Genomic DNA, 55310 nt, shown 5'->3' on the forward strand with positions numbered 1-55310 from the left:
CGCTTTCGAGGCCGAGCGCCTCCAGCTTGACCGACTGGCGGTACTCGGGACCGTTCGTCAGCAGTCCGACCTGATGGCCGGCGCCGGCGCCCTCCAAGGCCGCCTCGGCCCCGTCGAGCAGCGAGACGGCCCCGTAGTCGATGCCGTCGACGAACTCGCGGGCGACGGCGCTCACGTCGGCCCCCTCTCGGTCGTGTTCCGCGGCGACCGTTCGGAAGCCCTCGCGGTAGTAGCCGAACTCGTCCGGCGTGGTCGGCGGCCCGTCGAGCACCGCCCACAGGTCGCTCGGGACGCCGAACGGCTCCACCCCCGCCCGCTCGAACGCCCCGAAGTAGAGGTGCTCTACGTCCTGTTCGCTCTCGCACAGCGTCCCGTCGAGGTCGAACAGGACGGCGTCGAACCGGCTCATGGTCGGGGATTGGGGCGTCGAAAGCAAAAGCGACTCGGCGCGACGGGTCGAATCGCGCTTTCGCCTTACTCCTCCTCAGCCGAGTTCGGACATCGTCTCGAACGTCCGCGCTCGGAACCGCTCTGCACGCTCCGCCGTCGCCGCCTGCCCGTGTTGGTCCTGCACGTACAGCGACTGGAGGTAGTAGACCGAGTTCAGTAGCCCGTAGAGCGGTTTTCGGCGCTCGAACCCGGAGGGAAGAGAACGGACCGATTCGTAGCCGCGCCGGAACGCGCGTCGCGCGGCCTCGGTGTCACCGTTGCGCGCCGCGAACGTCGGGGTGACCGTCCGCCAGTAGTCCCACTCGTCCGGTGCCGCCCTCGCGTGTTCGAGGTCAACGACGCAAGCGACTCGCCCGTCCTCGACGGTGACGTGTTCGGGCGTCCACCACCCGTGACAGCAGACGGGATCGCCCATACCGTCGAAGGCGTCCGGGCGGTCCCGAAGGAACTCGACCACGGCGTCGGCGATGTCGGCGTGGCCGTACTCGGCGAGGACCGACCGGCGGTGACGGATGTCGTCGACGGCCGCCGCGCGCCAATCGTCGACCGTATCGACCCGGACCCCGCCGTCGGCCGCGCGGAACGGGCCGTAGCCGTCGACCAGCGGTTCCGTCTCCGCGTGCAGCGTCGCCATCCCGCGACCGGCGGCACGCGCCCACGCTGCCTCCGCCTCGGTCGACGCGTCAGGTACCGGGGCGTCGGGGTGCCACGCGGCGACGTAGTAACCGTCGCCGACGCGCAGTGTCTCGGGCACCGGTACCGTCGTCTCCCCGCCGAAGAACGCGGTCACTCGGCCCTCGACGGCCGCGTTCCCGGTCGGTCCAGTGTTGCCCTTGTAGACGGCGCGGCGGCCGTCGACCGCTATCTCGTATACTTCGTGCGGCGGCACACCGTGGAGTTTTCGGACGATACGGTAGTCTGCGAACTGTTCTGCGAGTCTCTCGCGTGCGTCTCGTCTCATGGTATTCGCCGCGTGACGGGCGGCGACCGGCCGGTACGACACTAACTAGTGCACGGTGCCGCAGCTACGGCCGTGAGAAGTCGTCTCGACCGTCGCCAGCCTCCGTCAAAAGCGTTCTCTTCCTGCCGGCTACGACCGGGTGTCCGTCGTCTCACGCGCGTTCGAGCGACACCGCGTTGCCCACCTCGAACCCGAACGCCTCGTCGCCGCGGCCGCGGTTCACCGCCAACTCCACGTTGCCGTGGCTACCGACGGTGACGACGCGACCGCCGGGGTCGACGGCGGCGTACGACCGCCCGACTGGAACCGCCTCCCCGCCGACGGACACCCGGTCGAGACCGTCGAGGAACTCACCGGGGACGTTCGTGACGACGTTGCCGAAGCCGTCGACGACGAGCACCTCACCCGTCGCCGTCCCCTCGCCCACCTCGGGGTCCGGGAAGGCGAGGTCGACGTACTCGTCGGTCGGCGCGATTCGGTCGACGGCCGTCACCGCGGGGGCGTCGTGGACGTCCGCGGCGGCCGGCGCGAACACGTCGCGCCCGTGGAACGTGTTGCTCGGCGTCTCCTCGTACTCGACCTCGTACACGTCGAAGTCGTCGCCGGCCACCTCGCGGGCGACCGGAAGCGCGACGCCGTTGTCCGGCGCGACGAACGCGTGGTCGCCGGCCTCCACGACGAGGGCCGCGCGGTCGGTGCCGACGCCGGGGTCGACGACGACGAGGTGCGTCGCGGGCGGAAAGTACGGCAGCACCTCCCGAAGCCAGAAGGCCGTCGCGCGCACGTCCTGTCTCGGGAAGTCGTGGCCCACGTCGACGAGTCGGGCGTCGGTGCGACCGAGCAGCACGCCTTTCATCGCCGCGGGGTACGGCGTCCCGAAGTCCGAAGCGAGCGTTATCATCGGATGTAGTCTCTTCCGCGCCCGGCATGTCGGTGTCGCTTTCGGGGTGCGCTCAGCCCTCGGCCTCAGAAGAACGTCGCCGCCCCGGGGTCGAACCCCACGTCGAGGCGGTCCGCGTCGGGCACGTCCGGGGTTCGAACGACCACCTGCCGGTCCGCCCACCGGCAGTACAGTCGGGTCGTATCGCCGAGGAACTCCGCCGTCTCCACGTCGACGGTCAGGCGGTTCGGCGGCGCGGCGGACCGCGACGACGCGGTGGCGCCCGACGACGGGTCGACCACCGACAGGCGTTCCGGGCGGACGCAGAAGCGGACCGTTTCGCCCGCCGCGGCGTCGGTCGGGGGCAACCGGAACTCGGCGTCCGCGACGCGGACGACCGTCGACTCGTCGTTCGACGCCAGCACCTCGGCCTCGAAGACGTTGTTGTCGCCGACGAAGGAGGCGACGAACGCCGTCTCCGGCCGGCGGTATATCGCCTGCGGCGTGCCGACCTGTTCGACCCGGCCGGCGTTCATCACGGCCACGCGGTCGGAGACGGCCAGCGCCTCCTCCTGGTCGTGCGTGACGTACAGCGTCGTCACGCCCAGTTCCCGCTGGATGGACTTGACGCTCCGCCGGAGTTGCTCGCGGAGGCGGGCGTCGAGGGCGCTCATGGGTTCGTCGAGGAGGAGCACGCGCGGTTCGGGCGCGAGGGCGCGAGCGAGGGCGACTCGCTGCTGCTGGCCGCCCGAGAGTTCGTCCGGGTCGCGGCCGCCCATCCCGGAGAGGTCGACCAATTCCAGCAGTTCGTCGACGCGTTCCTCCTTCGTCGTCCGCTGCGGCGGCCCGTCGAACTGGAGGCCGTAGGCGACGTTCTCGCGGACGCTCATATGGGGGAACAGCGCGTAGTTCTGGAAGACGACGCCCACGTCGCGGTCCTCGGTCGGCACCCCGCGCACGTCCTCGCCGCCGAAGCGGACGGCGCCCGCGTCGGGCGACTCCAACCCGGCGACGAGGCGGAGCGTCGTCGTCTTTCCGCACCCGGATGGGCCGACCAGCGTGAAGAACTCCCCCTCCGCGACCGACAGGGAGACGTCCTCCAGCGCCGTCGTCCCGGCGTACGCCCGGCGGACGCCGTCGAGTTCGAGGTCAACCACGGGGCGTCACCTCGCGGGCGGCGGGAACGGGGGAGACGGCGCGGACGGCGGCCTCGCGGGCGCCGTGAGGTGCGGCCGGCATCGTCTCCCTTCAGTCACCAATCGGTGATATACCCGTCGAATCACGCGCTCGGCGGTCGTTCGGTCCGAGCGACCGCGCCGTCACGAACGCGTCTCGGCCTCGTCGTCGTCCGAGAGGGCGTCGGGGGCGCTGGGAACGCTCGGGAGCCACTCCAAGTCGGCGTCGACGCGTCCCGAGAGGACGGCGTTGACGACGACGCCGACGAGGATGGCCAGGCCGCCGAGGTAGAGCCACGAGAGGAAGATGAGCGCCACGCCCGCGATGCCGTACAGTTGGACGCTCTCGGAGAGGCCGACGTAGGCGCGGAAGACGAACCCGGAGACGGTCCACGCCGCCGCGGCCACGACGACGCCCGGAAGCGCCTCGCGCGGCGATTGGTCGACGCCCGGAAAGAAGTAGTACATCGGGAAGAAGCCGACGACGAGGGAGACGAAGATGAGCAGTCCGCTCGCCACCGACCACCAGCCGCCGAGGGCCAGCGACAGGGCGACGGAGACGAACGAGACGACGATGAGCGCGATGGTCGTGCCGACGAAGACGAGCCCCGTGTCTCGGATGCGTCCCCAGAAGGAGGTGTGCCGGCGCGTGCCGTACACCTCGGCGAACGTGTCCTGAATCGAGCGGAGGCTCTTCAGCGAACTCCAGATAACGATGGCGACGGCCAGCGACAGCGCCCGGACGCGGGCGTCGGTCTGGGCGCCGATCATCTCCAACACCCGCCGGAGTTGGTTCGGGTCGACGCTCACGAGTCGGCCGAGACCCTGCGCGATGGCGTCGACGCTCCCGAGCGTGGCGATGCCGACGACCAACAGGAACACCGTCGGCACGAACGCGTTGAACACGTAGTACGACAGGCTGGCGGCGAGCGTCGTCACGTTCTTCTCGCGACTGACTGCGACGACGGCTTTCGTCACTCGCACGACGGAATCGGCACGGGACACTCGGCGTGGTAAGCGCCACGCCGGTATCAATCGTCGCAGATGTCGGAACGAGTGACTTTCAACGAGAGGGCTACAACGGTTATGTGTCGAGAGAGTGTCGTCGGAACTGCAATGACGGCACTCACAGCGCTCACGGCCGGTGTCACAGTCGCGTCGACCGCGCTCCCCCTGCAGTCGGGCGGGCTCCTGACGCTCGCTATCGCATTCCTCGTGCTCGCCGTTCTGGCGGGGCTCGCGGGGTTCCGCGGGGTCGCCGGCCTCTCGATGAGCGCCGCGCGAATCCTCGTCGTAGTGTTCCTCGTCCTCGCCATCATCACGTTCATCCTGTAAAGTGACGGGTCCGCGGGACGCTCGGTCGACGCTCGGCGTCTCCGGCCGCGATTCGACCCCGAAACCGTCCCTTCGCGAACGCGTACCTCCGTCCGCGCCCCGTCAGGCTTATTCGGCAGTTCCGCGAATCGGAGGGCATGAACCGGCCACTCGCCGCCGTCGCCGGCGGCCTCTCCGGAACCGCCGCCTTGACCGTCCTGCTCCTCCTCTTCGAGGTCGAGACGCGGTCGCAGATAGGCATGTTCGACGTCGTCGCGCGGTTCGTCGGCGTCCCCGGGAGCACGACGGTCGGGTTCGTCCTGTTCGTCGCCGCCGGGACGCTGGCGTGGCCCCTCCTGTTCGTCGCCGTCGAGGACTCCGTTCCCGGGTCCGACCCCGCGATAAAGGGGATGGGCGTCGGCGTGCTCCTCTGGATTCCGTTCCTCCTCCTCGGACGGGCGGAACTCTCGGGGGCCATCGTGTTCGCCTTCGCGGGCCTGACCCTCGTCGCCCACCTCGCCTACGGCTACATCACCGGCGCCGTCTACGCCCGTCTCACGGGTCGGACGCCGTCGAGCGGTACGCTCGGCGACGGCTCGGAACTGCAGGGCTGACCCGGCGCCGACGACTCCCCGCCGACCCGCGCTCCCCCCTCCCCCGCCCGGCGATTCTCGGATTCTGGTGACGGCCTTGCCACTTATGTATGGACCGTCCTAAGTCGCTCTCACGCGCCTCTCGCGCGAGTTGATAATGTCTCTGCCGCTCGTCCCGCTTCTCGCCGTCGTCAGTGTCCTCCTCGGAGGGTTGGCGTGCTGGCGCCGCCGCGAGTCGACGGACCCCACCGCGACCGAATCGCCCCGACATCCCGCCTCGCTCCGGACGGACGGCGGCGAAGAACGACCCGACGGCGGACGTCGGACCGACGAGGACCGACGGGTCTCCGAGGAGCGTCGAACCGACGGCGGCGAACGCCGCGCCGACTCCGGGTCCGAGAGTCAGATGCCCGTGATCGGCACGCTGTACGGCCGCGAGCACAAGACCAGCAAGCCGTACGGGTTGATGCGATGGCTGACGAGCGTCGACCACAAGGACATCGGCATCCTCTACCTCATCTTCGGCCTCGCCGCCGGCATGTGGGGAGCGACGGACGCGATGATGATCCGGACGGAGCTTTTCACCCCCGGCACCGACGTCTGGAACGCCGAGACGTACAACGGCCTGTTCACGACGCACGGGTTGACGATGCTGTTCTTCTTCGTCACCCCGGTGTTCACCGGACTGGCGAACTACTTCCTCCCCCTCCTCATCGACGCCGAGGACATGGCGTTCCCGCGCATCAACGCCATCGCCTTCTGGCTCCTGCCGCCCTCGTTCGTCCTCGTCCGCGCCGGCCTCCTCACCGAGGTGCTGGCGAAGGTCATCGACGCCGTCGGCCCGCGCGTCGAGTTCCTCTACGCCCTCGAACCGCCGACGATGGGGTGGACGCTGTACACGCCGCTGACGACCCAACTGGCCAACCCGCAGGTCGACCTGCTGCTGTTGGGCCTCCACCTGTCCGGACTGGCGACGATAATGGGCGGCGTGAACATCATCGTCACCATCTTCACCGAACGCGGCGAGGGGGTTAGCTGGTCCACGCTCGACATCCTCACGTGGTCGCTCCTGACGACGAGCGGTCTCATCCTGTTCGCGTTCCCCGTCCTCGGGAGCGCCGTCCTCATGCTCCTGTTCGACCGCAACTTCGGCACGACGTTCTTCGCCGTCGAGGCGGGCGGCCCCATCCTCTGGCAGCACCTGTTCTGGTTCTTCGGCCACCCCGAAGTGTACATCCTCGTCCTCCCGGCGTTCGGGCTGACGAGCCAGATACTCCCGAAGTTCTCGGGGCGGAAGCTGTTCGGATTCAAGTTCATCGTCTACTCGACGCTCGCCATCGGCGTGCTCTCGTTCGGCGTGTGGGCCCACCACATGTTCGCGACGGGGATGGACCCCCGCCTCCGCGCGTCGTTCATGGTGGTCACGCTCGCCATCGCGGTGCCGAGCGCCGTCAAGACGTTCAACTGGATGGCGACCATCTGGAACGGGAACGTCAAACTCGAAGCGCCGATGCAGTTCCTCGTCGGCGGCATCGGCCTGTTCGTCGTCGGGGGCGTGACGGGCATCTTCCTCGCGTCCGTCCCCGTGGACCTCGTCGTCCACGGCACCTACTACGTCGTGGCGCACTTCCACTTCATCGTCGTCGGCATCATCGCCTTCTCGATGTTCGCCGCGTCGTACTACTGGTACCCGCTCCTGACCGGGCGGATGTACAACAAGCGCCTCGGAACGATTCACGCCGTCCTCAGCATCGTCGGCGTCAACGTGACGTTCATGCCCCTGTTCCTCGTCGGCCTGATGGGCCTGCCGCGCCGGTCGGCGCAGTACCCCGTCGAGTTCACGCTCCTCCAGCAGGTGGCCACCGTCGGGGCGTTCATCCTCGCCGCCAGCGTCGGTATCTGGCTGTTCAACATGGTGAACTCTTTCCGGACGGGACCGGTCGTCCGGACCCCCGACCCGTGGGACCTGAAGGAGTCCAACCAGTTCTCCCGCGAGTGGCAGTGGTTCGAGCGGCGGATGACGGAGGGGCTGTCGAACCCGCAGGCCCTCGCCGACGGCGGGCGCGTCGCCGACGGAGAATCCGACGCCTCGAACGACGCCGGTTCGGACGCCGGGGCCGGCGACGAAGACTCCGACGCCGACGCGGACGCCGAGAACTGAGACGACCGCTCCGTATTCGGTCGTCGCGCGTTTCTGATTTCTCGCGCACGTCACGCAGACTCACGCGCACGAGCGGACGCTCCGCTCCGCGGGTCGAAGATGGGAAGAAGAGACGACGGCGAGAACGGCGGTCGGCGCGAACTGTATTAACTCTGGAACGGTTCCTCGTCGCGGTGGTTGTCCGGGTTGTTTATCTCTTCGGCCTCCCGCTCCATCTGGTCGGTTTCGCGGTCCACCTCGTCCGTCCCGCGCCGGTCTGCGTCGGGGTGGACGTCGTCCTCGTCGCCCGCGCCCGGGACGCGGGACTTGTCGACGAAGCGCTGTCGCCCCTCGTCGCCGTCGTCCACGACGAACGCCACGTCCGACGCCTCGTACATCGAGGTGAACTCCTCCCAGTCGAGTTCGCGGCCCTCCGCGTCCTCGTCGGTCGTAAAGCGGAGTTCCAACGACCCCTCGGACGTGGCGGCGACGACCGGCCGCGACCCGGTCTCCTCGGCCCACGACCGCATCTCTTCGAGGTCTGAGAGCACTCGCTCCTCGTCCGCGTCGTTGTTTTCGCTCATCTCACTCCATACTCGCTACGAGCGCACACCGCTCTCACGCCTGCAAGTGCAGGGTTCCGCCCGCCTCGGTGAGGGATAAAACAACACGCAGCCGCAAGCAGAAAGACGGGGTCGCCGTCGGACGAACTTCGTCGTCGACGCTGCCGCGCGCCGCTTGAGGCACCCGTCCCTCGGCGGCGTCCGGAAGACGGACATTTCGATGTTTCGGGCGCTCTCGCGTCAGCCTTCGGTCGCTGCCAAATCTGCGGCCGTCGCGGCGCGGCCGTCGTCTTGAAACCGGCCCCCGACGTAGCACGTTCCGTGACGAGCATCGCCACACTCAGCGCCGACGCGACGGACTTCCTCCTCGGCGACGCCTTCGAGGCGATTCCGACGCTCGCCGTCGAGGTGCCGCCGGTCGTCGCCCACGGACCCGACGACCCCTTCCCCTTCCTCGCCGCGACGGGCGCGGACCCGGAGGCCGCGGCCGCGGCCTTCGAGGACGACGGCTCGGTCCGCGAGGTCGACCGCCTCTCGGCCGGCGGGGAGGGCGGCCTGTTCCGTGTCGTCTGGACCGAGACGGTCGAACTGCTCCTCGGGTCGGTCGTCAGGACGGACGCGACGGTGCTCTCGGTCCGCGGCGCCGACGGCGCCTGGAAGTTCCGCGTCCTCGCGCCGGACCGCGACTGCCTCGGCGTGACGTTCGACTTCCTCGCCGACCACGGGGTGCACGTGGAGTTGGAGGGCATCCGCAGCCTCGACGCCGACGACGCCACCCGCTCGTTCGGGCTGAGCGAGGAGCAGTACACCGCCCTCCTCGCCGGCCTCGACCGCGGGTTCTACGACGTCCCCCGCGACACCGACACCTCCGAACTCGCCGCCGAACTGGGCATCACCCACCAGGCGCTCTCCGAGCGACTCCGGCGGGCGCACGGCACCCTCGTCGAGAACGCCCTCGCCTCCGGGTCGCGCGTGTTCAACTGACCGGCGCGCCCGAGTCGGTCCGGTCCGTCGGAGTCCGACGCCGACGCCGACGCCGAGTCCGTGCGCTTTTGTCCCGACCCGCCGACGCCCGCGTATGCACGAGCAGTCCCTCCCGCTCCCCGACCGCGCCGTCGTCGGAATGGTCCACCTCCGCGCCCTCCCCGGCGCGCCGACTCACGACGCCGACGCCGGCATCGAGGCCGTCCGCGAGGCGGCGCTCGAAGACGCCGCGGCCCTCGAAACCGGCGGCGTCGACGCCCTCGTCGTCGAGAACTTCGGCGACGCTCCCTTCTATCCCGACGACGTGCCGAAGCACACCGTCGCGTCGATGACCGCCGTCGTCGGCGCCGTCGCCAGCGAGGTGGACGTCCCCGTCGGCGTCAACGTCCTCCGCAACGACGCCGAGGCGGCCCTCTCGGTGGCGGCGGCGACGGGGGCGTCGTTCGTCCGCGTGAACGTCCACGCCGGCGCGCGCGTCACCGACCAAGGACTCGTCGAGGGCCGCGCCCACGAGACGATGCGCCTGCGCGAGTCGCTCGGCGCGGACGTGGCCGTCCTCGCCGACGTGGGCGTGAAACACTCCGAACCGCTGGGACGCGAGACGCCCCTCGACGTCGCCGTCGAGGAAGCCGTCGGCCGCGGACTCGCCGACGGCGTCGTCGTCTCCGGGGCTGGGACGGGCGCCCCGACCGACGACTCGGACCTCGCGGCCGTCGCCGAGGCGGCCGAGGCGGCGGGCGTGCCCGCCCTCGTCGGAAGCGGCGTCACCGCCGAGACGGTCGCCGCGACGCTCGAACGGGCGGACGGCGTCGTCGTCGGGACGGCGCTGAAAGAAGGAGGGGAGACTACGGCCCCCGTCGAGGAGTCGCGGGTGCGCGCCGTCGTCGAGGCGGCGCGGTCCGAGTAACGCCGACTACGAGTTCAGTTCCTCTTCGACCAAGTTCGCGGCGTTCTTCACGGCCCCGACGGAGCTGAGATGGCCGGCGCCGACGGAGGCCTTCATCGCCTTCGCGGCGCTCCCGGTCACGACCGTCGGCCCGAGTTGGGCCACCGCGCCGTCGCCGACGCTGACGATCCATCCCGGCACCTCGAAGCGATACGGCTCCATCCGGGGGGCGAAGTCCGTCGCCTCTCCCTCCGTCTCGTGGCGGACGAGTTCGGCGAGGTTGTCGGCCACGGTCCGGGCCTCGCGCAGGGCGGCGGAGGCCGACGCGGGGACGGCCTCCCCGTCGGCGTCGACCACGCGCGCGGCGTCGCCGACGGCGAACGTGCGCTCGTCCAGTCGGAGGTCGCTCCGGACGACCGGCCGGTCGCCGCCCATCGCGGCCTGCCCGGCGATGCCGCCCGTCCAGACGAACGTGTCGCAGGCGAACGTCCCCGCGTCCGTCTCGACCGCCTCGTCGGTCGCGCGCTCGACCGACGTGCCGGTTCGAACGTCGATGCCGCGGGTTTCGAGCGCCTCGCGCACCGCCTCGCGGAAGTTCTCCGGGAAGTTCGGGGCGACGTGGTCGAGTTGCTCGACCAGCGTGATATCGGCCTCGACGCCCTCCTCCGCGGCGAGGGCGGCGAGTTCGCCGGCCGTCTGGACGCCCGAGAGCCCCGCCCCGCCGACGACGGCGGTGACCGACCCGCTCTCGGCGGCCGGGACGCTCGGGCCGTCAGAGGCGTCGATATCGGCGGCGGCGGCGTCGCCGGTATCGCTTCCGTCGACCGCCGCCGCGCCCTCGTCCGAGACGTCGATGGTGATGCTTCCGCCGGCGTCGGCGGCGTCGCCCGTCTCGCCGCCACCGACGGCGTCGACCGCACCGAGGAACGATTCGCGGATGGCCTCGGCGTCGGCGACGCTCTTGAGGGGCAGGGAGCGTTCCTCGACGCCCGGCAGGTCGTAGTAGGCCGTCGCGGACCCGAGGCAGACGGCGGCGTAGTCGTAGTCGAGTTCCGTTCCGTCCGCGAACGAGACCGTTCGGGCGTCCCTGTCGACGCCGTCGACGCGGGCGACGCGGACCTCCGCGCGGTCGAAGAGGTCTTCGAGGGGGACCTGAATCGTCTCGGCGAGTCCGGGGCGACGGATGACGCGGTGGACCTCGTGCAGGACGAGGTGAGAGGCGTCCTCGTCGACGACGACGAGTTCGGCGTCGTCGGGCAGGCGCGATTCGAGACGGCGGGCGAGCGTCACTCCGGCGTATCCCGCGCCGAGTACCAGCACACGCATGGTCGGAGGGTAGGAGTACGGGACAATGAGCCTGTGGGGTGCTCGGGGTCGGGTCGAGTCGGCGGAGCGGTCCCCGTAGACCTGCTCAGAACAGCGCCTCGGACTCGTCGAGGACTTCCGCGGGGCCGCCGACGCTCCAGACGTCCGTGTCGACGTCGCAGGCGGCGATTTCCTCTTCGACCCGGTCGGCGTGCTCGGCCGTGGTGTTCACGTAGACGCTCGCGCCCGTGTCGGCGGAGAAGTAGACGGGAATCTCCTCCTCGCTGCGGAGTTCGCGGACGGCGTTGAACACGGCGATGGTCTTCGGCTGCCAGTACACCCAGCCCGCGGGGCCGGTCATCGTCGTCGCCGTCAGCGAGAGCGTGTCGTGCTCGGCGAGTTCGAACGCGCGAGCGAAGTCCGCCGCGCGGAGGGCGTCGCGCATCTCGTCTATCTGCTCGTGGACGTGCGCCATCCGCGCTTGGAACATGTGGCTCGCCGCGGCCTCCTCGTGGGCCTGTTCGGTCTCCTTGTAGGCGGGGACGTGCGCGGCGACGATTCTGAGGTCGTCCTCCAACTCGGATTCGATGCGCTCGGAGCGGCAGTCCTCGTCGTTCATGCCCGAGTAGAGCTGAGAGAACGCGCCGGTGACGGCGCGGGCGGCGGAGGAGGACCCGCGGCGGGCGATGGTCGAGATTTCGGGGCGGGTCAGCCCGAGGTCGGCCGCCTCCGCGAGGGCCATCGCGGCGGCGGCGAACCCCGACGAGGAGGAGCCGAACCCGATGTTCGAGGGGAAGGAGTTCTCCGATTCGAGGCGCACCGCGTCGTCGGTGTTGGCGAGGGCGCGGACGTGGTCGACGACGGCGTCGATTCGCTCGGCGCCGCGGCCGGTCACCTCCTCGCCCCCGATGACGTAGGTGTCCTCGGCGGCGTCGGGTTGGAACTCGACGGTCGTCGTCGTGTGACTCGGCGCGGTGCAGACGCTGATGCTGTCGTGGTACGGGAGTCGCAACTCCTCGTCGCGCATCCCGTGGTACTTCACCAGCCCCTGAATCGGGTGTGCCTTCGCGGTGGCCTTCATACTCCCACGCGCGGGAGACGCGGGGTTAAACGTCCCGATGGTCGGCGAGAGACCGCAGTCCGGCGGCGACGTGGCGGTGTCTGAGAGAAACGGGCGTCTTCGAACCGGGCGTTCAGTCGTCCGCGGCGACGGTCGAGTCGGGCGTCGCTTCGGCGTCGACTTCCGCTTCCTCTCCCTCTCGGCCTCGATTCCAAACGTTGGTGACTGTCTCGCCCGTCGGCGGGGTGTGGCTTATCTCTTTCATGCTCGCGCGCTCTTCTGTCATGTGCGAGTGACTGCCACGAACGAGCTTAACCGTTGTCCTGAAAATGATTATAACACTTAGTACCATACTAGCTAGTACAAGGAGTCTAGGGTGACCCGCGGTTCGGACGCGGCGCGGACCCGAACGGGGATAGAGCGAACGCCGGACGGCCGGCGTCTCGTCGTCGCGCGGGTCGTCGACGCCCCCGCGTCGGCGGCGTGGGACGTGCTCACCGACACGCGGACGTGGACCGAGTGGGGGCCGTCCGTCTCAGCGGTTCGCGGCCCCGACCGAATCGGACCGGGGGCGACGGGTGAGGTGCGCATCACCGGCGTCGGCGCGTGGGTCCCGTTCGAGGTGACGGAGTACGACGAGGGGGCGATGCGGTGGACGTGGGCCGTCGCGCGCGTCCCGGCGACGGGCCACCGCGTCGACGTCCTCGGGGACCGCCGGTGTCGCGTCGCCTTCGAGGTGCCACTCCTCGCCGCCGCGTACGCGCCCGTCTGCCGGCGGGCGCTTCGGGCGATAGCGCGGTTGGCCGAACGCCGGGCGTGAGCGCCCTACGGCGGCCGTTCCAGCGAGAACCGGTCGCCGATGCGGGCGTACTCCGACCCCGAGAGGCGACCCACCGCGTCGAGTTTCGTCGTGTCCATCTTCCCGTTGGTGAGCACGGCGTCGTCGACGTGCGCGTGGACGACTTCGCCGAACACGAGCGTCGAGGCGCCGACGTCGAGCGTGTCGACCAGTTCGCACTCGAACGACACCGCCGCCTCCGCGACGCGCGGGGCGTCGACGACGGCGCAGTCAGCGGCCGTCACCGCGGCGCGGTCGAACTCGTCCTCGCCGGGCGGGAGCGTCGCACTCGTGGCGTTCATCGCCTCGGCCACGTCCTCGGTGACGACGTTCCAGACGAACTCGCCCGTCTCAATCGCGTTCCGGGCGCTGTCCTTTCGGTCCTCGCCGGTGCCCGACGCGGAGAACAGCAGCGTCGGCGGGTCCGGGGTGACGACGTTCGAGAAACTGTACGGCGCGAGGTTCCGCGTCCCGTCCGCCGCGCGGGTGCTCACCCACGCGATGGGTCGCGGGACGACGGCGCCCGAGAGGAGGCGGTACGGCGACCCGAAGGCGTCCGGCGGTCCGTCCACGTCAGGGCGCCTCCCGCGTCGGCCGCGCGTGCTCGTTCATCACCCGTCCTTCGCCGACCGGCGACAAAGAACCGCCGGCCCGCGCGGACCGCGCCGGGCCGCCGCCACCGACGGGACGGCGCTTCCCCGTTCACCCGCGTACCACCCGGGGACCCGAACGGTCGTGATTGGGCTGAATTATCTCCGTACTCCTCGAAAAATATACCTGTGCTCGTGACCGAGTGCAAGCGAATGGAACACTCTCACGATGACTGACTCTTGGGATACCGCGGGTTACATCGCGAGCTCGCGGTACAGAGCGTCCGTCTGTGAGTTCCTCGACGAGGAGGGACCCGAGCTACCGTCGCGCATCGCGTCGGAGTTAGAGCTCGCACAGCCGCACGTCTCTCGGGCGCTCTCGGAACTCCGGGAGCGAGGGGTCGTCGAACTCCTGGTCCCCGAATCCCAACAGAAGGGCCGGCTCTACGGTCTCACCGGTCGGGGGCGGACCGCCTTGGTCCGACTCCACGGCGAGTCCGACTCCGGTCCCGTCTCCGTCACGTTCGTCGAGGAGGGTGCGTTCCCCTATCCGCCGCTCGTCGACTACCTCTCCGAGGAGTACCCGGGCGTCTTCCGGTTCGCGCTCGTCCGCGAGGGCGACGACTCCGACGCGTTCGCGGCGAGCGAGGAGGTCCGCGAGACGTGCGATTCGCACTCGCTGTCCACCGTCATCGGGGCGCTCAGCGCCGGCGACGCGACGGTGAACGAGCAGTTGGACGGAGCCGACGACGGCGAGCGCTTCGTCGTCCGCGGCTTCGAGCACTCGCTGTGGGTCAGGCTCCCGGTGAGCGAGGACGTCGAGGTGTTCGTCGGTCTGGACCGCGACGCCGACGTCAACGTCAACTCCTTCGTCGACGCCTGTCGGAGCCGTCTGAAGAACTGACCGGGCCGTTTTTCGCCGGGGGGAGAACGCCCATACCGCCGGAACCCCTAGAACCGTCGATGTATACGGGGAAGACCGAGCAGCCCTGCTGTCTCTGCGACGACCCGGACACCGCCGCACGCATCGACGTGCCGCCGCGCGCCGTGCCCCTGATGAAACACTCGGGGTCCGTCGCGTGGCGCGACATCGTCGGCGAGGTGTCGATTCACTTCTGCGAGAGCGACTGGGACCTCGTCACCGACCTCGTCTCCATGGGGCTGAATCCGCTCTCGCGCTGCAACGTCGCGCGGGCGTCGTTCAGCATCCGCGAGGATTTCGAGGCGCTGTTGAACGCGACGCGCGAGGCGCCCGACCAGCGCGCGCAGGAGGCCGGCCTCCTCGACGAGGCGCGCGAGACGCTGGACGACTACGGCGAGGACCCGATGGTCGAAGAGCGCGACTTCGTGGAGGCGTGGGTGGTCGTCGACGCCCTCTCGGAGGCGTGAAGCGGCCGCCGAACGGCCGCGTCTCGGCCGTCCTCGGGAGAACGTATATGTCGCTCGACCGTCTCGGCCGTACCTGATGAGCCTGCGGGACATCGTCGCCGCGGTCGGCGAGCGCGAACGGACGCTCGTCCTCTACGAACCCGTCTCCGACCGACTGCTCGAACAGGTGCGGGAGTACCTCGCGCCGTACCCGCTGACCGTCGAGCGCCGGGACGGGGGCGAGTCGCTGTCGGGGACCGCGGAACTGACCGACGGCGACGGCTCGTGGGTCCGAACGGACTGCTCGGACCTCGCGGCGCCGGCGACGCCGCAGGAGTTCGAGGCGACGCTCTCGGACGTGCTGACGCGCATCGACCGGACGACGTTCACCTCCTACGACGGCGCGCGGATGGCGTCGGCCTCGCGGGAGATAGAGGACCGGGCGTGGCGGTTCGGTCGCGGGACGCTCCACGCCGGGTTCCAGCGCGCGTCGGCCCTGCGGCGACAGGCGGAGGTGTACCGCCGCCTCGCGCGCACGGACCTCGACGTCCACGCCTACGCCGTCCCGGAGGGCGACGCGCCGACGCTCGATGACGCGACCGTCCACCTCGTCGACGACGAGGAGATAGCCGCGACGTGGTTCGTCGTCTACGACGGCGGCGGCGACGACGCATCGAAGTGCGCGCTCCTCGCCGAGGAGCGCGACCCGGACGTGTTCCGCGGCTTCTGGACGTACGACCCGCGCGTCGTCGACGACGTCCTCGCGCACCTGTCGAACCGGTACGGCGCCCCCGCCTGAGCGGCCGGACCGTCCGACGGCGCCGCGGGGGGCCGTACCACGATTTATATGCGATGGGGCCAATCAGACCCACACGACGGCCGGCACGGCCCGCACCGGCCACCGCGGAACGCGGGCGCTCGCTCCTCATGCCACGGAACCGCCGCACGCTGTCCGCCGTTCGTCCCGCGCGCCCCGATGGGGGTGTCAGGAGCGCCGCCGACGCCCGTCGCGGCGATATCGCCCGCCGCCCGGAGCGGCGGGCCTGACCGATGGCGTACGACTACCAGCGCGTCGTCGACTGGGTCGACGACCACATCGTCGAGCGACCCGGGCAGGTGATGCTCGCGTTCTTCGTGCTCACCGCCCTCTTCGGCGTCGGCCTCGGCAACGTCTCCACGGAGGCGGGCACCTCGCAGTTCGCCGAGGACATCCCCGCGCAGAACGCCCTCGACCAGGTGAACCAGGAGTTCCTCCCCGTCTTCGGTCAGGACACCGGGAGCACGCAACTCATCCAACGGGGGCAGAACGTCCTCTCGCGGCGGTCGATGCTGCAGATGCTCAGGACACAGGAGCGCGTCGAGGAGCAGCCGACGCTGCGGGTCAGCGACACCTCCTCGGCGGCCGCCGTCGTCGCGCGGACGTTAGACCCGAACGCGACGACGCTCGACGAGCAGATAACGGCGCTCGAACGCGCCACCGACAGCGAGGTGGCGGCCGCCGTCCGCGAGAACGCGGACAACCCGGCGTTCACCGGGTCGGTGAGCGAGGACTTCAACGCACGGTCGGCGTCGGCGTCGGCCACCATCGGCGTGATTCAGCACTCGCTGCCGACCGAGGTGTCCTCCTCGGCCGGCCAGTCCGGCGACAGCCCGCTCACCCCCATCCAACAGCGGGTCCAGCGCATCGTCGACGCCAGTCCGGGCGACATCACCGTCTTCGGCAGCGGCATCATCGCCGACGAGTTCGGCGCGGTCATCTCCGACTCGCTTCTCATCGTCACGCCCGCCGCGGTCATCCTCATCGTCCTCTTCCTCGTCGTCGCCTACCGCGACCTCCTGGACCTCCTTCTGGGGACGTTCGCGCTGGCGATGGCCGTCGTCTGGACGTTCGGCTTCCTCGGCCTCGCGGGCATCCCGTTCAACCAGATTATGATCGCCGTCCCGCCGCTCCTCCTCGCGGTGGGCATCGACTTCGGCATCCACGCCATCAACCGCTACCGCGAGGACCGCGAGACCGGGCTGGGAATCGAGGAGGCGATGCGCGCGGCGACCGACCAACTGCTCGTCGCCTTCTTCATCGTCACCGGCACCACCGTCATCGGCTTCCTCTCGAACCTCGCCTCGGGCCTCGCGCCCATCCGCGACTTCGGCGTCGTCGCCGGCGTCGGAATCACGTTCACGTTCCTCATCTTCGGCGTGTTCCTCCCCGCGGCGAAGGTGTGGATGGACCGCCGCAAGGAGTCGTGGCCGCTCCCGACGTTCAGCCAGAAACCGCTCGGGCGCGAGGGCTCCTCGCTCGGCGACGCGCTCTCCGTCGGCGTCGGTATCGCCGACCGGATTCCCGTGCTGTTCGTCCTCGCGGCCCTCCTGTTCAGCGTCGGCGCGGCGGGCTACGCGACGGGCGTCGACACCTCGTTCACGCAGGAGGACTTCCTCCCGCCCGAGGAGGTGCCCTCCTACCTGCGGTCGCTGCCGGAGCCGTTCGCGCCGAGCGACTACTCCGTCGTCGCCACGCTGAACTTCCTCGAAGAGCGCTTCACGAGTTCGCAGGGGGGGTCGGTCACGATATACGTCGAGCGGCCGATGGAGCAGGACTCCGCGCTCGAGGAACTCCACCGCGCCGGCGAGGACCCGCCGGACTCGTTCGTCGTCGAGGACGGCCGCGCGGAGTCGACGAGCGTCGTCACGGTCATCCGCGACTACGCCGAGGAGGACCCCGAGTTCGCCCGCCTCGTCGCCCGGAACGACGCGAACGGAAACGGCATCCCCGACGACAACTTGGGGGAGATATACGACTACTTGGAGACGTCGCCGGTGTCCGAGCAGGTCGACCGGTACCTCGCGGAGGACCACCGGAGCGCCCGCGTCGTCTACACCGTCTCGGCCGACGCGTCGGACGCCGAGGCGACGGCCGACGGCGAGCAGGTGGCGGAGCGCTTCCGCTACGAGGCCGTCGCCACGGGCGACATCGTCGTCTTCCAGGCCGTCTCCGACCTCATCTTCAACTCCGCGGTGACGAGTCTCGCCCTCGCCCTCGGCGGAACGGTGGCGTTTCTCGTGTTCAGCTACTGGCTCCTCGACGGCCTCCCCTCCATCGCCTTCGCCAACCTCCTGCCCATCGTAGTGTCGGTGGCGGGCGTCGCGGCGACGATGCGCCTCCTCGGCATCTCGTTCAACGCGTTCACCGCGACCATCCTCTCTCTCACCATCGGGTTGGGTATCGACTACTCCGTCCACGTCGTCCACCGCTTCGTCGACGAACGGAAGGACGCCGACCTGAACACGGCGCTGCGTCGGACCGTCGTCGGCACGGGCGGCGCCCTCATGGGCAGCATGTTCACGACGGCGTTCGGCATCGGCGTCCTCGTCCTCTCGCTGCTCTCGGTGCTCGGACAGTTCGGCGTGCTCACGGCCGTCTCCATCGTCTACTCGTTCGTCACCTCGCTCGTCGTCCTCCCCTCGGCGCTCGTCATCTGGGACCGCTTCGCCAACGAGAGCCCCGACGTACCGATGGGCGGGGGGCCGACCGGGGACGACTCGGATTCGGGTCCGGGTTCGGGTCCGAACTCCGAACGCCTCGCCGCCGACGGCGGCCGTCCCTGAGAGTCGGTACCGACCGACTCGACCTTCTGCCCGACGCCCGAGGCTATTTCTCGGTCGGCGATGACTGCCCGAACGTGACCGACAGAGCGACGGTCGCCGAGGAGTCGGCGGCCGCAGGTGCGGACGTGGCGATGGGGATGTTCGAAGAGGACATCGAGACCGAGGAGAAGACCTCGAAGACGGACGTGGTGAGCGAGGCGGACGCCGCCGCGCAGGACGAGATACTCGACGTCATCGGCGAGCACTACCCCGACGACGTCGTCGTCGGCGAGGAGGGCGACACGCCGAAGGAGGCCCCCGAGGAGGGCGACGCCTGGATCGTCGACCCCATCGACGGTACGTCGAACTACCTCCACGGCTTCACCGCGTGGTGTCAGGCGGTGGCGGCCGTCCGCGACGCCGAACCCGTCGCCGCCGCGGTGACGCGCCCGGCCGTCGGGCACACGTTCGTCGCCGACGAGGACTCCTTCCGGAGGAACGGCGAGGAGACGACGGTGAGCGACGAGTCCGACCCCGAGCGGTTCGTCGTCGCGCCGACGCTGAAGGTGGACGACGACAACCGCGACCGGTACATGTCGGTCATCGAGACCTGTTTCGAGGAACTGGGCGACATGCGGCGCATCGGGTCGGCGCAGGTGACGTTCGCGATGGTCGCCGCGGGGTCCATCGACGCCGCCCTCGGCATCGGGCAGGCGCACCCGTGGGACACCGTCGCCGGCGTCCACATGGTCCGGGCGGCCGGCGGCACCGTCACCGACTTGGACGGAAACCGCTGGCGGCACGACAGCGACGGCATCCTCGCCTCCAACGGCGAGGCCCACGAGGACGTGCTGGAGATGCTCGGCTTCTGAGCAGGGCGAGTAGAACGGAGAGCTCAGAACCGGGCGGCGCTCGCGGCGCGCGTCGCCCCCCACGCGAGAACGACGACGCCGACGACGAACCCGGCGAGGGCGGCCATCAGCGAAATCGGCTCCAAGAGCGCCCCGCCGAGGAACGGCCCGCGGACGAGGAGGTAGCCGGTGCCGGTGGTGAGGAGAAGGCCGACGAGCGTCACGAACCCGTAGACGTAGGTGAGAACGCCGAGTCCGCCGCGGTCTGTTCTCGGGCGGCGTACCATAGGGTCCGAGCTACCCGCAGCGACTTAGCTGTCGGCGTCGTCGACGACTGCCCGCGACTTCGTTCGCCCCGCTACCACTCGATTCTGAACCCCGACTCGCCCTCGGGGTCGCCGTAGTCGACGTCGACGGACTCCACCTCGGCGGCCTCGCTGCCGGTGTGGCACCACTCGACCATCTCCTCGACCGAGTCGGCGGGCCCTTCGAAGACGGCCTCGACGCGGCCGTCGTCGAGGTTCTTCACCCAGCCGTCGAGGTTCCGTTCGCGGGCGGCGTCGCGCGTGCTCGCTCGGTAGTAGACGCCCTGCACCGTGCCGGTGACGAAGACGTGGGCGCGGGTTCGCTCGTCGCTCATGGGCGGCGGTACGGCGGCCACCGACAAGTATCGGCCGGCCGCGGAACCCGTGGAACTCGTCCCGCGAATCGAAGCCATCTAAGTGACGGGCCGCCGACTCGCCCGTATGGAACTCTTCGGAACCGCCGGGATTCGCGGCGACGCGGTGACGCGCGTCACGCCCGAACTGGCGCTCTCGGTCGGTCGCGCGGTGGGTCTGGACGCGGTGGAGTCGAACAGACGGGCGGAAGTCGTCGTCGGCCGCGACGGGCGGACGACGGGGCCGTCGCTCGCCGCCGCCGCCGAGGCGGGACTGGAGTCCGCCGGCGCGGACGTGCGCCGCGCGGGCGCCCTCCCCACGCCCGCCCTCGCGTTCGCCTCGCGGGGGCGACGCGGCATCATGCTCACCGCCTCGCACAACCCGCCGACGGACAACGGAATCAAGGTGTTCGTCGACGGCGAGGAGTACGACCGGAGCCTCGAACGCGGGGTCGAAGAGCGCGTCGCCGCGGACCCGGACCCGGCGCCGTGGGAGGTGTGGGGCGACAGCGAACCCGTCGACGTGCTCGCGGACTACCGCGAAGCCGTCACCGAGTACGCCCGCGGGTTCGGCGCCGACCCCAAGGGCTTGAACGTCGTCGTCGACTGCGGCAACGGGATGTCGGCGCTGGGGACGCCGCAGGTGCTCGGCCGACTCGGCGCGCGCGTCGTCACCCTCAACGGGCAGGTTGACGGCCACTTCCCCGGCCGGGAGTCGAAGCCGACGCCGGAGACGCTGTCGGACCTCCGCGCGTTCCTCGCCGACGAGGAGACCGAACCCGGCGGCGACTACGACTTCGGCATCGCCCACGACGGCGACTCCGACCGCATCGTCGTCGTCGACGCGGACGGCGAGGTGGTCCACGAGGACACCGTCGTCGCCATCCTCGCCGAACGGTTCGTGCGCGAGTCGGAGGCGGACGACCCGGTGGTCGTGACGACGCCGAACGCCTCGGGCCGCATCGACGAACGGGTCCGCGCGGCGGGCGGCCGGGTCGAACGCGTCCGCCTCGGCGCACTCCACGAGGGCATCGCGTCGGCGCGCGCCGCCGGCGGCGACGTGGTGTTCGCCGCCGAACCCTGGAAGCACGTCCACCGCGGACTCGGCGGGTGGATAGACGGCGTCGCCTCCGCGGCCGTGTTCACCCGCCTCGTCGCCGAGGAGGGCCTGGGCGCCCTGCGCGAACCCGTCACCGAACGCCCGTACCGGAAGGTCAGCGTCGAGTGTCCCGACGAGGCCAAACAGGCCGCCATGGCCCGCGTCTCCGAGACGCTCCCCGAGGCGTTTCCCGACGCGGACGTCGACACCGAGCACGGCGTCCGCATCGAACGCGCGGACGCGTCGTGGGCGCTCGTTCGACCGTCGGGGACCGAGCCGTACGTCCGGGTGTACGCGGAGGCCGACGACGTGGACGCCTTCGTCGACGCCGTCACCGACGTGGTGGCGGCGGCCGTCGACGCGGCCGCGTAACTGTACGCGCGTGCGCGATTTCGCCGGCGAGAACCGGGTTCGTCAGCGTACGGCCGCCTCGCCCGCGGGATGAAAACGGAAACGACGCACTTATGGCCGCCTCTCCTCGGTTATGTGAGTAGGTGTCCACAGTCATGGATAGACGGAGATTCTTAAAGGCGACGGGTGTGGCAGGTATCGCGGGGCTGGCCGGCTGTTCCGGCGGTCCCACGAGCGAGGGCGACGGAACGACCGCGGAGAGCACCGAGACGTCCGGCGACGGGGCGTCGACCGAGGCCGAGAGCGGGACGGGCGAGGAGTCGACCGATGGGTCGAGCGGGGAGACCATCAACGTCGGGATGGTGTACGCCACCGGCGGACTGGGCGACGGGTCCTTCAACGACCAGGCCCAGCAGGGTATCCAGCAGGCGTCCGAGGAGTTCAACGTCCAGTACGAAGAGGCGCAGCCCGACTCCGTCTCGCAGTTCCAGAACTTCCAACAGCAGTTCGCCAGTTCGACCAATCCGGAGTACGACCTGGTCAGCTGTATCGGCTACCTGCAGGCCGACGCCCTCTCGCAGACCGCCTCGGACTACCCCGACCAGCGGTTCATGATCGTCGACAGCGCCGTCGACGCCGACAACGTGTCGAGCTACGTGTTCCAGGAGCACCAGGGGTCGTTCCTCGCCGGCGTCATGGCCGGGCGACTCACGACCACGGAGTTCAGCGCCGGCGCCGGGTCGACGAAGCCCGACGAGAAGGTCGTCGGCTTCGTCGGCGGCGAGGAGAGCGACCTCATCGGCAAGTTCGAGGCCGGCTACACCGCCGGCGTCAAGTACGTCGACGACTCCATCGAGGTGCAGTCGACGTACGTCGGGAGCTTCAACGAACCGACGGCCGGGAGCGAGGCGGCCATCGCGATGTACAACAGCGGCGCCGACATCATCTTCCACGCCTCCGGCAACACCGGGACCGGCGTCTTCCAGGCCGCACAGGAGAACGGGAACTTCGCCATCGGCGTCGACCGCGCACAGTCGGTCACGAAGCCGTCGTACGCGGACGTCATCCTCGGCAGCATGGTCAAGCGCGTCGACACGGCGGTGTACACCTCCGTCGAGGCCGTCGCCAACGACTCCTTCGACGGCGGCGCCGTCACGACGCTCGGACTGGAGCAGGACGGGGTCGCCCTCGTCTACGGGGACTCGCTCGAATCGGAGATTCCGTCCGCGGTCAAAGACGCCGTCACCTCCGCCCGCGAGGAGGTCATCGGCGGTTCCGTCTCCGTGCCGACCGACCCCTCGAACGTCTGAGCCGAATCGGCGGAGATAAACGATTCCTCACTCATTTCACCTACAATGCCACCAGCGGTCCGACTCGACGGGATAACCAAGCGGTTCCCGGGAGTCGTCGCCAACGACGACGTCGACCTCACCGTAGAGGCTGGGACGGTGCACGCGCTTCTCGGCGAGAACGGGGCCGGGAAGACCACGCTGATGAACGTCCTCTACGGCCTGTACGAACCGACCGAAGGAACGGTGCATCTCGACGGCGAGGCGCGTGAGTTCGACGCGCCGCGCGACGCCATCGACGCCGGAGTCGGCATGATCCACCAGCACTTCATGCTGGTCGACCCGATGACCGTCGCCGAGAACATCACTCTGGGAAACGAACCGCGGAAGTGGGGCGGCCTCGCCGTGGACCGCGAACGCGCCCGCGAGGAGGTCGTCGACCTCTCGGAGCGCTACGGGTTCGACGTCGACCCCGACGCGCGCATCGAGGACGTCTCCGTCGGCGTCCAACAGCGCGTCGAGATTCTGAAGGCGCTCTACCGCGGCGCCGACGTCCTCATCCTCGACGAACCGACGGCGGTGTTGACCCCCCAAGAGGTCGACGAACTGTTCACCGTCTTGGAGGAACTCACCGCGCAGGGCAAGACGATTATCTTCATCACCCACAAACTCGGCGAGGCGCTCGAAGCGGCCGACGAGGTGACCGTCCTCCGCGACGGGAAGAACGTCGGTTCGCTGCCCACCGCCGAGACGGACCGCGAGGAGTTGGCGACGCTGATGGTCGGCCGCGAGGTGCTGATGCAGTTCGACAAGCCGCCCGCTTCGCCCGGCGAGACGGTGCTCTCGGTGCGGAACATCGGCGTCGAGGACGAACGCGGCGTCGACGTCGTCGACGACGTGTCGTTCGACGTGCGCGAGGGCGAGGTGTTCGGCATCGCCGGCGTCGACGGGAACGGGCAGTCCGAACTCGTCGAGGCCGTCACCGGCCTCCGCGAGCAGACGACCGGTTCGGTCGCCTTCGAGGGGCGGTCGATAGACGACTGGTCGCGCCGCCGCCGCATCCGGGAGGGGATGGCCTACATCCCCGAGGACCGGCAGGAACGCGGCCTCGTGATGGAGTTCGACCTCGTCGAGAACGCGATTCTCGGGAGCCAGCACCGCGGGCCGTTCGCCGAGGGGGGCCGCATCGACTGGGGACGGTCGCGCGAGCACGCAGAGGACGTCATCGACCGGTACGACGTCCGACCGCCGAACGCCGACGCGGAGGCGCACTCCTTCTCCGGCGGGAACCAACAGAAGTTCATCGTCGGCCGCGAGTTCGAGCGCGACCCCTCGCTCGTCGTCGCCACGCACCCGACGCGCGGCGTCGACATCGGCTCGACCGAGTTCATCCACGAGCGACTGCTCGACCTGCGGAACGACGGCCGGGGCGTCCTCCTCGTCTCCTCGAAACTCGACGAGGTGCAGGGACTCTCCGACCGCCTCGCGGTGATGTACGAGGGCGAACTGATGGACGTCGTCGACCCCGAGACGGTCACCGAAGAGGAACTCGGTCTGCTGATGGCCGGTCAGTACCCCGACTCCTACGAACGCGCCGCCGTCGCGGACGACGCGGCGGGCCCGAGGGCGGACGCAGACGCGGATGCGGACGCGAACACGAACGTGGCGGGTGAGCGGTCGTGAGTCTCCGCGACAGCGCGGAACGGCTCGTCCGGGCCTCGGCGTTCGAGCGGTTCCTCATCAGCGCCGCGGCGCTCATCCTCTCTATCGCCGTCGGGTTCGTCCTCATCCTCGCCGCGGGGCGGATGACGACGTGCACGACGGCGGCCACCTCCTACTTCGGCGTCGGCTTCTGTTACGACCCCGTCACCGTCTACGACCGCCTGTTCCTCGGCGCGTTCGGCAACGTCTTCGCCGACCCGCTGAACGGGCAGTTCGCGACGACGCTGTCGGAGACGACGGTGCTGATGTTCACGGGCGTCGCCGTCGCCGTCGCCTTCCGCGCCGGCATCTTCAATATCGGGACGCAGGGACAGCTCGTGGTCGGCGCGCTGGCGACGGCCGTCGGCGTGCTGGCCGCCTCGCCGCTGGTCAGCGGCCTGCTCGGGACGCTGCTGCTCGTCCCGTTCGGCCTCCTCGTCGGCGCCCTCTTCGGCGGCGCCTACGGCGCGATTCCGGGGCTGCTGAAGGCCTACGCGGACGCCAACGAGGTCATCACGACCATCATGCTGAACTTCGTCGCCACCTCCGTGGCGCTGTTCCTCGTACAGGACCACTTCGCGGACCCCGAGAGCGCGGCGACGCAGACGGTGCCGCTCCCGGACTACGCGGTGTTCCCCAGCACGGTGTTCAGACCGCGCGACGACTTCTCGCTTCTCGCCTTCCTCTTCGCCGTCGCCGTCCTCGTGGGCATCTACGTCTTCCTCGAACGGACCTCGCTCGGCTACGACCTCCGGACGAGCGGAATTCAGCCCGAGGCCGCCGAGTACGGCGGCGTCGACGCGCCGCGCACCGTCGTCGCCAGCATGGCGCTGTCGGGCGCCCTGGGCGGTCTCGGGGGCGCGGTGTACGTGCTCATGATTCTCGGGAACTTCCAGACGGGCGTCCCGTCGTACGGCTTCGACGGCATCACCGTCTCCATCCTCGCGGGGAACAACCCGCTCGGCGTCGGCTTCGCGGCGCTGCTGTTCGGCGTCCTCAAGAGCGGTTCCATCGTCGTCGACGTCGGGACGGACGTGCCGCCGCAACTGGTCGGCGTCCTCCGCGGTCTCATCATCCTGTTCGTCGCCATGCCGGAGTTCTTCCGGATGGTCGGACGGCGCGTGTGGACGTTCGAGGACGAACCGAGTTCCCGCCCGGTCACGGACGGCGGTACCGAGGCGGAGACGGGAGGTGAGCGCGATGAGTAACGACTCGCTCGGCGCCGTCGGCTTCGCCGGCGACCTGTCGTGGCGCCGCGTCCTCGTCGGCGCCGCGGCCCTCGGACTCGCCGTCCTCGTCGTCGCCGGCCTCATCGCCCCCGAGTCGGACGCCGGCCGACTGCTCGGCATCCTGACGTCGCAGAGCACGCTCGCGGCGACGCTCCGCCTCTCGGTTCCAATCGCGTTCGCGGCGCTCGGCGGTATCTTCGCGGAGAAGAGCGGCGTCATCAACATCGGGCTCGAAGGCCTGCTCATCATCGCGGCGTTCAGCGGCGTCTACCTCGCCGACGTCACGGGAAGCGTCTGGATGGGACTCATGGGCGGCGTCGTCGCGAGCACGGTGCTCGCGGCGCTGTTCGCCGTCGTCTGCATCGAGTTCCGGGCCGACCAAGTCATCGCCGGCCTCGCCGTCTGGCTCATCGCGCTCGGACTCGCGCCGTTCGCCTCGCAGGTGGTGTACGGCGGACCGAACACCACCAGCGTCGAGACGGTGGGCACGCTGACGATTCCCTTCCTCTCGGGGATACCGTTCTTCGGCGCCCTGTTCGACGCGACGCCGTTCGTCTATCTCATGTTCGTCGCCGTCGCCCTCTCGTGGTACGTCCTCAACCGGACGACGTTCGGCCGCTGGGTCCGCGCGAGCGGCGAGAACCCGAAGGCGCTCGACACGGCCGGCGTCGACGTCCAGCGCGTGCGCTACGCGGCCGTGCTGCTGTCGGGCGTCCTCGCGGGCGTCGGCGGCGCGGCGCTCTCTCTGAGCCTCGGACAGTTCACGGGCAACGGCGCGACGATGGTCAACGGCAAGGGGTTCATCGCCATCGTCGCCTACCTGTTCGGCAACTACAACCCGGTCGGAGCGTTCCTCTCCACGGTGTTGTTCGCCGGTCTCGACGCCCTGCAGTTGACGCTGCAGGCGCGGGACATCTTCGACATCCCGCAACCGCTCGTCCGGACCATCCCCTACCTGACGGTCATCGTCGTCCTCGCGCTGTTCGGGCGGACGCGCACCCCGGCGGCCGCGGGCGACCACTACGAGTCCGGCGACGACTGAGTCCGCCGACGACTCGTCCGCCGGACGTCGCGGTTCTCAAACCCGGTAATCGGGGCGGGAGAGTTAACTTTCGACTCGGTGACCACCGCGCATGCGACCGCGAGACGCCGTTCGACGCGCCGCCGGCTATCACTTGAGAGCGCTCCCGCCGACGCTCGCGGGCCTCGCCGTCGCCGGCACGGGCGTCTGGTACGGCGTCGGCGCCGGGGCCGGCGCCTCGGCGGCGACGCTGGCCGCGGGCGGACGCCTCGTCCCGGCCGCCGGACTCGTTCTCGTCGGTACCGCCGTCGCCGCAGTCGGCCGGACGGCCGTCCGCATCGACGCGACGGCCGCCGCCGTCTCCGAGGCGGCCGGAGAGGGGGCTCTCGACGAGGACGACCTGCGACAGACCGTCGCCATCGCCACCGACCGTGCCGTCGCGGCGTCGTTCGAGGGCGCGGCCGCGGAGATAGAGGCGCGCGTCGTCGACGCCGTCGACCGCGCCGCGTCGGAGACGGACCCCTCGCCGGACGCGCGGGCGCGGACCGATTCGGGCGGCGGGGACGCCCCCCGCGCCGACGCCCTCGGCGCGTTCGCGGCGTCGGACCGCGCCGAACCGAACGCCCTCGCCGACGCCATCCGGCGCGCGAGCGAACGGGTCGAGTCCTACCTCGCGGCGGAGGATGGAGACGGGGACGCGGCGGCGTTCCGCGGACTCGCCGAGGGCGCGGCGGTGCTGGACGACGAGAGCGACGACGCGGGGGGCGACGCCGAGAGCGGCGTTCCCGGTGTTCCCGTCGCCTCCGAGGACGCCGCGCCGGCGGACGGTGCGGAGATTCTCGACGGCGACCGCTCGGGAGGCGGCCTGCCGGACGGAACTGGGAGGGGAGACGACGCGGTCATCATCGACGGGCCTGACGTCGGCGCCGATGCCGACACCAACGCCGATGCCGACGCCGACGACGGCGGCGAGATGGTGTTCGGCGGCGCCGTCCGGGACCCGGAGAGCGACGCGGCGTAGCGAACCATCTATCCGCCCGCGGTCCGAACGCCGCGCCGTGAGTTCACTCGACGCGGACATCGACGCCTTCGCGCGTCGCATCGAACGGGAGATTCGACGGAACGAGACGCGACTGGCGGCCCTCCCGGAGTTCGACGACGAGTGGCGGCGCGACGCGGCGGCGTCGATGCCGGACGCGGACGACCTGTTCTTCTGAGCCGAAGACGCGAGGCGACGCTCTCCGTCCCCGATGTTCCCCCGACCCGGAATCGGGCCACCGGGGAGACGACAAATAAAGAGTTTTCCGCGCGCCCGCGAGAGTCCAAACCAATGAGCACGACCCACGAGTACGACGTCGCCGTCGTCGGCGCGGGCACGGCCGGGTGCTACGCCGCCGCGACCATCGCTCGCGAGGGCCTCGACGTCGTCGTCGTCGAACGGAAGACCGCCGAGGAGGCGGGCCACATCGCCTGCGGCGACGCGCTGAAGGGCGCCGACGCGTTCCCCGACGCCATCCCGAAAGAACAGATTCAGCCCGCGTTCACGAACACGGACGTCGACCACGGGCGCTTCGAGATTCCGCAGGAGGACTCCGTCCTCGAAATCCCGGTGCCGGGCGAACTCGCGGTCATCGACCGCTGGGAGTACGGCCGCCGCCTCATCGACGGCGCGGAGAACGCCGGCGCGGAGTTCCACTACGACACCGTGGTGCAGGACGTGACGCAGGACGACGACGGGCGGGTGACGGGCGTCCGCGCCAAGCGCAAGGGCGACGTCGTCGAGTACGAGGCCGACGTGACCGTCGACGGGGCGGGCGCGCTCTCCCTCCTCCAAGACAAGGCGGACTTCTCAGAGGCGACGTTCGACACGAACGTCTCCTACTCGCAGTTCTGCTCGGCCTACCGCGAGGTCGTCGAGGTGGACGAACCCGTCGAGTGGTCCGACGCCCTCGTGTTCAAACCCGCCGAGGTCGCCGCGGGCTACATCTGGTACTTCCCGCGGACGGAGACGACCATCAACGCCGGCCTCGGCTTCCAGATGACCGAGGAGCCGATGAAACTCGTCGACGACCTGAAGAAGGACCTCCGGGCGCGACCCGAGTTCAAGAACGCGACGGTGACGGACAAACTCGGCGCGGCCCTGCCGACGCGCCGCCCCTACGACTCCGCCGTCGCCGACGGCTTCGTCGCGGTCGGCGACTCGGCGGGGCACGTCAACCCCACCACCGGCGGCGGCATCGCCGGCGCCGCCTACGCCGGCAAGTACGCGGGCGAGCAGGCCGTCCGCGCCATCGGCGAGGGCGACGTGAGCGAGGCGGCACTCTGGCACTACAACGAGCGCGTGATGGACCACTTCGGCGCCCGCTACGCCGGCCTCGACGTGTACAACATCCTCTCGACGGCCATCGACGTGAACGGTCTCACGGGGCTTCTGGCCCGCCTGCCCGGCGAGAAACTCGCCGAGGCGCTCTACTCCGGGACCACCTCGTTCGGCCCCCGCCTCATCGCGCAGACCGCAAAGGAGTCCTACGGCTTCTGGGAGGAGATCTATCAGTTCTACCAGACGAAGAACGTCGCGGACGACCTGATGAGCCACTACGGCCGCTACCCGCGCCGACCGGGAGCGCTCGACGGCTGGCAGACCGAACGCGACCGTCTGATGGAGGAGGCGTACGCGGTCACCGGTGCCGACCCGAAGTACTGAGTCTCGGGTAGTCGGCGGTCGGACTTCTCGCGCCCGATTCGACCGGAGCGACGGCTCCGGCGAACGGGTACGATAGGGAAAAATCGAAACGCGAACGCGAAAAATCGAGCGGGGCGGAACCTCAGAGTCCGTCGTCGGTCGCGGTCTCGGTACCGCTCTCGGTCGTCTCGGCGGTCTCCTCGCTCGCCGTCTCCGTTTCAGTCTCCGCTTCGGTGGCTTCTTCGTTCGCCGTTTCCGTTTCGGTCTCCGCTTCGGTGGCTTCTTCGCTCGCCGTCTCCGTTTCAGTCTCCGCTTCGGTGGTTTCCTCGCTCGCCGTCTCCGTTTCGGTCTCCGTCTCGGTGGTCTCGTCGCTCTCCGTCGCGGTCTCCGATTCGGTGGCCGCGTCGTCCGTCGTCTCGGCCTCCGACTCGGCGGTCTCGTCGCTCGTCACCTCGTCGGACGTGTCGGCTCCGTCCCCGGCGCTGTCTTCCTCGTCGTCGTCGGTGTAGCCCGGAGCGGTCGCGTCTCCGTCGTCGTCTCCGGCGTTGACGTCCCGGTCGTCGTCGGTGTAACCCGGGGCGGTCGCGTCGCCGTCGCCGCTGTCGTCGTCGTCCGCACCGTCGGTGTAGTCCGGTTCGTAGTCGTCTTCGTCATCGGCTTCGGCCTCGTCCTCGCTCGTCTCCTCCTCCTCGGACTCGATGAGGAGGGCGACGGTGGTCGAGTCCTCGAACGTGGCCTCGACAGTGCCGTTCTCGGACTGCACGACGGAGTCCTCGACTGCGATCCACTCGCCGTCCTCGAACTCGTACAGCGAGAGGAGCGATTCGTTCTCCTCGTCGACGTCCGCGTCGGCGTACGAGATGCCGAGCGTCAGCGACGTCTCGTCCCCGACCGATTCGACCTCGACGGCCGAACCGACGAGCGTCAGGTCATCCGGGACCTCGGGCGTCTCGTCGGCCGCGCGGATGGCGACGTCCTCTCCGGTGTAGGTGACGGTCGTCCCGTTCACGGAGACGTTCTCGCCGCCGCTCTCGGTCGCACCCGAGGCGAGGTACGCGGCCCAGTCGTCGCCGCTCGCCGTCGAGTTCTCGACCTGGTTGTCGGTGCCGCCGAGGTAGACGAACGCGCCGCTCGCATTAGTCGCGTTCTCCTCGTCGTCAGTCGCGTCGTCGTCAGCCTCGGTCTCCGTGGCGACGGCCGTTTCCGTCTCCGTTTCGGCGGGTTCGGTCGACGTCTCGGTCTCGGCTTCGGTTTCCGTTTCGGCTTCCGTCTCCGTCTCTTCCGCGGCTTCCGTTTCGGTCTCAGCCTCCGTGACGGTACCGCCCTCACCCTCGGTCGTCTGGTTGTCGACCTGTGCCTGGAGGGCGGCCTCGGTCTCCGTGGCGGTTGCGTTCTCGGTCTCGGTCCCTTCCTCAGTTTCGGTCTCGGCCTCGGTGACAGTCTCCGCTTCCGTCACCGTCTCTTCTCCGGTCTCTTCCTCAGTTTCGGTCTCAGTCGCCTCTTCAGTGACCGCTTCCGTCTCGGTCTCGACTTCAGTTTCCGTCTGGTCGGTTTCGTCGTCCGCTTCCTCGAAGTCGGCGCCCGTGTCGTTCACGGTCGCGTTCCGGACAGCGTTACCCTCGCCGCCGGCGAACACGACGCCGGCCACGCCGTTGCCGTCGGCGGTCAGGTTCTCGACCGTGGAGTCGGTGCTCTCGAACAGTTCGACACCGAGGCCCGAGTTCTCGCTCGCGTTCACGTCCGTCAGCGACGCGCCGTCCGCGCCGACGAGGACGATGCCCGCGTAGTGGTTCGTCACGGTGACGTTGCTGATGGAGACGTTCTCGACCGTCCCGCTCTCCGCCATCACGACGATGCCGACGGTCTCCGTGGTTCCGTCGGTCTCGCCGCCGACCGTGACGGGCGGGACGACGCCGTCACCGACCGTCGAGTCGTATTCGACCGTCTCCTCCTCGGTTTCCGTTTCGGTCGCGTCCTCAGTTTCCGTCTCGGTGGCGTCGGCTTCAGTTTCGGTGGCGTCGGCTTCAGTTTCGGTGGCGTCGGCTTCAGTTTCGGTGGCGTCGGCTTCGGTCTCGGTGACGTCAGCTTCGGTCTCCGTCTCGGCCGTCGCAGTCTCTTCGGTCGTCGCCGCCTCGGTCGCGGTTTCGTTCTCCGCGTCCGTCTCCGTCTCCGCTTCCGTCGCCGTCTCTTCCTCGGTCTCCGTTTCGGTCTCAGCCTCGGTGACGGTACCGCCCTCGCCCTCGGTCGTCTGGTTGTCGACCTGCGCCTGAAGGGCGGCCTCGGTCTCCGTTTCCGTCTCCGTCGCGTTCTCGGCTTCCGTCCCGGCCTCAGTCTCCGTGGCAGCCTCGGTGACCGTTTCCGTCGCGTTCTCGGTCTCGGTTTCGGCCTCGGTAGCGGCCTCCGTTCCCGCCTCAGTCTCGGTTTCGGTGGCGGCCTCGGTTTCCGCCTCCGTTCCGGCCTCAGTTTCGGTGGCGGCCTCGGTCTCAGCCTCGGTTTCGGTCTCCGTGGCGCTCTCCGTCTCCGTCGCCGTCTCGCTCGGCGCCTCTTCCCCGGCGAGCGTCACGCCGTCGCCGTCTATCTGCACGCCGTCGCTCGCGACGACGATACAGGCGTCCACCGCCGACCCGTTGGCGGTCAGCGACGTCTCCTGGTCGGCCGAATCGTCCGCGAGTCCCTCGCCGAGCACGTAGGTCCCCGGTTCGGTTATCGTCGTGCACTCTTCTATCGTCGTCGGCGCCTCCTGAGCGACGGCGTCGCTCGAGAAGGCCCCGAGCAGGGCGGCCGGCGCGACCGTCACGACTAACAACGCCGCGGCGACCGCACAGACCTGTCTCGTTGTAGGCATACGGTGTGAGTGAAACGTCCATCCGTGTTAAATCATATAAGCGAATTTACAAATTTTCTCGACGGGCGGATTTTCGACGCATCCGGTCCGATCTAACCGTACTGTCGATGCCTTGCGATTTTACCCGGCGAAGGACGGTTCCGTTCGCGGAGAAATCAGCGCCGACGACCGGTCGGAACGATTGTCAGATATCGTAACTATACGCCCGGCGCGGGTCGGGTGTCCCGCGGACTTGCGTCCCGCCTACGGCCGCGACGACGCGACGTCGAGAATCGCCCCCGCGAGCACCTCGACGCCGAGTTCGATGGACTCCTCGTCCACGTCGAACGTCCGGGTGTGGTGGCCGCCGGGGTGGTCGGTGCCGACGCCGACGTACGCCGCGAGGCCGCCGTTGTCCTGCACCTCCTGCATGAGGTACGTCGCGTCCTCGCTCCCGCCGAGCACGTCGTTCTCGAGGACCGACTCGACGCCGTCGTTCGCCCGCGCGACGGCGGCGACGATGGAGGCGAGAGCCCCGTCGCTCGTCGCGGAGGGCGCTTTTCCTTCCGTCGAGATATCCACCTCACAGCCGTGCATCTCGGCGGCCGACCGGACGACCCGCCGCCCCTTCTCCTCCATGTACTGCATCAGTTCGGTGGTCTCCCCGCGCACCTCGCCGCCGATGGACGCCTCCTCGGGGATGATGTTCGAGGCGGTGCCGCCCTCGACGACGCCGGCGTTCACGCGCGTCGCGCCGTCGGCGTGCCGGGGGATGCCGTAGAGGTTCTGCACCGCCGTCGCCATCGCCTGCACGGCGTTGTCGCCCTCCTCGGGTCTCGCGCCGGCGTGCGCCGGCGTTCCCGTGAAGCGCGCCTCGAAGTGCGAGACGGCGAGGAAGCCGTCGATGCCGGCGACGATTTCGCCGGTCGGGTGGTCGAGGCCGACGTGGACGGCGAGGAGGTAGTCCACGTCGTCGAGGTGGCCCGACTTCGCCATCGCCTTCCCGCCGGCTATCTGCTCCTCGCCGGGTTGGAAGAACACCTTCAGGGTCCCCTCGAAGTCGCTCTCCGCGACGGCGTCGAGGACGCCGACGCCGATGGTCGCGTGGGCGTCGTGCCCGCAGGCGTGCATGTACCCCTCGTTCTCCGAGCGGAACCCGCCGGAGAAGGGGACGTGGTCGTCGCCGTCGGACTCGGTGATGGGGAGGCCGTCGATGTCGACGCGGAGGCCTACCGTCGGTCCCTCGCCCTTCTCCAGCACCGCCACGGCGCCGGTGTAGCCGCCTTCGAGGCGGTCGAGGATGTCCTCGCGGGCGCCGGCCTCGCGGGCGCGGTCGAACCACGCCTCCAGTTCCGCCTCGTCGGGGACGGCCATCCGGTCTTCCTCGGAGAGCACCTCGGGGCCGACGTAGAGGGCGTCCAGGTCGCGCGTCTCCAGTTCGTCGACGAGTCGGGCGGTGGTGTAGAACTCGCGCCAGGCGGGTTCGGGGTGGCGGTGCAGGTCGCGTCGGAGTTCGACGAGGTCGGCGGACGTCATACCCGGGGGTCGGCGTGTGCCGTGATAAATCTCGGCACCGCCGGGGGGTTTACCGGGAGTCGCGGTGTCGAAACGGGTCGGGGGCGTTCGCTCACGGTTCGGAGAACGTCTCGGAGGGCGTCCCAGGCGGTGTCTACTCCGACCAGAGCGGTTCGTTTATGATGGCGGATACCGACCGTGCGAGCGAATGACTGAACTGACCGAGGACGGCGGCGAGTTGCGGTTCCGCGGGGGCCGCCTCGCCAGCGCCGTTCCCATCGCGTTCTTCATCGTCTGGGCCGTCGTCCAGAGCGGAGTGCTCGGCGTCGGCGACACGACCGGACTCGTCGTCGGGATGCTCCTCGGCCTCATCGTCGGCATGTTCCTCGTGAAGGGGCCGTGGAAGGACTACGCCGACGCCATCTTCGACGGGATGACAGAACGCGTCGCCGCGACGGCCATCGTCGCGTGGTTGTGGGCCGGTATGTTCGCCGAGACCATCCAGGTCGGCGGGTTCGTCGACGGCCTCGTCTGGGCCGCCGACGCCGTCAGCGTCGGCCCGTCGCTGTTCCCGGCGCTCACCTTCCTGCTCGCCGCCCTCCTCGCGACGGGCATCGGCACCGGCTACGGCACCGCTATCGCGTTCACCGCCTTGGTCTTCCCCGCGGGCGTCGCCCTCGGGGCCGACCCGGTGCTCCTGTTCGGCGCCATCCTCTCGGGGGCCGTCTTCGGCGACAACCTCGCGCCCGTCAGCGACACCACCATCGTCTCGGCGGTCACGCAGGACGCCGACATCGGCGGCGTCGTCGCCTCGCGGCTGAAATACGCCCTCATCGCGGCCGCACTCGCGTTCGTCGCCTACCTCGTCGCGGGCGCCGCGATGACCGGACAACCGGTCGACGCGGGCGCGGTCGGCGACGGCGCCTCGGCGCTCGGACTCGTCCACCTCGTCTCCATCGCCGTCGTCATCGCCACCGCCGTCGCCGGCCGACACATCATCGAGGCCGTCTCGTGGGGACTGCTCCTCTCGGCCGTCCTCAACGTCGTCCTCGGTCTCGCCCCGGTGTCGGCGATGCTGGCTTTCGAGGCGTCGCAGGAGTCGGGGCTCGTCCAGGCGGTCGACGCCCTGCCTATCCTCGGTGCGTTCGTCGTCCCCGTCGCACCCGGCGAGACGGCCGTCGCCGGGAGCCTGTACGCGGGCGCGCTGGGCTTCTTCCCGCTCATCGTCCTCGTTCTCCTCATCGTCGCGGGCGCGCAGGTGATGCAGCGCGGCGGTGCGTTCGACGCCATCCTGACCTTCCTGCTCGACAGCGTCGCCACCACCGTCCGCCGCGCGGAGACGACGATGGTGCTCGGCACCGCCCTCGTCAACGCCATGATAACCATCAACACCGCAGCCGAAATCGCCATCGCGCCGTACATCCGCACGCTCGGTCGGCGGTTCAACATCAACGGCTACCGCCGCGCGAACATCCTCGACGCCAACACCTCGGCGTTGGGGTACATCTTCCCGTGGGGCGGCGGCCTGCTGGCGGGGTACACCTCGATGCAGGGGCTCCCGCAGGAGTACGAGTGGTTCACGCAGGCGATGGTCGTCAACCCGGCCAGCGTCTGGCCGTACGTGTTCCACGGCTGGTTCCTCGTCGGCGTCTTCCTGTTCGCCGCGTGGACCGGCTACGGACTGGAGTACGTTCCCGACCGGGTGAGCGAGGAGGTGAAGCGCGTATGAGCTTCTGGAACAAACTGACGGCCGGCCTCCGCCTCCGCACGGCGACGCCGGCGTACGAACCCGGCGAGGAACTCACCGCGTACGTCACCGGCGCCGAGGGGTCGACGCTCCTCGTCCGCGTCGGCGACTCGGTGATCGAACTGCCCGACGGGGACCCGTCGCTGGTGGACGCGACGGTGCGCTTCGAGGTGGAGTCGTTCGACGCGGCGACGCACCGCGGCCGCGGGCGACTGCTCGATGTGGTCGAAGAGGCGGAGTAGGAAAGACCGGAGGAAGCCGTCGTCGCCGCCGCGTTACTTGTTGCGATGGCCGAGCGGTTTCTTCTGTTCGACCTCTATCTCGACGTGGAGGCTCTCGGGGAAGTCCATGTGACCCACCTCGCGGGCGATGTGGTCGTTGCCGTGTATCTCCAGTTTCCGCGAGTAGACGGTGTAGTCCCACGAGGAGAACTCGTCGCCCGGGGCGAGGTTCCGGTACTGCGGGACGGTGTGGTGCTCCGGCGGCGCGGCGTGCGGCCCCTTGCACTCGGCGCCCTTGCGTTCGAGCATCTCCTGCAGTTCCGACAGTTGGTCCTCCAGTTCGTAGCGGTTCCCGCTCTGGAAGGTGAGTTTGGTTACGAAGGTCATGGCTGGGTGCGCGTAGGACGTGGAAAGACGCCGAGGCGTAAAAACGCACCTACACGTCGTCTCCGTGCCGTTCACTCACGAACGCCGACCGGTTCGACCGCGCGCGAAGACGCCGCTACAGGCACCGATAGCCTCTTAAAACCCGACACGGTTACGTATAGTAATGCCAGTGCAAGCGGTGAGCGCTGGAGCCATCCTCTTCCGCGACACCCGCGGCCGAAGGGAGTACTTGCTCCTGAAGAGCCGACCGGGGGACTGGGAGTTCCCCAAAGGCGGGGTCGAAGGGAAAGAGGAACTCCAGCAGACTGCCATCCGTGAGGTCAAAGAGGAGGCGGGCATCGAAGAGTTCCGCCTCGTCGACGGCTTCCGCGAGGATTACGACTACGTGTTCGAGGCGAACGGCAAGACCATCCACAAGACGGTGCACCTGTTCATCGCCCGGTCGTTCGAGGCCAGCGCCGAACTGTCGACCGAGCACCGCGACCTTCAGTGGCGCGACTACGAACAGGCGCTCAACACCATCACGCAGGACGGGCCGCGCGACATCCTGAAGAAGGCCCACAAGTACCTCGACGACGTCGTCAGCGACGGCGACGGCGACGACGACGAGGAGGGCGAGCGCCAGTACCTCGCCTGAACGGGTCCCGCGCCGGCCGTCCGTCGCGTCGTCCGCATCCCCCCGAACGGGATGCCCGCCAGCGACCGCTTTACTCGCGGCCTCGGCGTCCGGACCCGAAATCCACTTGCTGACGCGGCGCCGACCGGCGGACGTGTACCCCGGAGACGCCGAGTTCGGGTTCGAGTTGCTCGTCTGTCGGTGGGCCGAGGAGGCGTGGCCGCCCGACGGTGGAGGGGAGGACGACTCCGCCGTCCTCGTCGCCCGGCAACTCGGCACCAAGCGGCGGCGCTGGGACACCGTCGTCGTCGAGTGCGACCCGGCCGGACTGGCCGCCCGCGCGCGCTTCGGCGACGGGGAACTCGACTCGGACCTCCTGCACGTCGTACTTCACGCCCCGGAGGAGTGGGCGTGGTACCGCGACGCCCTGCCGCACCCCGGCTACCCGTGGCGTTACGTCCGCGCCGCCGTCCACCGCGCGGCCGGGCGCGGCGTCGTCGAGAAGCGCCGGCGCGGCAACCGAATCGAGATTCGCCGCGTCGCGCCGTACCCCGACTGGGTGCGGCGCATCGTCGCGGTGGAGAACAAACCCGACCTCGACGCCTCGGCGGCGCGCGCCCTCTCGGACCAACTCTCCCGCGACGTCGACGACGCCCTCGCCGACGAGGTGTGGGTGGCGACGGGGGCCACCGGAAATCGGGTCGAACCCGCCCTCCTCGAAGACGTGCCCGTCGAAGTCGGCATCCTCGCGTTCTCGTTCGACGCCGACGCCCCCGGCGACGACTGGGCCGACGCCTCGGTCGAGTGGCACCCGAGCGACGTGACGCCGGCGGACGCGCAGACGGACGAGGAGCGACGGACGACCCGCCTCGAACTCGCCGAACGCGCCTACGGGTCCGGGTGGCGCTCCTACCACGACACGATGCGCCCCGACTGCCGGCACTTCGAACTCCGGCGGTTCGGCCGCGCCCTCGCGCCGCACTGCGCGGCGAAGGGCCGGTCGCAGACGGCCGCCGAGTGCGCCGGGTCCTGCCCCGAGTTCGAACCGGAACCCCCCGTCTGGCGCACCCGCGGGTGGCCCGTCGAGGGCGGGCCGGGCAAGGGAATCAAGCGCCTCCTCGACGACCGGCGCGCGCGTGTCAGGGCGCGCGAGGCCGCCGGGGAGGGAGAGTGAGAACTCAGTCGGTGACTTCCACGTCCACCTCGCCGCGTTCGACGGCGAGGCGGAACGTCGGAACCGTCCGGTAGACGACTTCGACGACGCCCTTCCGGCGGAGGCTCTGGAGGGCGCGGCGGACTTCGTCGACCTCCGGGTCGTCGTCCTCGCCGTACGCCTCGCGCACCTTGTTCAGCACGCTGACGACGCTCTCGGAGCGTTCGTCCGGGCCGGCCAGCACCTCGAACACGCGCGCTTCGAGGGCGGGAACGCGGATGACCGACGGCACTCCCTCCTCGGCGTCGCCGCCCTCGACGCCGGGTTCGACGTCCACCAGTTCCGCGGCCTCGGCCGTCGCGCGGATGAGGCTGTTGTCGTCGCGGTAGTAGTACTCCTTCAGTTCGCCCTCGAGGTACTGGTGCACCTCGCTGCCGGACTCCAACCCCCAGCGGTCTTGCAACTCCTTGTTCTTCGTCGGTTGGAGACGGACCACGTCCGCCAACCGCTCCTTCGCCTCATCAGAGAGGGTCATACCGGGGTGATTCTTCGGGGGCGTAATAGACCTGTTTCATGCCGGCCGTCGCGTTCGAGGACCGCACCCCCCGTTCGGGAGGCGACGCCCGCCGGGCGAACGTTTACCCTCCCGCCGCGCGTCGCCTCGCCCATGTCGTGGGACACCATCAGACTCGACTGGGACGGCGACGTGGCGACGCTCGTCGTCGACAGGCCCGACCGGATGAACGCCCTGAACGCCGACGCGTTGGACGCCATCGAGGAGGCCGTCGAGGAGGCGCGCGACGCGGAGGCGCGGTGTCTCGTCGTCACCGGCGAGGGCGAGGAGGCGTTCGTCGCCGGCGCCGACATCGGCCACATGAAGGACCTCGGAACGGTCGAAGCGCAGGCGTACGCCGAGCAGGGTCACCGCATCGCCGCCGCCGTCGAGTCGTTCCCGGCGCCGACCATCGCCGCGATAAACGGCTACGCCTTCGGCGGCGGGTGCGAACTCGCCCTCGCCTGCGACATGCGGGTCGCCTCCGAACGCGCCCTCCTCGGCCAGACGGAGATAGACCTCGGCATCATTCCCGGATGGGGCGGCACGCAGCGTCTCCCCGCCCTGGTCGGCGACGAGACGGCCCGGCGGATGATATTCTTCGGCGAACGCGTCGACGCGACGGACGCCTACCAGCGCGGACTCGTCGGCGAAGTCGTGGCACACGACGAACTCAGAGAACACGTCGCGGAGATGGCGGCCGAACTCGCCGAGAAACCGCGGTTCGCCCTCCGCGCCGCCAAGGAGGCGATGAACGCCGTCCACGAGGCGCCGCGCGCGACCGGTCTCGACCTGGAGGCGCGGGCGTGGAGCGGACTGTTCGGCACCCACGACCAGCGGGAGGGGATGGACGCCTTCCTCGACAAGCGCGACGCCGAGTTCGAGTGAGCGAACGGGCGGTCTGCGGTCTTTCGGACGCCGAGCGCCCGCCCGAGAAGGGTAGGGTTATTCGGCGCCGGGCGCGGCCGGTTCGGCGCCCGACGTCTCGTTGCGGACGTCGAGCCCCGACGCGTCGACGTCGAGGTCGTTGATGGACGATTCGAGCCGCGACAGCGACGCGGCGATTTCGGCGACGAGCCGCGACTGGTCCTCGTTCGCCTCTGCGGCCGCGTCGACCTCCGTGCGGACCCGCTTGGACCGCTCGGTCGCGGTGTCGACCATGCTCGCGACCTCTTCGGTCCGGACGGCCTGGTCGTCGGTCGCGCCGGCGATGTCCTCCATGCCGGTCGACGTGGCGCTCACGGCGTCGACGATGGCCTTCTGGTTGTCGACCATCTCGCGGACCGCGTCGGCGCTCCCGCGGACCTCGTCGGTGACAGACTCGATGCTCTGGACGGTCTCGCCGGCGTCCTCGCGGGTCTCTCGAATTATCTCTTCGATGCGCTCGGACTCGGTCTGCACCTCGTTGGCGAGCGATTTCACCTCGTTGGCGACGACGGCGAAGCCCTCGCCGGCCTCGCCCGCGCGGGCCGCCTCGATGTTCGCGTTCAGCGCGAGGATGTTCGTCTGGTCGGCGATGTCGTTGATGACTTCGACGATGTCGTCGATCTGAGCGACCTGCTCGGCGAGTTCGCGGGTCTGCTCGGCCGCCGCCTCGCCGCTGACGGCGACGTTCTCCATCCGCTCGACGGCGCGCTCGCCGGACTCGGTGCTCGCCGCGGCCAGTTCCTCGGCCTCCTCGGAGCGCTCGTTTATCTCGTCGGCGGAGGCGGCTATCTCCTCGACGGTCGCCGACAGCGAACCGACCTCTCCGGAGACCTCGTCCATGTTCTCGGCCTGTTCTTCGGCCAGCGCCGCCGCCTCGCGGACGGCGTCGCCGACGCGGTTCGAGGCGTCCGACGCCTCGCTCGCGGTCGCCTGTATCTCCTCCGAGACCTGGCTCTGCGCGCCCGTTATCGCCCTGTTCTGCTCGACCAGTTCCGTGACGTCCGAAGCCATCTCCAACCCGGCGACGACCTCTCCCTCGGGGTTCCGGAGGACGACGCCGGTCGAGCGGAACCAGCCGTCGCTGTCGCCCGTGGTGACGTGCCGGAACTCGTCCTCACAGCGCGACTCGCCCTCCCGGGCGACCGTCTGCGCGAACGTCTCGACCTCGGGCGGAATCGGGAACGCGTCGTAGACGTTCGCGCCGACGGCGTCCGCCCCCTCCAGTTGGAACGCCGCCTCCGCGGCGGGGTTGAGGTACGCGATGACGTCGTCGTCGTCGACGACGAACGCCGACTCGGGGTGGGACTCGACGACCTGTTCGAAGAGGCCGCGCCAGTAGTCGCGCTCGTAGCGGAGTCGCTCCGTCTCGTTCGCCGCGTCGGTCTCGGGCGTCAGTCCACCCGGGGGGCGCGCCGCGGCGGCGCCGTCCGACCCGCCGGCGGCGACGCCGCCGTCGGACCGCACCTCCGAGTCGTCCGAGTCGTTCCGTCCCGCTCGCAGTCGTCGTAACCATCCTTGCATGGGTACTGACCTCCCGTCGAGGATAATAAGTCTCCCACTCTGAATATCACATTTGAGATACTGAACCGGCAACCGGAGGAACGGTCCGCGGACGGAGGCTCGACACCCCCCGCAACGATAAGTACGCGGACGGCGATTGAGAACCATGAGCGAACAGATCAAACTGAGCCGAGTCGAACCCCGCCTCGACGACCTGTCGTACCCGGTGACCCGGGACGACGCGGCGATGGAACTGTCCGACGTCACGGTGCTCCTGGCCGACGGCGAGGAGAACCTCGGCGGCCTCGTCTCGGAGGTGGGGAGCGACTCCTTCGCCTCCTCGACGGACCTGTTCGAGGAACTGCAGAACGTGATGCCCATCGAGGCCGTCGGCGAACCCGGCCAGTCCGAGGGAGACGCCTGACCTCGCCGAGGGGACGAACTCTCCCGGACGGGTTCCCCGACGCTTAAGTACGAGAAGCGACTGCCTTCGGTAACATGGAGTTCTGCGACGAGTGCGGTTCGATGATGAAGACGGACGGCGGCGTCTGGGTCTGCGGGAACTGCGGCTTCGAGAAGGCGCGCGACTCGGCGAAGGAGAGTCACATGACCTCGACGGCCGCCCGCGAGGACAGCGAAGTCGTCGACATGTCCGACGTCGACGACGCCGAAATCGGACCCACGACGACGGTGAAGTGCCCCGAGTGCGGTCACGACAAGGCCCGCTACGAGATGAAGCAGATACGGTCGGCCGACGAGTCCGAGACTCGGTTCTTCACCTGCGTCGAGTGCGGCCACAAGTGGCGCGAGGACGACCACTGAGCGGTTCGGCGCGCGGTCTCCGCGCACTCGAGCGCACGGCGGCGTGAGGCGCCCGGTTTCGCCTCGCCTCGCTACGCCGTGTCCGCCCGGGGCGGCGAAGCGACTCCGTTTCGTTCGTTCGCCGGTTCGAATTAAGTCCCTCCCGCCCCTATCGCGGGTATGGCGACCACCGGGCAGTCACCGCCGACGGTTCGCGTCCCCGACGGGTGGGAGCGCACGGCTTCGACCGAGGAGACGATGTTCGACGCCAAACTGGTCACCGTCCGCGCGCACACCGTCGTCTTCGAGGACGCCCGCCTCGCGGAGGCGGTCCGCGACCGGACCGGCGCCGACGGGACGTGGCGCTTCTTCTTCGCCAGTCGCCTCCGCCTCCGCCCGAAGGCGGGCGGGTCGAAGGCGCTGACCGACCTGGTCACCGCCCGCGCCAACGACGGCTTCGTCGACCAACTGCGCGACCGGGGGTTCCGCGACGCCGAACGTACGGAGTCGCGTCGTTTCGCCGTCGGTCGAACGGAGGCGAACCTGACGCGGTACCGCGCCGCCGTCGACGTCGGCGGGGAACAGAAGACGACGGTGACCGCCGAGGCGTACCTCGCGGTGTGGCCCGCCGACGGCGAGTTCCTGGTCGCCGGCGGCGCCTACCCCGTGAGCGTCGACGGCGCGCGTTCGGCGGCGTTGGCGCCGTCACTGTCGCCGGCGGAACACAGAGACGAACTGTTCGAGTTGATCCGCTCGGTCGAGTGAGTCGCGTTTCGGGCGAGGTGAGGGGCGAGGAGGAAGGAAAGAGGGGCTACTCGTACCGCGCGAACACGAGGTAGCCGGTGTGGCCGACACCCGCCGTCGACGGCCGCGACCCCCGGTCCCCGAAGTCCATCTCCCGCTGGATGGTCTCCAGCGTCTCCACCTCGTTCAGTCCGGCCTCGCGGGCCGCCTCGACGGCGGCGCGACTGTTCTCGACGAACGGCGAGTAGACGGCGACGTAGCCGCCCGACCGGAGGAGTTCGGGGGCGCGGGCGACCACGTCCGCCGCGTCGCCCGTATCGAGCGTCAGGAGGTCGAACGGCCCCTCCTCGGTCAGCGAGTCGAGTTCCTCGGTCACGTCGCCGGCGCGGACGTCCACGTGCTCCTCGACGCCCGCGAGACGCATGTTCTCGCGCGCCACGTCGGCGAAGTCGGGGTCCAGTTCGTACGTCGTCACGTCGGCGCGCATCCGGCCGAGGTACGCCGAGAGGACGCCCGTTCCGGTCCCGGCGTCGAGGACGCGGTCGCCCGCGGCCGCGCCGGTGTGGCCGACGATGAGACCGATGTCTCGCGGCATCATCGGCGCGCCGGTGCGTTCGAGGTGGTTGAACAGGTCCGGGCCGCGGAGTCGGCGGACGACGAACGGTTCGCCGAGATGCGTCTCGACGGTGTCACCGGGTTCGGCGTCCTCGGGGACGGTGAGCACGCCGAGGTCAGTCTGGAGTTCGTCGCCGGGCGCCCGGAGGTACTCTCGGTCCTCGTGGACGAGCAGGTACACTTATTCGAGGCGCGAGATGGCGGCCGCGAGGTCGCCGTTCTCGGCTTCCAGCGCCTCCCGCGCGTCGCCCTTGGGGACGCCGGCGCGCTGGGCGACCAGTTCCACGTCGGACTCGGGAATCTCGGCCTCGCCGTCGTCGTCGGTCGGTTCGACCGCGAGGGCGTCGTCGTCGCCGCCGCTCTCGACGCTCGCCGCCCCCGCCGCGCCGCCGCTCCCGAGTTCCCGCGACTCGGGTTGACCGACGATCTGGTAGGTCTCCTGGCCCTGCGCGTCCATGCGCGTGACCTGGGCGTCCGAGAACACGAGTTCCTCGTCGGCCGTCCTGATGACGACCTCCTCGGCGTCGAGTTCGGTGACGTCGATGCCCATCTGTTTCATCATCTGCTTCATCTTCCGCGGGTTCATACCGCCTCCGCCAAACATACTCGCACGGACGGCCCCCGTCGTCAAAAAGGGTGGCGAACCGCCGGCGTAGTCGCGTCTACGACTGCGAACGCGGGAACGGAAGAGGGCGAAGCGGGGCGGGGTCCGGAAGCGTCGCGGACGGCGGGATGTTACTCGCCGGTGCGGACGCTCACCGTGAGACCGCTGCCGACGGGGAGCACCGTCGTCTCGAAGTCCGGCGCCGCCCGAACGGCGTCGAGGTAGGCCGCGATGCCCCGCGTCGCCGCGGAGGCGTCGTCCGGAACGCCCTCGCCCTCGGCGTACTCGACCAGCGTCTCGAAGTCCGCCGGCCCCTGTACCACGTTGTCGGCGACGACGACGCCGCCGACGGCGACTTTGTCGGCCACCTCGTGGAAGCCGTCGACGTAGCGCTCCTTCTCGTGGTCGACGAGGACGCAGTCGAACGGTCCCTCGTACTCCCCGACCAGTTCGAGAGCGTCGCCCACCTGGTAGTCGAACGCGGGCGCGTAATCCGCCTCCGAGAGCCAGTCGTACGCCATGTCGAGTTCCTCGCGGTCGTGTTCGGTCAGTACCACTTCCCCGGCGTTCATCCCGCGGGCCCACCACGTCGCAGAGTAGCCGAATCCCGACCCGAACTCGAAGACGCGTTCGGCGTCGGTGAGGCGGGCGAGGACGCGGAGCGTCCCCCCGGCCGCCGGGCCGACGTGGGGGAAGCCCTCCCGGTCGGCGTGGGCGGCCATCTCCGCCTGCACGTCGTCGTGTTCCGGCGCCAGTCCGTCGAGGTATCGGCCGATGAGTTCGTCCATACGTACGCTTCCGAATGCCGGCACCTCAGTCTACCCCCTACGTACCTTTGGGTCCCCCAATCCACGCCGTTAAGTCGCCGCCGACCGTCATCTTCGACCATGTTCGACCCCGACGAATTGGAGGAGATACGAGAGGCGAAGGACGAGTGGGAGGAGGAGACGCTCGCGCCGACGCTGGACCGCTTCGGGGAGCGCCGGGAGGAGTTTCGGACCGACACCGAGGGACAGGAGGTCAAACGGCTGTACACCCCCGACGACGTGGCCGGCCACGACTACCGCGAGGACGCCGGCTTCCCGGGCGAGGAGCCCTACACCCGCGGCGTCTACCCGACGATGCACCGCGGCCGCCTGTGGACGATGCGGCAGTACGCCGGGATGGGCACCGCCGCCGAGACGAACGAGCGCTTCGAGTACCTCATCGAGAACGGCTCCTCGGGGCTGTCGATGGCGTTCGACCTCCCGACGCAGAAGGGGTACGACTCCGACGCGGCGATGGCGGCGGGCGAAGTCGGCAAGGCCGGCGTCGCCATCGACACCCTGCGCGACATGGAAGTCGTCTTCGACGAAATCCCCCTGGACGAGGTATCGACGTCGATGACCATCAACGCGCCCGCGGCGGTGCTCCTCGCGATGTACATCGCCATCGGCGACCAGCAGGGCGTGCCGCGCGAGGAACTGCGCGGGACCATCCAGAACGACATCCTGAAGGAGTACATCGCGCGCAACCTCTACATCTACCCGCCGGAGTCGTCGATGCGGCTCATCACGGACATCTTCGAGTTCTGCGGCGCCGAGACGCCGAACTTCAACACCATCTCCATCTCCGGCTACCACATCCGCGAGGCGGGGTCGACCGCCGCACAGGAGATAGCGTTCACGCTCGGCGACGGCATCGAGTACGTCGAGGCGGCCCTCGACGCCGGCCTCGACGTCGACGAGTTCGCGCCCCAGTTGTCGTTCTTCTTCAACGCGCACAACAACATCTTCGAGGAGGTGGCGAAGTTCCGCGCCGCCCGGCGCATGTGGGGCAAGATAATGGAGGAGCGCTTCGGCGCGGAGAACCCGAAATCCAAGCAGCTGAAGTTCCACACGCAGACGGGCGGCTCCACCCTCACGGCCCAGCAGGTGGAGAACAACGTCGTCCGCGTCGGCTATCAGGCGCTCGCGGCCGTCCTCGGCGGGACGCAGAGCCTCCACACGAACGGGAAGGACGAGGCGCTGTCGCTCCCGACGGAGAAGTCCGTCCGGACGGCGCTGCGCACCCAGCAGATTCTCGCGCACGAGTCCGGCGCCGCGGATACCATCGACCCCCTCGCGGGCAGTTACTACGTCGAGTCGCTGACCGACGAATTAGAAGAGGAAGCGTTCGAGATTCTGGAGGACGTCGGCCGCCGCGGCGGGATGCTCGACGCCGTGAAGTCCCAGTGGGTCCAGCGGCAGATTCAGGACGTCGCGTACGAGCGTCAGCGCGAGATAGAGGAGGGAGAGCGAGTCATCGTCGGCGTCAACGAGTACCAGGTCGACGAGGAACCGGACCCCGACGTCGAGGAGATGGACGAGGAGGACGAGGAGCGACAGAAGGAGCGACTGGCCGAGGTGAAAGAAGAGCGCGACGAGGAGGCCGTCGAGGAGGCCCTCGCCGCCCTCCGCGACGCCGCCGCGGGCGACGCCAACCTCGTCCCGCCCATCGTCGACGCCGTGAAGACGTACGCGACGGTCGGCGAGATATCGAACACGCTCCGCGACGAGTTCGGCGAGTACCGCCCGTCGGCCTGACTCCTCCTCCTCTCTCCTCGTCTCCCCCGTGACACTCGTTCCCGCGCCTCAGAAACGTTGATTGTCCGACACTCGGTGGGTACTGGTATGTTCCTTCGCACCTGATCAGCGCCGTTCGACCCGTCCGTCCGCCCGGCCCTCGCGGGCCGACGGCGGGCGGTTCGCCCGGTCCGCCGACCGTCGCTTCCCGACGCGGCCGCGCCCCGATGGCACCGCCGCGTCGCCGTCCCGTGTTCGACCGAACTCCGTAGATACATCCATGTCACGCAAACGCTCAGACGACTCGGACCGCAGTTCGTCCCTCTCGCTCGTCGCGCCCAGCGTCTACCGCCGGTCGCCCCGCGACGCCCCGCCCCTGACCGTTCAGGCCGGGTTCGTCGGCCTCGTCGTCGCCGGCGTCGCCGTCCTCTCGTACCCCGTCGCGGCCGTCGCGGCGGCGGTCGGCGTCGCCGTCGTCGGACTGCTCGTCACGGCCGCGGGCCGCGCGGTGCGGCGCGCCGCCGCCCGCGAGGCGACGCTCCGCGTCCCTCTCGCCGGCGTCGAGGTGACCGTCGCCCGGTCGGGCGAGTAGTCCGCTCGGGGGCGACCCCACCGAACGTTCTTTTCATGCCGATAATAACTACGACCGATGGCCGGAACCCCGGACCCCGTCCTCGGGTCGGACGCGCTGACCGCCGCCGTCTCCCTCCTCGCGGCCGCGGCCGCCGTCGCCCTCGCCGCCCGGTCGCGGGAGGCGGCGAGTTCCCGCACCCGCGCTCTCGCCCTCGGGGGCGGCGTCGGCTACGCCGTCGTCGCCGTCGGTCTCTGGTTCGTCGTCCGCCTCGTCACGGGGCAGTTCGCGCAGTACTCGGCGTCGGCGACGCAGTGGGCCGGCGTCGTCCTCCTCTCGACGCCCGCTGTGGCGCTCCACGCCGGCCTCGCTCTCTACCTGCACGCGCGATGGGAGTACCTGTCGCCGTTGGTCGTCCTGTTCGCCGTGACCGCCCTCCTCGCGTGGTTGTTCCTCCGCGTCGGCGGCGAGACGGACTCGTTGGGACTGTACGCGATTCTGTTCGGTCCCGCCGTTCCCCTCGTCCTCCTCGTCCTCGCGGCGGCGGAGTACGGCGTCCGGGCCCTCGTCGGGTGAGGCGCCGACCTCCGGATTTATTCGCGTTCCCGCCGACCACACGCGCACGATGGATTTCGACCACCTCGGCGTCGCCACGGCGGACGCCACCGGCCTCGCGGCCCTGTTCACCGAACTGTTCGACGCCCCCGTCGCCCACGAGGAGGAGTTCGACGGGATGAGCGTCCTGTTCCTCGAACTTGGTGAGGGATACTTCGAGTTGCTCGAACCGCACGAGGGCGGCGCGGTGTCGAGGTATCTGGAGGACGACGGCCCCGGCATCCACCACGTCGCCCTGCGGACCGACGACATCGAGGGCGCACTGGAGACGGCGCGCGGCGCGGGCGTCGAGTGCATCGACGACGACCCTCGGCCGGGCGCGTGGGGGCACGACGTCGCCTTCCTGCACCCGAAGTCGACGGGCGGCGTGCTGGTGGAGTTCGTCGAGCACTGACGGCGACCGAATCGCCGCGGCACGGGTGGACGCGAGGACCCCGACCGGCATAGCTTTCGATCGAATGCCACAGATGAGGTTGTGGACAGAGACGAACTCTACCGGGTCACGACGCTGTTTCTGGTTTCGATGCTCGTCCTGAACGCGGACCTCTCGGCGACGGCGTTTCCGATGAGTCTCTTCACCGGACTCGCGACCGTCGTCGCACTCGCCGCGATGATTCTCGCGCCGTCGTACGTCCTCGCGGACGCGGTCGTGTCCCTGCAAGACCGCCTCGGTTCCTGACCGTCGGGCGGTCCGACCGCGTCGCGAAAGGTAGTTCACCGCGGACCGCGAGGTGGGAACGATGCGAGACTGGCTCTCTCACCGCGTTCGGGCGTCGCCCGACGGGACGGCGCTCGTCCGGGCCGCAACGGGCGAGTCGTGGACGTTCGCCGAGTTGGACGGGTTGGTCGAGGAGACGGCGGGGCGACTCGCCGCCCTCGGCGTCGAACCCGGCGACCACCTCGGGACGGTCCTCGGCCCGCGCGTGGAGTACGTCGCGCTGATTCACGCGGCGATGCGCCTCGGCGTGACGCTCGTGCCGATGGGGGACTCCCTCACCGTCCCGGAACTCCGCGGACAGGTCGTGACCGCCGACGTGACCGCCCTCGTCTGCGACGCCGAGACCGAAGCCGTCGCCGCCGACGTCGCGGACGCCGCCGCCGTCCCCCTCGTCAGCGTCGACGCGCCGGCGACGCAGGGGACCGTCCACCTCGCCGACGTGCTCCCCGACTCGGTGACGCCGGCGTCGTGGTCCTTCGACGACGTGCAACTCTTACTCTTCACCTCGGGGACGACGGGGGACCCGAAGGCGGTGAAACTGACGACGGGGAACCTCTTGGCCAGCGCCGTCGCCTCGGTGTTCCGCCTCGGGTTCGACCCCGAGGACCGCTGGCTGGTGACGCTCTCGCTCCACCACATGGGCGGCATCGCGCCCGTCCTGCGGATGCCGCTGTACGGGATGACCGTCGTCCTCCGCGAGGAGTTCGACGCGGGGGACGCCGCCGACGACGTGGACCGCTTCGACGTGACCGCCGTCTCTCTCGTCCCGACGATGCTCCGCCGGATGCTGGACAGTCGCGGGACGCTGGGGTCGTCGCTCCGGGCGGTCCTCCTCGGCGGCGCGCCCGCCCCGCGCGAACTCGTCGAGCGCTGTCGGGACTACTCCGTCCCGGTCTACCCCACCTACGGGATGACCGAGACGGCCTCGCAGATGGCGACGGCGACGCCCTCGGAGGCGTTCGAGCACGCCGGCACCGTCGGCCGACCCCTGTTCTGGACGGACGTGACCGTCGTCGGCGGGGACGGCGAGCGACTGCCGCCGGGCGAGACGGGCGAGTTCGTCGTGGACGGTCCGACCGTCTCGCCGGGGTATTACGGGGACCCGGAGGCGACGAGCGACGCGTTCGGCGAACGCGGCCTGCGGACCGGCGACGTGGGGTACGTCGACGACGGCGGCCGCCTGTACGTCCTCAACCGCGTCGACGACCGCATCATCACCGGCGGGGAGAACGTCGACCCCGGCGAGGTGGCCGACGTCCTCCGTTCGCACCCCGACGTGCGCGACGCCGCCGTCGTCGGCGTCCCGGACGAGGAGTGGGGCGAACGCGTCTCCGCGCTGGTCGTCCCCGAGGGAGACGAACTCGACCGGGACGCTCTCGTCGAGTTCGCCCGGGAACGACTGGCCGGGTTCAAACTCCCGCGCGTCGTCGCCGTCGCCGACGAACTCCCGCGGACCGTCTCGGGCACCGTGCGGCGCGGCGCGGTGCGCGAACTGCTCGCGGAGTGGGAGGACGGGAGCGACGGGGCGGACGGCGACGACGCCGCCGCGGACGACGCGGACGGAGACGGAGACGCCGAAACGGCCGACTCGGTTCGAACGGACGCCGACGACCCGTCCGGCTCGAACTCCGACGTCGACGCCGACCCCTGACCGTCCGAACGCGGAACAGCGAAACCAACTCGCCGTACCGCGCCGGCAGTTCACAAACGATAATGAGGGTCCGGCCCCTCTGTCCGCGGTATGCCTGGTGCAACGGCCCAGACGCTTCGACCGTTCCTGTGGCGCGCGCGGCGGATGTTCCCCGACCGAGAGGTCGTCTCGCGGACCCACGAGGGGATTCACCGCTACACGTACGCCGAGTACGCCGACCGCGTGGGGCAGTTGGCGAACGCCCTCGACGGGGCGGGCGTCGAACGCGGCGACCGGGTGGGGACGTTCTGTTGGAACCACCACCGCCACTACGAGACGTACTTCGCCGCGCCGTCGATGGGCGCGCAACTGCACACCATCAACCCCCTGCTGCCCGACCACCACGTGCAGTACATCGTGGAGAACGCCGCGGACCGAATCGTCCTCGTCGACCCCTCTCTCGTGGAGAAACTGGCCGGAGCCTACGACGAGGAGGCGTTCGCGTCCGTGGAGCGGTTCGTCGTGATGGGAAGCGAGGTTCCGGACACCTCCCTCGAGAACGTCGTCGACTACGAGTCCTTCCTCGAAGGCGAGGACGCGACGTACGACTGGCCGGACCTGCCGGGCGACCAACCGGCGGGGATGTGTTACACCTCCGGCACCACGGGGAAACCGAAGGGCGTCGAGTACACCCAAGAGATGCTGTGGTCGCACACGATGGCGACGCTGCCCGAGGCGGGTCTGGACCTCCGCTCCTCGGACGTGGTGATGCCCGTCGTGCCCATGTTCCACGTCAACGCCTGGGGGATGCCTTTCTCGACCACCGCGGCCGGCGCGAAGCACGTCTATCCGGGGCCGTCGCCGTCGCCCGCCGACCTCGCCTCCCTCATCGAGGAGGAGGGCGTGACGCTCACCGCGGGCGTGCCGACGGTGTGGCTCGGTCTCTTGGAGTATCTGGAGGAGAACGACGCGGACATGTCCTCGCTGGAGACCATCGTCATCGGCGGGTCGGCGGCGCCGAAGTCGGTCATCCGGCGCTTCGACGAGGAGTACGACGTGGACGTCCTGCACGCGTGGGGGATGACCGAGATGTCGCCCATCGGCACCGTCTCGCGCCTCAAACCCGGCATGGAGTCGCTTCCGGACGAGGAGCGCTACGACAAGCAGGCCAAACAGGGCCTCCTCATCCCGGGCCTGGAGATGCGCGTCGTCGGCGACGACGGCGAGGAACTCCCGTGGGACGGGGAGGCGTTCGGCGAACTCCACGTCCGCGGGCCGTGGGTGACGACGGAGTACTTCGAGCGTCCGGAGGCCAACGAGGAGGACTTCGAAGGAAACTGGCTCAAAACCGGAGACGTGGTGACCGTCGACGAGGAGGGCTACGTGCAGATAGTCGACCGGGCGAAGGACGTCATCAAGTCGGGCGGGGAGTGGATCTCCTCGGTCGAGTTGGAGAACGCCCTCATGGCCCACGACGACGTGGCGGAGGCGACGGTCGTCGGCGTCCCCCACCAGCGCTGGCAGGAGCGTCCTGTCGCGTTCGTCGTCCCCGCGGCGTCCGCGGACGAGGAGACGCTGAAGAGCGAACTGGTCGAGATGGTGAAATCGGAGTTCCCGAAGTGGTGGGCGCCCGACGAAGTGGTGTTCATCGAGGAGGTGCCGAAGACGGCCACCGGGAAGTTCGACAAGAAGGTGCTCCGAGAGGAGTACGACGACGAGTCGCTGGTCGAGGGGAAGACGCCCGAAGACGCCGCGCCCGACGCGGACGACTGAGCGGCGTCGGCGCTCTTGAAACGATAAACTCGTTTCAAGGTTTCCACAGTTCCGAGGATTATTTTACCTCACGATTCTTTCATCGGATATGGACCTGTTAGAGGAGAGCGTCGTCCCCGAACACGCCCGAGACGTGAAGCGGACGGCGCGCGAGTTCGCCGACGAGCACATCCGCCCGAACGCGGAGGAGTACTTCGAGAGCGGCGACTACCCGTGGGACATCTTGGAGGCCGGCATGGACGCCGGCATCGTCGCGCAGGACATCGGCGAGGAGTACGGCGGGAAGGGGTACGACCTCCAGCAGGTCCTCGCAATCAACGAGGAACTCTACCGGGCCGACGCGGGCATCGCGCTGACGATGATGCTCGCCTCGTTCGGCTGTGAGATGGTCGAGCACTACGGCACCGAAGAGCAGAAAGACGAGTACCTGCGCCCCGTCGCCGCGAACGACCAGATTTCGGGCCTCGCGGTGTCGGAACCGCAGACCGGGTCCGACATGGCCGGGATGACGACCAGCGCCGAGAAGACCGACGAGGGCTGGGTGCTCAACGGCGAGAAGTACTGGGTCGGCAACGCCGTCGAGGCCGACTGGCTGACCGTCTACGCGAAGACGGACGACAGCGACGACCGCTACTCGAACTACACGATGTTCATCGTGGAGACCGACCGGGAGGGCTACGAGGCCGAGCACATCCCCGAGAAGATGGGCATGCGCGCCTCCAAGCAGGGCCACATCGTCTTCGACGACTGCGTCGTCCCCGAGGAGAACGTCATCGGCACGGCCGGCGGCGGGTTCTACATGCTCGCGGAGTTCTTCAACCACGGCCGCGTCGTCGTCGGCGGTCACGGCATCGGCCTCGCCGCCCGCGCCATCGAGGAGACGTGGGAGTTCGTCCACGACCGCGAGGCGTTCGGCCGCAACATCTCTGACTTCCAGTCGACGCAGCACACCCTCGCCGACATGCGCATGGAGTTCGAGGCGGCCCGGTCGCTCAACTGGCGCGCCGCCGAGAAGGTGGCGAACGGCGACGACGCCGGCCTCTGGGCCGCGATGACGAAGACGAAGTCGACGGAGACGGCCGTCTTCTGCGCCGAACGGGGGATGCAGATGCACGGCGGCCGCTCGGTGCTCAACGAGTACCCCATCTCGCGCGTCTACCGCGACGTCCGCATTCCGGTCATCTACGAGGGCGCAAACGAGATTCAGCGCAACCTCATCTACCGGCAGTCGAAGTAAGGGACGCGTCCGCACCGCGCGGGCGGCGACGCAGACCTGTCATCTATTTATCCGTTCGACGTGACTGGCGACCATGGAGTTACGCCTCGACCGCTTCGCCTCGGAGCCGAGGGGATGGGAGGGTGCGCGGATATTCCTCGCCGGGTCGCTCGCCTTCGTCGCCCTCCACGCCTACTTCGCGGTGCGGTACGGCGAGGGCGACCCGACGATGCTCGTCTTCGCCGCCGGGAACGGCTTGGCCGCCGGCGCGGAACTGCTTCCGGAGCGACGGCAGCGGTGGGTGACCGTCCTGCGAGCGGCCGCCGTCGGCGTCTTCGCGCTCATTCTCGCCGGTGCGCTCGCCCGCCTTCTCACGTAGACGGCGACGCCGAGAACCCCGGCACCCGGCTCGAACGAACAGTTATCGCCGGTCGCTGCCTAGTCCGCCCATGGTCGATGCCACAGTCAGACTGGTGGACCGAGGCCGCGTCTTCGCCGACGAGGGCTACGTCGTCGACGGCGCGGCGATGGGAACCGCGTCGAACCCGAACCCCGACCACGAACGCGTCGAGTTCGTCGTCTGGAACGCCGTCGTCGACCACCCGGAGGGGACGTTCCTCTGGGACACCGGCTCGCACCCCGAGGCGGGCGACGGCTACTGGCCCGACCCCCTCTATCAGGCGTTCGAGCACGTCGACGCGGCCGAACACGACCTCGAATCCGACCTCGACGCCGTCGGCTACGACCTCTCCGACATCGACGGTGTCGTGATGAGCCACCTCCACCTCGACCACGCCGGCGGCCTCCGCCACTTCGAGGGGACGGACGTGCCCGTCTACGTCCACGAGGAGGAGTTGAAGTTCGCCTACTACTCCGCGAAGACGACGGAGGGCTCAATCGCCTATCTGGCCTCGGACTTCGACCGCGACCTGAACTGGGAGGTGATCCACCGCCACCGCCACACCCTCGCGGAGGACGTCGAGTTGTATCACCTACCCGGACACACGCCGGGCGTGCTGGGGGCGCGAATCGACCTGCCCAACGAGACGGTCCTCGTCGCCGGCGACGAGTGCTACGTCGACGCCAACTACACCGAGGAGGTGCCGCTCGGACCGGGGCTGCTCTGGTCGGAGCGCGACTGGTTCGAGAGCCTCGAAACCGTGAAAGAACTGGAGCGGCGGACGGGCGGGGACGTGCTGTACGGCCACGACCTCGAACGCTTCGAGTCGTTCGGCGACGGTTGGAACGTCTGAACGGGCGCCGGCGGGCGTGTTCGATGGCGCGTTCGAGGGCGGGTCGACCGCCTACCGCCCGGTTCGGCGGCGTCTACGGACCGGATTCGCCCGCCGGACGGATTCCGGTTTCTCGGCCGCCTCGCGGTCGACGCGGGGCGCCCTAACGGATTAGGTCCACTGTCTATGGACGTGACAGCAGTACCAGTAAGTGGCGAACCACAATGTCGAAGAGTGAACCGGGACTCACCGAGTTGACGGAGTATTGTGACGACTGTGGGCGACGGACGCCTCACAACGTCTCTATCGAACTGAAGACAGAGAGCTCGAAGCAGACGAACCAGGAGTTCTCGCGCGAACCGTACCGCGTCACCGAGTGCGCGTCGTGCGGCGACGAGAGCTTCCAGCGGATGAACGACGCGTGAACGACGACGCGTCCGTCTCGTCCGGCGACCGCTCGCCCCCGAACCCGCTAGGCAGACGGGTGACCCCGCGGGGCGAATCCGACCGTTCGGCAGAGTGAATCAGGAAATCCATGACCGTAACTTCCGCTGACGTGCCCTCGGAGCGACCCACCGTCCTCATCGCGGACGACGAGGCCGCCCTCACCGACAGCATGGCCGTATGGCTGTCCGACCACTACCGAGTGCGGACGGCGTACACCGGCCACGAGGCGCTCAGAGAGTTCGACCCGACCGTCGACGTGGTCCTCTTGGACCGGCACATGCCCGGTCTCTCGGGAGAGCGGGTCATGGAGGAACTGAACGAGACGGACGTGGAACCGCGCGTCGCACTGCTGACCGCGACGAGCGCGGACGACTTCGGGCCGGAACTGGAGGAACTCGGTTTCGACGACCTCCTCACGAAGCCCATCTCCCGGGACGAGCTTCTCGAAGCCGTCTCGGCGCTGGCGTCGTCGGCCTCCGAACCCGCGCGACGCTGACGCGACGACTGCGAATCTCGACTCTCCCCGACGGTGCCCCCGCCGTCGAACCCGACGCTACCGCGAACGTGTGGTGGCCCTGATTCTCCCCGCTCTCGCGCCGACGAGCGACGCCTCTCGACGGGAAAGGTCCGAGTGAGGTGAGGTTACTGTTAGTAACTGTCAGTCGTCAGTTGTTCGTCACGCGGCGCTTCTCGGTCGCCGTCGACTCCGCCGTCTCCTCGAAGAACGTCTCCATCAGTTTCCGCTCGCCCGAGCGGAGGTGCTCGTGGAACGTCGGCGCGGAGATGC

Annotated in this window: 60 protein-coding genes (2 of these 60 cut by a window edge); 39 read left to right on the forward strand and 21 right to left on the reverse strand. The window is 69.4% G+C overall.

Going from position 1 to position 55310, the window contains the following annotated elements:
• The 5 genes from NDI79_RS01655 to NDI79_RS01675 all read right to left on the reverse strand — a co-directional run.
• A protein-coding gene (locus tag NDI79_RS01655; RefSeq protein ID WP_310926710.1) for an HAD family hydrolase crosses the window boundary here: on the reverse strand, positions 1 to 409 show its 5' portion. Its footprint begins 272 nt before the window's first position; only the first 409 of its 681 coding nucleotides appear in the window; its start codon is at positions 407 to 409; its stop codon lies beyond the left edge, outside the window.
• 75 nt (positions 410 to 484) lie between these two features.
• Positions 485 to 1411 carry a phosphotransferase gene (locus NDI79_RS01660; RefSeq protein ID WP_310926711.1) on the reverse strand — a complete coding sequence of 309 codons (927 nt, stop codon included), beginning with the start codon at positions 1409 to 1411 and terminating at the stop codon, positions 485 to 487.
• Between the two features lie 151 nt (positions 1412 to 1562).
• Complete coding sequence (locus NDI79_RS01665) at positions 1563 to 2312, reverse strand: SAM hydrolase/SAM-dependent halogenase family protein (RefSeq protein ID WP_310926712.1); 750 nt, start codon at positions 2310 to 2312, stop codon at positions 1563 to 1565.
• Between the two features lie 65 nt (positions 2313 to 2377).
• Positions 2378 to 3448, reverse strand: a complete 1071-nt coding sequence (locus NDI79_RS01670) for an ABC transporter ATP-binding protein (protein ID WP_310926713.1) — start codon at positions 3446 to 3448, stop codon at positions 2378 to 2380.
• A 162-nt stretch (positions 3449 to 3610) separates the two neighbouring features.
• A complete protein-coding gene (locus NDI79_RS01675; protein WP_310926714.1) occupies positions 3611 to 4471 on the reverse strand; it encodes a YihY/virulence factor BrkB family protein in 861 nt (286 codons plus the stop codon).
• A gap of 111 nt (positions 4472 to 4582) precedes the next feature.
• On the opposite strand from NDI79_RS01675, the gene NDI79_RS01680 reads away from it, so the two are divergent.
• The 3 genes from NDI79_RS01680 (at position 4583) to NDI79_RS01690 (ending at position 7534) form a co-directional block, all read left to right on the forward strand.
• On the forward strand, positions 4583 to 4801 hold the full coding sequence (locus NDI79_RS01680; RefSeq protein WP_310926715.1) for a DUF1328 domain-containing protein: 219 nt from the start codon (positions 4583 to 4585) through the stop codon (positions 4799 to 4801).
• Positions 4802 to 4938: 137 nt separating this feature from the next.
• Positions 4939 to 5394, forward strand: coding sequence for a DUF6789 family protein (locus tag NDI79_RS01685; protein ID WP_310926716.1), 456 nt, complete (start codon positions 4939 to 4941; stop codon positions 5392 to 5394).
• A gap of 136 nt (positions 5395 to 5530) precedes the next feature.
• Complete coding sequence (locus NDI79_RS01690; RefSeq protein WP_310926717.1) at positions 5531 to 7534, forward strand: cbb3-type cytochrome c oxidase subunit I; 2004 nt, start codon at positions 5531 to 5533, stop codon at positions 7532 to 7534.
• 146 nt (positions 7535 to 7680) lie between these two features.
• Here the strand turns inward: NDI79_RS01690 and NDI79_RS01695 are convergent, their stop codons facing one another.
• Positions 7681 to 8097 carry a hypothetical protein gene (locus tag NDI79_RS01695; RefSeq protein ID WP_310926718.1) on the reverse strand — a complete coding sequence of 139 codons (417 nt, stop codon included), beginning with the start codon at positions 8095 to 8097 and terminating at the stop codon, positions 7681 to 7683.
• Between the two features lie 300 nt (positions 8098 to 8397).
• Between NDI79_RS01695 and NDI79_RS01700 the strand changes: the two genes are divergently transcribed.
• Positions 8398 to 9060: a helix-turn-helix domain-containing protein gene (locus tag NDI79_RS01700; protein WP_310926719.1), complete on the forward strand. Its 663-nt coding sequence runs from the start codon at positions 8398 to 8400 to the stop codon at positions 9058 to 9060.
• A gap of 94 nt (positions 9061 to 9154) precedes the next feature.
• The gene (locus NDI79_RS01705) at positions 9155 to 9967 is read left to right on the forward strand and encodes a BtpA/SgcQ family protein (RefSeq protein ID WP_310926720.1); all 813 of its coding nucleotides are present in this window, start codon (positions 9155 to 9157) and stop codon (positions 9965 to 9967) included.
• Positions 9968 to 9973: 6 nt separating this feature from the next.
• Here the strand turns inward: NDI79_RS01705 and NDI79_RS01710 are convergent, their stop codons facing one another.
• The 3 genes from NDI79_RS01710 to NDI79_RS01720 all read right to left on the reverse strand — a co-directional run bounded on the left by NDI79_RS01710 (position 9974) and on the right by NDI79_RS01720 (position 12597).
• Complete coding sequence (locus tag NDI79_RS01710; protein WP_310926721.1) at positions 9974 to 11272, reverse strand: NAD(P)/FAD-dependent oxidoreductase; 1299 nt, start codon at positions 11270 to 11272, stop codon at positions 9974 to 9976.
• Positions 11273 to 11357: 85 nt separating this feature from the next.
• Positions 11358 to 12332 (reverse strand): phosphomevalonate decarboxylase MvaD, encoded by a 975-nt coding sequence (mvaD, locus tag NDI79_RS01715; RefSeq protein WP_310926722.1) that lies wholly within the window; start codon positions 12330 to 12332, stop codon positions 11358 to 11360.
• A gap of 112 nt (positions 12333 to 12444) precedes the next feature.
• A complete protein-coding gene (locus NDI79_RS01720; RefSeq protein ID WP_310926723.1) occupies positions 12445 to 12597 on the reverse strand; it encodes a DUF7989 family protein in 153 nt (50 codons plus the stop codon).
• 90 nt (positions 12598 to 12687) lie between these two features.
• Here NDI79_RS01720 and NDI79_RS01725 point away from each other — a divergent pair, with 90 nt between their 5' ends.
• Positions 12688 to 13131 (forward strand): SRPBCC family protein, encoded by a 444-nt coding sequence (locus tag NDI79_RS01725; protein ID WP_310926724.1) that lies wholly within the window; start codon positions 12688 to 12690, stop codon positions 13129 to 13131.
• Positions 13132 to 13136: 5 nt separating this feature from the next.
• On the opposite strand, the gene NDI79_RS01730 is transcribed toward NDI79_RS01725, so the two are convergent.
• A complete protein-coding gene (locus NDI79_RS01730) occupies positions 13137 to 13721 on the reverse strand; it encodes a flavin reductase family protein (protein ID WP_310926725.1) in 585 nt (194 codons plus the stop codon).
• Positions 13722 to 13968: 247 nt separating this feature from the next.
• Here NDI79_RS01730 and NDI79_RS01735 point away from each other — a divergent pair, with 247 nt between their 5' ends.
• From NDI79_RS01735 to NDI79_RS01755, 5 genes are all read left to right on the forward strand, one after another.
• Positions 13969 to 14643, forward strand: a complete 675-nt coding sequence (locus NDI79_RS01735; protein ID WP_310926726.1) for a winged helix-turn-helix domain-containing protein — start codon at positions 13969 to 13971, stop codon at positions 14641 to 14643.
• A gap of 59 nt (positions 14644 to 14702) precedes the next feature.
• On the forward strand, positions 14703 to 15128 hold the full coding sequence (locus NDI79_RS01740) for a DUF7960 family protein (protein ID WP_310926727.1): 426 nt from the start codon (positions 14703 to 14705) through the stop codon (positions 15126 to 15128).
• Positions 15129 to 15204: 76 nt separating this feature from the next.
• Entirely contained in the window at positions 15205 to 15906 is a 702-nt protein-coding gene (locus tag NDI79_RS01745; protein ID WP_310926728.1) for a DICT sensory domain-containing protein, read from the forward strand.
• A 251-nt stretch (positions 15907 to 16157) separates the two neighbouring features.
• Positions 16158 to 18710 (forward strand): efflux RND transporter permease subunit, encoded by a 2553-nt coding sequence (locus tag NDI79_RS01750; RefSeq protein ID WP_310926729.1) that lies wholly within the window; start codon positions 16158 to 16160, stop codon positions 18708 to 18710.
• Between the two features lie 74 nt (positions 18711 to 18784).
• Entirely contained in the window at positions 18785 to 19561 is a 777-nt protein-coding gene (locus NDI79_RS01755; RefSeq protein ID WP_310926730.1) for an inositol monophosphatase family protein, read from the forward strand.
• A 23-nt stretch (positions 19562 to 19584) separates the two neighbouring features.
• Here the strand turns inward: NDI79_RS01755 and NDI79_RS01760 are convergent, their stop codons facing one another.
• Positions 19585 to 19827: a DUF8132 family protein gene (locus NDI79_RS01760; protein WP_310926731.1), complete on the reverse strand. Its 243-nt coding sequence runs from the start codon at positions 19825 to 19827 to the stop codon at positions 19585 to 19587.
• 71 nt (positions 19828 to 19898) lie between these two features.
• Complete coding sequence (locus NDI79_RS01765; RefSeq protein ID WP_310926732.1) at positions 19899 to 20180, reverse strand: acylphosphatase; 282 nt, start codon at positions 20178 to 20180, stop codon at positions 19899 to 19901.
• A gap of 106 nt (positions 20181 to 20286) precedes the next feature.
• Here NDI79_RS01765 and NDI79_RS01770 point away from each other — a divergent pair, with 106 nt between their 5' ends.
• The 8 genes from NDI79_RS01770 to NDI79_RS01805 all read left to right on the forward strand — a co-directional run bounded on the left by NDI79_RS01770 (position 20287) and on the right by NDI79_RS01805 (position 29592).
• Complete coding sequence (locus NDI79_RS01770; protein ID WP_310926733.1) at positions 20287 to 21669, forward strand: phosphohexomutase domain-containing protein; 1383 nt, start codon at positions 20287 to 20289, stop codon at positions 21667 to 21669.
• 134 nt (positions 21670 to 21803) lie between these two features.
• Positions 21804 to 22958, forward strand: a complete 1155-nt coding sequence (locus tag NDI79_RS01775; RefSeq protein WP_310926734.1) for a BMP family lipoprotein — start codon at positions 21804 to 21806, stop codon at positions 22956 to 22958.
• 45 nt (positions 22959 to 23003) lie between these two features.
• Positions 23004 to 24620: an ABC transporter ATP-binding protein gene (locus NDI79_RS01780; protein ID WP_310926735.1), complete on the forward strand. Its 1617-nt coding sequence runs from the start codon at positions 23004 to 23006 to the stop codon at positions 24618 to 24620.
• Positions 24617 to 25846: an ABC transporter permease gene (locus tag NDI79_RS01785; protein WP_310926736.1), complete on the forward strand. Its 1230-nt coding sequence runs from the start codon at positions 24617 to 24619 to the stop codon at positions 25844 to 25846. Before NDI79_RS01780 ends, NDI79_RS01785 begins: the two co-directional genes overlap by 4 nt.
• Positions 25839 to 26909: an ABC transporter permease gene (locus NDI79_RS01790; protein ID WP_310926737.1), complete on the forward strand. Its 1071-nt coding sequence runs from the start codon at positions 25839 to 25841 to the stop codon at positions 26907 to 26909. The genes NDI79_RS01785 and NDI79_RS01790 overlap by 8 nt, the downstream gene beginning before the upstream one ends.
• Positions 26910 to 27000: 91 nt before the next feature.
• Positions 27001 to 27909: a hypothetical protein gene (locus NDI79_RS01795; RefSeq protein ID WP_310926738.1), complete on the forward strand. Its 909-nt coding sequence runs from the start codon at positions 27001 to 27003 to the stop codon at positions 27907 to 27909.
• Positions 27910 to 27946: 37 nt separating this feature from the next.
• Complete coding sequence (locus tag NDI79_RS01800; protein WP_310926739.1) at positions 27947 to 28105, forward strand: hypothetical protein; 159 nt, start codon at positions 27947 to 27949, stop codon at positions 28103 to 28105.
• Positions 28106 to 28218: 113 nt separating this feature from the next.
• On the forward strand, positions 28219 to 29592 hold the full coding sequence (locus NDI79_RS01805; RefSeq protein ID WP_310926740.1) for a geranylgeranyl reductase family protein: 1374 nt from the start codon (positions 28219 to 28221) through the stop codon (positions 29590 to 29592).
• Positions 29593 to 29713: 121 nt separating this feature from the next.
• Here NDI79_RS01805 and NDI79_RS01810 read toward each other — a convergent pair whose 3' ends face one another.
• Positions 29714 to 32416, reverse strand: a complete 2703-nt coding sequence (locus NDI79_RS01810) for a right-handed parallel beta-helix repeat-containing protein (RefSeq protein ID WP_310926741.1) — start codon at positions 32414 to 32416, stop codon at positions 29714 to 29716.
• 243 nt (positions 32417 to 32659) lie between these two features.
• Positions 32660 to 33931: an amidohydrolase gene (locus NDI79_RS01815; RefSeq protein ID WP_310926742.1), complete on the reverse strand. Its 1272-nt coding sequence runs from the start codon at positions 33929 to 33931 to the stop codon at positions 32660 to 32662.
• Positions 33932 to 34118: 187 nt separating this feature from the next.
• On the opposite strand from NDI79_RS01815, the gene NDI79_RS01820 reads away from it, so the two are divergent.
• Together NDI79_RS01820 and NDI79_RS01825 are read left to right on the forward strand one after the other, a co-directional pair.
• Positions 34119 to 35639, forward strand: coding sequence for a Na+/H+ antiporter NhaC family protein (locus tag NDI79_RS01820; RefSeq protein ID WP_310926743.1), 1521 nt, complete (start codon positions 34119 to 34121; stop codon positions 35637 to 35639).
• Positions 35636 to 35899, forward strand: coding sequence for a DUF7513 family protein (locus NDI79_RS01825; protein ID WP_310926744.1), 264 nt, complete (start codon positions 35636 to 35638; stop codon positions 35897 to 35899). The genes NDI79_RS01820 and NDI79_RS01825 overlap by 4 nt, the downstream gene beginning before the upstream one ends.
• A gap of 33 nt (positions 35900 to 35932) precedes the next feature.
• Here NDI79_RS01825 and NDI79_RS01830 read toward each other — a convergent pair whose 3' ends face one another.
• Positions 35933 to 36265 carry an uS10/mL48 family ribosomal protein gene (locus NDI79_RS01830; RefSeq protein ID WP_310926745.1) on the reverse strand — a complete coding sequence of 111 codons (333 nt, stop codon included), beginning with the start codon at positions 36263 to 36265 and terminating at the stop codon, positions 35933 to 35935.
• A 163-nt stretch (positions 36266 to 36428) separates the two neighbouring features.
• Between NDI79_RS01830 and NDI79_RS01835 the strand changes: the two genes are divergently transcribed.
• The gene (locus tag NDI79_RS01835) at positions 36429 to 36902 is read left to right on the forward strand and encodes a bis(5'-nucleosyl)-tetraphosphatase (RefSeq protein ID WP_310926746.1); all 474 of its coding nucleotides are present in this window, start codon (positions 36429 to 36431) and stop codon (positions 36900 to 36902) included.
• A gap of 133 nt (positions 36903 to 37035) precedes the next feature.
• Positions 37036 to 38055, forward strand: coding sequence for a DUF5787 family protein (locus NDI79_RS01840; RefSeq protein ID WP_310926747.1), 1020 nt, complete (start codon positions 37036 to 37038; stop codon positions 38053 to 38055).
• A gap of 4 nt (positions 38056 to 38059) precedes the next feature.
• Here NDI79_RS01840 and NDI79_RS01845 read toward each other — a convergent pair whose 3' ends face one another.
• Positions 38060 to 38569: a DUF5797 family protein gene (locus NDI79_RS01845; RefSeq protein ID WP_310926748.1), complete on the reverse strand. Its 510-nt coding sequence runs from the start codon at positions 38567 to 38569 to the stop codon at positions 38060 to 38062.
• Positions 38570 to 38701: 132 nt separating this feature from the next.
• On the opposite strand from NDI79_RS01845, the gene NDI79_RS01850 reads away from it, so the two are divergent.
• Positions 38702 to 39475 carry an enoyl-CoA hydratase/isomerase family protein gene (locus tag NDI79_RS01850; RefSeq protein WP_310926749.1) on the forward strand — a complete coding sequence of 258 codons (774 nt, stop codon included), beginning with the start codon at positions 38702 to 38704 and terminating at the stop codon, positions 39473 to 39475.
• Between the two features lie 57 nt (positions 39476 to 39532).
• Here NDI79_RS01850 and NDI79_RS01855 read toward each other — a convergent pair whose 3' ends face one another.
• Entirely contained in the window at positions 39533 to 41035 is a 1503-nt protein-coding gene (locus NDI79_RS01855; RefSeq protein ID WP_310926750.1) for a methyl-accepting chemotaxis protein, read from the reverse strand.
• A gap of 145 nt (positions 41036 to 41180) precedes the next feature.
• Between NDI79_RS01855 and NDI79_RS01860 the strand changes: the two genes are divergently transcribed.
• The 3 genes from NDI79_RS01860 (at position 41181) to NDI79_RS01870 (ending at position 42580) form a co-directional block, all read left to right on the forward strand.
• On the forward strand, positions 41181 to 41438 hold the full coding sequence (locus NDI79_RS01860; protein WP_310926751.1) for a DUF5789 family protein: 258 nt from the start codon (positions 41181 to 41183) through the stop codon (positions 41436 to 41438).
• A 74-nt stretch (positions 41439 to 41512) separates the two neighbouring features.
• Positions 41513 to 41836, forward strand: coding sequence for a transcription factor S (locus NDI79_RS01865; protein WP_310926752.1), 324 nt, complete (start codon positions 41513 to 41515; stop codon positions 41834 to 41836).
• A 159-nt stretch (positions 41837 to 41995) separates the two neighbouring features.
• Positions 41996 to 42580: a DUF6517 family protein gene (locus NDI79_RS01870; RefSeq protein ID WP_310926753.1), complete on the forward strand. Its 585-nt coding sequence runs from the start codon at positions 41996 to 41998 to the stop codon at positions 42578 to 42580.
• Between the two features lie 46 nt (positions 42581 to 42626).
• Here the strand turns inward: NDI79_RS01870 and NDI79_RS01875 are convergent, their stop codons facing one another.
• The 3 genes from NDI79_RS01875 to NDI79_RS01885 all read right to left on the reverse strand — a co-directional run bounded on the left by NDI79_RS01875 (position 42627) and on the right by NDI79_RS01885 (position 44566).
• Entirely contained in the window at positions 42627 to 43355 is a 729-nt protein-coding gene (locus tag NDI79_RS01875; protein ID WP_310926754.1) for a methyltransferase domain-containing protein, read from the reverse strand.
• Positions 43356 to 43778, reverse strand: coding sequence for a nascent polypeptide-associated complex protein (locus NDI79_RS01880; protein WP_310926755.1), 423 nt, complete (start codon positions 43776 to 43778; stop codon positions 43356 to 43358).
• A 131-nt stretch (positions 43779 to 43909) separates the two neighbouring features.
• On the reverse strand, positions 43910 to 44566 hold the full coding sequence (locus tag NDI79_RS01885; protein ID WP_310926756.1) for an O-methyltransferase: 657 nt from the start codon (positions 44564 to 44566) through the stop codon (positions 43910 to 43912).
• Positions 44567 to 44665: 99 nt separating this feature from the next.
• On the opposite strand from NDI79_RS01885, the gene NDI79_RS01890 reads away from it, so the two are divergent.
• The 12 genes from NDI79_RS01890 (at position 44666) to NDI79_RS01945 (ending at position 55019) form a co-directional block, all read left to right on the forward strand.
• Positions 44666 to 46342 (forward strand): acyl-CoA mutase large subunit family protein, encoded by a 1677-nt coding sequence (locus NDI79_RS01890; RefSeq protein WP_310926757.1) that lies wholly within the window; start codon positions 44666 to 44668, stop codon positions 46340 to 46342.
• A gap of 259 nt (positions 46343 to 46601) precedes the next feature.
• Positions 46602 to 46913 carry a hypothetical protein gene (locus tag NDI79_RS01895; RefSeq protein ID WP_310926758.1) on the forward strand — a complete coding sequence of 104 codons (312 nt, stop codon included), beginning with the start codon at positions 46602 to 46604 and terminating at the stop codon, positions 46911 to 46913.
• Between the two features lie 57 nt (positions 46914 to 46970).
• Positions 46971 to 47468, forward strand: a complete 498-nt coding sequence (locus NDI79_RS01900) for a hypothetical protein (protein ID WP_310926759.1) — start codon at positions 46971 to 46973, stop codon at positions 47466 to 47468.
• A 49-nt stretch (positions 47469 to 47517) separates the two neighbouring features.
• Positions 47518 to 47901 (forward strand): methylmalonyl-CoA epimerase, encoded by a 384-nt coding sequence (mce, locus tag NDI79_RS01905; protein WP_310926760.1) that lies wholly within the window; start codon positions 47518 to 47520, stop codon positions 47899 to 47901.
• A gap of 81 nt (positions 47902 to 47982) precedes the next feature.
• The gene (locus tag NDI79_RS01910) at positions 47983 to 48186 is read left to right on the forward strand and encodes a hypothetical protein (protein WP_310926761.1); all 204 of its coding nucleotides are present in this window, start codon (positions 47983 to 47985) and stop codon (positions 48184 to 48186) included.
• A 61-nt stretch (positions 48187 to 48247) separates the two neighbouring features.
• Positions 48248 to 49876, forward strand: coding sequence for an o-succinylbenzoate--CoA ligase (gene menE, locus NDI79_RS01915; protein WP_310926762.1), 1629 nt, complete (start codon positions 48248 to 48250; stop codon positions 49874 to 49876).
• A gap of 90 nt (positions 49877 to 49966) precedes the next feature.
• On the forward strand, positions 49967 to 51628 hold the full coding sequence (locus tag NDI79_RS01920) for a long-chain fatty acid--CoA ligase (protein WP_310926763.1): 1662 nt from the start codon (positions 49967 to 49969) through the stop codon (positions 51626 to 51628).
• 88 nt (positions 51629 to 51716) lie between these two features.
• Complete coding sequence (locus NDI79_RS01925) at positions 51717 to 52865, forward strand: acyl-CoA dehydrogenase family protein (RefSeq protein ID WP_310926764.1); 1149 nt, start codon at positions 51717 to 51719, stop codon at positions 52863 to 52865.
• A 73-nt stretch (positions 52866 to 52938) separates the two neighbouring features.
• A complete protein-coding gene (locus NDI79_RS01930) occupies positions 52939 to 53223 on the forward strand; it encodes a DUF8011 family protein (RefSeq protein WP_310926765.1) in 285 nt (94 codons plus the stop codon).
• Positions 53224 to 53293: 70 nt separating this feature from the next.
• Entirely contained in the window at positions 53294 to 54097 is an 804-nt protein-coding gene (locus NDI79_RS01935; RefSeq protein ID WP_310926766.1) for an N-acyl homoserine lactonase family protein, read from the forward strand.
• A gap of 203 nt (positions 54098 to 54300) precedes the next feature.
• Positions 54301 to 54501: a DUF7835 family putative zinc beta-ribbon protein gene (locus tag NDI79_RS01940; protein WP_008390029.1), complete on the forward strand. Its 201-nt coding sequence runs from the start codon at positions 54301 to 54303 to the stop codon at positions 54499 to 54501.
• Between the two features lie 110 nt (positions 54502 to 54611).
• The gene (locus tag NDI79_RS01945; protein WP_310926767.1) at positions 54612 to 55019 is read left to right on the forward strand and encodes a response regulator transcription factor; all 408 of its coding nucleotides are present in this window, start codon (positions 54612 to 54614) and stop codon (positions 55017 to 55019) included.
• A 169-nt stretch (positions 55020 to 55188) separates the two neighbouring features.
• On the opposite strand, the gene NDI79_RS01950 is transcribed toward NDI79_RS01945, so the two are convergent.
• A protein-coding gene (locus tag NDI79_RS01950; protein ID WP_310926768.1) for a bacterio-opsin activator domain-containing protein crosses the window boundary here: on the reverse strand, positions 55189 to 55310 show its end. The gene runs 1675 nt beyond the window's last position; 122 of the gene's 1797 nt are visible here — the last part of the coding sequence; its start codon lies off the right edge, out of view; it ends in the stop codon at positions 55189 to 55191.

It is taken from the genome of Halogeometricum sp. S3BR5-2 (assembly GCF_031624635.1).
GTDB lineage: Archaea > Halobacteriota > Halobacteria > Halobacteriales > Haloferacaceae > Halogeometricum > Halogeometricum luteum.

Coding starts and splice junctions, on each gene's coding strand:
- NDI79_RS01660 (WP_310926711.1), bottom strand. CDS start 1,411: ATGAGACGAGACGCACGCGAGAGACTCGCAGAACAGTTCGCAGACTAC.
- NDI79_RS01665 (WP_310926712.1), bottom strand. CDS start 2,312: ATGATAACGCTCGCTTCGGACTTCGGGACGCCGTACCCCGCGGCGATG.
- NDI79_RS01680 (WP_310926715.1), top strand. CDS start 4,583: ATGACGGCACTCACAGCGCTCACGGCCGGTGTCACAGTCGCGTCGACC.
- NDI79_RS01685 (WP_310926716.1), top strand. CDS start 4,939: ATGAACCGGCCACTCGCCGCCGTCGCCGGCGGCCTCTCCGGAACCGCC.
- NDI79_RS01690 (WP_310926717.1), top strand. CDS start 5,531: ATGTCTCTGCCGCTCGTCCCGCTTCTCGCCGTCGTCAGTGTCCTCCTC.
- NDI79_RS01695 (WP_310926718.1), bottom strand. CDS start 8,097: ATGAGCGAAAACAACGACGCGGACGAGGAGCGAGTGCTCTCAGACCTC.
- NDI79_RS01705 (WP_310926720.1), top strand. CDS start 9,155: ATGCACGAGCAGTCCCTCCCGCTCCCCGACCGCGCCGTCGTCGGAATG.
- NDI79_RS01710 (WP_310926721.1), bottom strand. CDS start 11,272: ATGCGTGTGCTGGTACTCGGCGCGGGATACGCCGGAGTGACGCTCGCC.
- mvaD (WP_310926722.1), bottom strand. CDS start 12,332: ATGAAGGCCACCGCGAAGGCACACCCGATTCAGGGGCTGGTGAAGTAC.
- NDI79_RS01720 (WP_310926723.1), bottom strand. CDS start 12,597: ATGACAGAAGAGCGCGCGAGCATGAAAGAGATAAGCCACACCCCGCCG.
- NDI79_RS01735 (WP_310926726.1), top strand. CDS start 13,969: ATGACTGACTCTTGGGATACCGCGGGTTACATCGCGAGCTCGCGGTAC.
- NDI79_RS01740 (WP_310926727.1), top strand. CDS start 14,703: ATGTATACGGGGAAGACCGAGCAGCCCTGCTGTCTCTGCGACGACCCG.
- NDI79_RS01745 (WP_310926728.1), top strand. CDS start 15,205: ATGAGCCTGCGGGACATCGTCGCCGCGGTCGGCGAGCGCGAACGGACG.
- NDI79_RS01750 (WP_310926729.1), top strand. CDS start 16,158: ATGGCGTACGACTACCAGCGCGTCGTCGACTGGGTCGACGACCACATC.
- NDI79_RS01760 (WP_310926731.1), bottom strand. CDS start 19,827: ATGGTACGCCGCCCGAGAACAGACCGCGGCGGACTCGGCGTTCTCACC.
- NDI79_RS01765 (WP_310926732.1), bottom strand. CDS start 20,180: ATGAGCGACGAGCGAACCCGCGCCCACGTCTTCGTCACCGGCACGGTG.
- NDI79_RS01770 (WP_310926733.1), top strand. CDS start 20,287: ATGGAACTCTTCGGAACCGCCGGGATTCGCGGCGACGCGGTGACGCGC.
- NDI79_RS01775 (WP_310926734.1), top strand. CDS start 21,804: ATGGATAGACGGAGATTCTTAAAGGCGACGGGTGTGGCAGGTATCGCG.
- NDI79_RS01780 (WP_310926735.1), top strand. CDS start 23,004: ATGCCACCAGCGGTCCGACTCGACGGGATAACCAAGCGGTTCCCGGGA.
- NDI79_RS01790 (WP_310926737.1), top strand. CDS start 25,839: ATGAGTAACGACTCGCTCGGCGCCGTCGGCTTCGCCGGCGACCTGTCG.
- NDI79_RS01795 (WP_310926738.1), top strand. CDS start 27,001: ATGCGACCGCGAGACGCCGTTCGACGCGCCGCCGGCTATCACTTGAGA.
- NDI79_RS01805 (WP_310926740.1), top strand. CDS start 28,219: ATGAGCACGACCCACGAGTACGACGTCGCCGTCGTCGGCGCGGGCACG.
- NDI79_RS01810 (WP_310926741.1), bottom strand. CDS start 32,416: ATGCCTACAACGAGACAGGTCTGTGCGGTCGCCGCGGCGTTGTTAGTC.
- NDI79_RS01815 (WP_310926742.1), bottom strand. CDS start 33,931: ATGACGTCCGCCGACCTCGTCGAACTCCGACGCGACCTGCACCGCCAC.
- NDI79_RS01820 (WP_310926743.1), top strand. CDS start 34,119: ATGACTGAACTGACCGAGGACGGCGGCGAGTTGCGGTTCCGCGGGGGC.
- NDI79_RS01825 (WP_310926744.1), top strand. CDS start 35,636: ATGAGCTTCTGGAACAAACTGACGGCCGGCCTCCGCCTCCGCACGGCG.
- NDI79_RS01830 (WP_310926745.1), bottom strand. CDS start 36,265: ATGACCTTCGTAACCAAACTCACCTTCCAGAGCGGGAACCGCTACGAA.
- NDI79_RS01835 (WP_310926746.1), top strand. CDS start 36,429: ATGCCAGTGCAAGCGGTGAGCGCTGGAGCCATCCTCTTCCGCGACACC.
- NDI79_RS01845 (WP_310926748.1), bottom strand. CDS start 38,569: ATGACCCTCTCTGATGAGGCGAAGGAGCGGTTGGCGGACGTGGTCCGT.
- NDI79_RS01850 (WP_310926749.1), top strand. CDS start 38,702: ATGTCGTGGGACACCATCAGACTCGACTGGGACGGCGACGTGGCGACG.
- NDI79_RS01855 (WP_310926750.1), bottom strand. CDS start 41,035: ATGCAAGGATGGTTACGACGACTGCGAGCGGGACGGAACGACTCGGAC.
- NDI79_RS01860 (WP_310926751.1), top strand. CDS start 41,181: ATGAGCGAACAGATCAAACTGAGCCGAGTCGAACCCCGCCTCGACGAC.
- NDI79_RS01865 (WP_310926752.1), top strand. CDS start 41,513: ATGGAGTTCTGCGACGAGTGCGGTTCGATGATGAAGACGGACGGCGGC.
- NDI79_RS01870 (WP_310926753.1), top strand. CDS start 41,996: ATGGCGACCACCGGGCAGTCACCGCCGACGGTTCGCGTCCCCGACGGG.
- NDI79_RS01880 (WP_310926755.1), bottom strand. CDS start 43,778: ATGTTTGGCGGAGGCGGTATGAACCCGCGGAAGATGAAGCAGATGATG.
- NDI79_RS01885 (WP_310926756.1), bottom strand. CDS start 44,566: ATGGACGAACTCATCGGCCGATACCTCGACGGACTGGCGCCGGAACAC.
- NDI79_RS01890 (WP_310926757.1), top strand. CDS start 44,666: ATGTTCGACCCCGACGAATTGGAGGAGATACGAGAGGCGAAGGACGAG.
- NDI79_RS01895 (WP_310926758.1), top strand. CDS start 46,602: ATGTCACGCAAACGCTCAGACGACTCGGACCGCAGTTCGTCCCTCTCG.
- NDI79_RS01900 (WP_310926759.1), top strand. CDS start 46,971: ATGGCCGGAACCCCGGACCCCGTCCTCGGGTCGGACGCGCTGACCGCC.
- mce (WP_310926760.1), top strand. CDS start 47,518: ATGGATTTCGACCACCTCGGCGTCGCCACGGCGGACGCCACCGGCCTC.
- menE (WP_310926762.1), top strand. CDS start 48,248: ATGCGAGACTGGCTCTCTCACCGCGTTCGGGCGTCGCCCGACGGGACG.
- NDI79_RS01920 (WP_310926763.1), top strand. CDS start 49,967: ATGCCTGGTGCAACGGCCCAGACGCTTCGACCGTTCCTGTGGCGCGCG.
- NDI79_RS01925 (WP_310926764.1), top strand. CDS start 51,717: ATGGACCTGTTAGAGGAGAGCGTCGTCCCCGAACACGCCCGAGACGTG.
- NDI79_RS01930 (WP_310926765.1), top strand. CDS start 52,939: ATGGAGTTACGCCTCGACCGCTTCGCCTCGGAGCCGAGGGGATGGGAG.
- NDI79_RS01935 (WP_310926766.1), top strand. CDS start 53,294: ATGGTCGATGCCACAGTCAGACTGGTGGACCGAGGCCGCGTCTTCGCC.
- NDI79_RS01940 (WP_008390029.1), top strand. CDS start 54,301: ATGTCGAAGAGTGAACCGGGACTCACCGAGTTGACGGAGTATTGTGAC.
- NDI79_RS01945 (WP_310926767.1), top strand. CDS start 54,612: ATGACCGTAACTTCCGCTGACGTGCCCTCGGAGCGACCCACCGTCCTC.